A 57,671-nucleotide genomic window follows, 5' to 3' on the forward strand; every position below is an offset into this window, starting at 1 on the left:
GGACAGCGACGTTCATGCCGGCGTTGGCGACAACTACAGCGAAAGCAAGCGAGGACGCTTCAACTTATGTTCATATTTATATGACAATTAGACGGGACGCACGTTGCGCCGCACCATGTCGGCTGCGCATGCGTCCGCGGCGACGTACACCGTGCAGAGCGGCTTTCGACGCCTGCGTGCCGAAAAAAATGACACCGGATGTAAACGAAGGCGACACAGCGGCGCGGCACCGCACCTGTCTACAAAATCGAGTGCTTCAGCGTGACACCACGCACGCAATCGCCGTACCGGCGATCGTAGCCTCGGCTTGCACCGTGGAAGTGGGTGCAACAGCATCCGGTCCCCTGCCGGATGGTTCAGTCGTCGTCTAGTAGAAGGAAAATCGATGAGTCGCAAGAACGCGCTGTCTCTGGCCCTGGTCGCCGGCATCGTCGGCCTTTCACCCGTTGCCATGGCCGCCAATCCCCCCGCGGCCGAGATGGACTCCGCTCCCGTCGAAGCCCGCCCCAGCGCGGCCGCGCTCGGCGGCGCCGCACTGCGCAGCCTCGCCAGCGTCAGCGCGCAGGCGCCGCGGCTGATCGAACTGGCCGCTCCCGACAGCGCCCAGGCCGCGACGATGAAGCAGTTGCGCGGGCAGCAGGTCAAGCATGGTCAGCCGCTGCAGATCGGCTTCCCGCGCGACATCGCCAAACCGGCGATCGACCTGCGCCGGCTCAGCTGGCACAGCCTGCCCGATGGCGCCCAGGTCACCAGCTTCGAGATCGTCTCCACCGGCGCCGCGGCCATGCGCGCTGCATTGCAGCTCAGCGGCAGCGGCGCCCAGCCGGGCGACCCGAGCAAGGCCACGCTGCGCTTCGCCGGCGGCGACGGCCGCGTGTTCGAACAAAGTGGCGCCGACTTCGCCGGCAGCGAACCGGGCTGGTCCGCGGCGGTGTCCGGCGCGCGCCTGCTGGTGGAGATCGAACTGCCGGCCGGCCAGTCTCCGCAAGGCTTCACGCTGAAGATCCCGCAGCTCTCGCATATCGACGTCGATCCCGTCGCCAGCGAGGACACGATGCGAGCGATGATCGGCGAGAGCGGTGCGTGCGAGCACGACATCGTCTGCCGCGCACATCCCACTGCCGGCTTCCTCGATGCCGCCAAGTCGGTGGCGCGGATGGTGTACAGCTACAAAGGCGATACCTTCATGTGCACCGGCACCCTGATCAACAACAGCAACGCGCCGAAGCGATACCTGTTCTTGACTGCCGAGCATTGCCTGGATAGCCAGGCCGTGGCCAACAACCTTCAGACCTACTGGTTCTACGATGCCACCACCTGCCACGGCTCGACGCTCAACCCCAACTACGCCACGCTCAGCGGCGGCGCCTATCTGCGCTATACCGACAGCGCCCGCGACACCACCCTGCTGGAACTGAAGAACTCCCCGCCCAGCGGCGCGTTCTACGCCGGCTGGAGCAGTTTGGCGATGACCGCCACAGGCACCCCGGTCATCGGCATCCACCATCCCAAAAGCGACGTGAAGAAGTACTCGCTGGGCAACCTCACTGCGGTGTCGGCAGCATACGGCGGCAAATCGCCGCTGTACGAGGTGGTATGGACTACCGGGGTCACGGAAGACGGCTCGTCCGGCTCGGGCCTGTTCACCGTCAACAGCAAAGGCGCCTACCAATTGCGCGGCGGCTTGTACGACGGCGTCTCGTCGTGCAGCAATCCCAACGGCCTGGACTACTACTCGCGTTTCTCCGACGTGTATGCGGCCATCCGGCCCTACCTGAACCCGTAAGCCGAAGGCCGCAGCGCCATGTTCCCCGGACCAGGCCGCGCCGCGCGCGACCTGTCCACAAGGCCCTGCCGCTGCCACGTTGCGCAGCGGTTACACAGGAACCCCCATTTCACACACGGCAGGGATCCACTTGGCAAAGCCCAACTACCCCTTCGAAAAACATCAGTTCGTTCCGGCCACCTCGCGCAGTCGCTGATCGCGCGGCAGCACGCAACAGACAGGCAGGACGCCACCGCCTCTCCCGCGCCTGCGGGAGAGGCTTTTTTTGCGCAGCCGCCAGCGCTGCGCGTGCCCGTCGCGGCGACGATCTTTTGCATCGCGCCACTTGCGCACGCCGACGGCCATGCGGGTACGCCGCATTGGGCCATACCCGTGAACGCGGCAAGCCAGCGACAGTCGTCTACAAAATCGGGGCATGACGCGTGACGTCGAGCACGCAATCGCCGTGCCGGCGATCGTAGCCTCGGCATGCACCGTGGAAGTGGGTGCAACGGCATCCGGTCCCCTGCCGGATGGTCCAGTCTTCTTCTAGCAGAAGGAATATCCATGAATTGCAAAAACGCGTTGTCTCTGGCCTTGCTCGCCGGCATCTCCGGCCTTTCCCCCATCGCCATGGCCGCCAATCCCCCCGCGGCGCAGATGGACTCCGTTCCCGTCGAAGCCAGCCCCAATGCCGCCGCACTCGGCGGTGCCGAACTGCGAAGCCTCGCCAGCGGCAGCGCGCATGCGCCGCGGCTGATCGAACTGGGCGCACCCGATAGTGCCCAGGCCGCGACGATGAGGCAGTTGCGTGGGCAGCAGGTCAAACACGGCCAGCCGCTGCAGATCGGCTTCTCGCGCACCATCGCCGAGCCGGCGATCGACCTGCGTCGGCTCAGTTGGCACAGCCTGCCCGATGGCGCCCAGGTCACCAGCTTCGAGATCGTCTCCACCGGCGCGGCAGCGCTGCGCGCGGCATTGCAGCTCAGCGGCAGCGGCGCCCAGCCGGGCGACCCGGGCAAGGCCACGCTGCGCTTCGCCGGCAACGACGGCCGCGTGTTCGAACAGAGCGGCGCCGACTTCGCTGGCCGCGAACCGGGCTGGTCCGCGGCGGTGTCCGGCGCGCGCCTGGTGGTGGAGATCGAACTGCCGGCCGGCCAATACCCGCAGGGCTTCGCGCTGAAGATCCCGCAGCTCTCGCACATGGACATCAATCCCGTCGCCAGCGAGGCCATGATGCGGCCGATGATCGGCGAGAGCGGTTCGTGCGAGCACGACATCGTCTGCCGCGCCAACCCCAGCAGCGGCTTCACCTCGGCTGCCAAATCGGTCGCGCGGATGCTGTTCAGCAAAGGCGGCTCCACCTACGTGTGCACCGGCACGCTGCTCAACAACAGCAACTCACCGAAGAAGTACCTGTTCTGGACCGCCGCGCACTGCATCAGCACACAGGCCGTGGCCGACACCGTGCAGACCTACTGGTTCTACGACGCCGCCACCTGCAACGGCTCCACGGTCAGCGCGTCCGCCACCACGCTCAGCGGCGGCGCCGCCCTGCGCTATGCCAACACCTCCCGCGACACCGCGCTGCTGGAGCTGAAGACCGCCCCGCCCAGCGGCGCGTTCTACGCCGGCTGGAACAGTTCGGCGATCGGCTCCACCGGCACCGCGATCGAAGGCATCCACCACCCCGCCGGCGACGTGAAGAAGTACTCGCTGGGTAGCGTCAGCACATTGTCGTCCTCGTACGGTGGCAGGTCGCCGCTGTACAAGGTGGTCTGGAACAGCGGCGTCACCGAAGGCGGCTCGTCCGGCTCGGGCCTGTTCACCGTCAACAGCAGCGGCGCCTACCAGCTGCGCGGCGGCCTGCTCGGCGGCGACTCGTCCTGCGGCGCACCCAGTGCCCCGGACTACTACTCGCGCTTCTCCGACGTGTACTCCACCATCCAGCCCTACCTGAGCCCGTAAGCCAAGGCCCGTGAGGGCCGTATTCCTGGACCTGGACAGGCCACGCGATGCGCGTGTCCTGTCCATAGCGCCCGCCACCACCCCGGCACACAGGGGTTACACTGTGGGCCCCATCTCACACACGGCAGGCATCCACTTGGCAAAGCCCAATTATTCCTTCGAAAAACGTCAGCGCGAAATCGCCAAGAAGAAACAGCAGGACGAGAAGGACGCGCGCAAGCGCGAAGCCCGCGAGGCGGCCAAGGCCGCAGCGGACGCCGAAGCGAAGACGCCCGACAGCGGCAACTGAGCAGCGCCGGCGGAACCGGTCACGCGCCGGCTCCCGCCACCAAGGCGTACGGTTTTACAAGCCGAAGGCCGACCCATGCCGGCCTGTCGATGCGCGACAGCGCATGCCTCTGGCGGCTGCGCGAGGCAGTGTCGATGCACCCTGTCACCCACTCGCCGTAGCGCCGCAGCGCGCGATCTGCGCGGATCGTCGATCGTATCGTCGTCGCTGCCAGTCAGCGCTGAGGCGCCGCATGTGCAACGCGGCGGGTACTGTCGGCTTGCCTGCGCCACTCAGGCGACGCAGGTGGCCGGCGGAATGGAGGACAGATCGAACGATGCCATCGGCTTACTCCTGGAACACGCCGGGACTGACAGCGCAGTGTGTGGCACCGGTCCGGCGCCTTGCTGTGCCGCAGGCAACAGTCTCGCCACGGCAGGGGGACGCGCCGCGGCCGCGCTCATCCGGCCGCGCTCGCCGGTACCGGCTGGCACGGCGCCAACCCCGGCAGCCGTTCTGAGCCGCGCGCGCCCAGCTCGACATCGGCCCATGCCGGCTGCGCTTGCATCGGCGGCACCTGGCTGAGCATCAGCCGCCGCGGATCCGCGCAATCCGGGAAAGTGCCGGACCAGAGCTGCGGCGTAAGCGGCAGTGCGTGTTGCAGCACCGTCTGCATGTTGGCGATGGCGTGTCGCGACAGCGGATGCACGAACAGGGCGCCGCGCACGTCGTGGGCGGTACGCAACTCCTGCCCCACCGGCACGTAGTCGAATGTCGATGGCGGCAGTGACGGAACATAGTCCCAGTAGTTGAAGCAGCGCGTGCTGTCCGCCGCAGCGATGGACTGCGCATAGGCCTGGCCCCAGCTCGCCTGGCCGACCATCGGGCTGCAGAAATTGATGTTGCAGGCACGCACGGCCGGCTGGCTGAGCGCAAGATCCAGCGAGAACAACTGGCTTAGCGCGCCGCCCAGGCTGTGGCCGGTGACGTACACCTGACTGGGCGCGAAGTGCGCCAGCAGCGCGAACACCTGCTCGCGCATCGAAGCGCGCATGCTGCCGCTCTTGCCGTCGTAGATGCGGTAGAAACTCGCCGACACCCGCGGCGTCGGCGTGACCGTGCCGGCGCTGGGGACGAAATCGGCGGTGCTGAAGTCCAGGTCCTCGTACACGTCCAGATCCGAATCGGTGCCACGGAACGCGAACAGGCAGGTAGCGGCATCCTCGGTGGACTGGAACAGCAGGCCGAACAGTTCTTCGCTGCCGCCGAACGGATCGCCGTCCCAGCCGGACCAGCGGGCGACCAGCCGATAGTTGCACGGCGCCAGCACCGGCTTGCCCTCGAAGGCCGCATACGCGGCGATGCTGGCCTGGGCCATCGCCAGCGTCAATGACGGATACAGCGGGGCTTGGGTTTGCGGAATCGCACGCATCGTCGAGCATCCTTTGCCGGAAGCAGGCGGCAGCGGCGACCGCGATGCGGGCATTCGCGGCAAACGGTACCAGCGTTGAGATGGAAGGCGTGCGCACACCGCGCGCGCCAGACATGTAGTTACCATTGGCGGGCGTGAAATGTGTTCGATCCCGATCCCGATCCCATCCCCATCGCCGCCACGCGGCAACGCTTGTCTACCGCCGCGAACAACGGCGCGCATGCTCGCCGCCGCCATCGGGCGGCGCCATCCGCCGTGCCCTACACGCTTCGTCAACGTGTCCGTCACGGCGCGCGCGCGCACGGCGCGGCACAGTAGCGACGGACATCACGCCCTATCGGAGATCCGCATGGCCAGCCCGCAGGAACTGGAAGAGAAATTCTGGAAGGCGCTCAAGTCCGACCGCACGGTCATGCTCGGCCTGAACGGCGTCGAAGACGGCCACGCGCGGCCGATGACCGCGCAATTCGAAGGCGAGCGTGGCGGCCCGATCTGGTTCTTCACCTCCAAGGACAATGCCCTGGTGCAGAAACTGTCCCAGAGCCAGCGGGTGATCGCCGCGTTCAGCGCCAAGGACCACGACCTGTTCGCCAGCATCAGCGGCACGCTCAGCGTGGACAACGACCAGGCGGTGATCGAACGCCTATGGAACGGCTTCATCGACGCCTGGTACGAGCAAGGCAAAGACGATCCCAAACTGGCGCTGCTGCGCCTGGATCCGGACCACGCACAGATCTGGCTCAACGGCTCCAGCCTGGTGGCCGGGATCAAGGTGTTGTTCGGCATCGACCCCAAGCGGGACTATCAAGACAAGGTCGCGGACGTGCCGCTGCGCTGAGCTGCAGCTTGACATTGCTGCGCAACGCGGTTGGCGCTGCCACGCTTTGCCCTGCTGGTTGTCTGGTTGGCGTACGCCGTTGCGCGCCTGCATCGCTTGCCGTCCTGTTTCATCGCGCCTCGGCTTCGCGCTGGCACTCGTACAGCGCCAACATGTCGGCAGCGGCCAGCGCGCGCTGGCGGCGCAGCGCGCGCGCCAGTGCATCGCCAGGCTGCAGCGCCGCCGCAGCGCCCTGCTCCTCAAGCGCCCGCTGCATCCGCGAGGAAAGCCCCCAGTCCGCCGAGATGGCCTTCGCGCACGGCGCCGACCACATTGCGAGCATGCCCGCGACCAGGTCCGGATCCGAAGGTACTGCGGCATGCCTGGCATACGCATCGCGCAGCACCTGCACCACCGCGACCGCGCCCAATCCATACAACAGCGCCAGCAGCTGCGCCGCCGCGGGATCCTCGCGCTTTGCATCCTCGGCTTGGCGCGCCGTGGCCTTGGCCGACAGCAAGGTGTGCTCCCACAGCAGAGCGGCGCAGCGGCCGAACGCGCTGCCGTCGTCGGCGATGACCGGTTGCAGCAGCGCCGCCAGCACGATCTGGCGCAGGCCCTTGGTGCCGAGCAAGGCCACCGCCCGCTCCAGGTTCTCGACCGGTTCGGCCTGGCGGCGGTAGGCGCTGCTGTTGGCGATGCGCAGCAGGTTGCCGGCCAGTGCCGGATCCTGGCCGAGAATCGCGGCGATGGCCTGCGCGCCGGCATCGGGATCGTTGATCACGCGGGTGAGCTGCGGCAACAGCTGCGGGCGGCGCGGCGTATAGCGCGGATGCGCGTCGATACGCGCCAGCACCGCCACCGCCGCGGCGGCGACCTCGGTCTGCGCGGCGCCTGGTGCCGCGCCCGGTTCGGGCGCAGGCGCGTCGGCGAACGCCAGCGCGTACAGACGCAGTAGCAGGGAAGCTTCCTGTTCGGCAGAGAGTTCGGCGGCAGCTGCGGCCACGCCATGCCCGGACTCCACCGTAATCGCTGCATCCGCGCCGGCATCTTCGGCGGCGGCACTGTGCGCAGACACTGCGGCCGGTTGCACGACGACGGTCGGTACCGCCGTTCCGCGCTGGCGTCCACGCCGCCACATCCAGCCACCGATGCCCAGCAGCAGCGCGACGGCAACGCCTGCAATCCACATCGACGGCACGATCATCTTCATCCGCGAAGTCGCCAGGTCCCCCACCCGGCCGGAGGCGCATCCCTGTCCAGGCGCGCCAAGACATTCAAACATGGCGCGCCATTTCTTGCTTGAACGCCGGCGCCTGCCTGCATGCGAACGCCCGGCGACTGCGCCACGCCGCCGCGCACGCTCAAGGCACCGGCGAAGTGGCCGCGCGATGGCCGTAGCTGAGCACCCGCGTCAGCTTCCAGCCGTCCTGGTCCTGGCGCCACACCATCACGAATTTGGCGATACCCTCGCAACGGCCGGTGGCCAGCTCGCAGAAGCGGTGCTCGCCTTCCTCTATCGCGCCGAAGTCCTTGACCGGGTAGACCCGCAGCGTGCCGTCCACCAATTCGCGGCGCACCTTGCCGCAGATCCACTTGCGCGTGTTGTCCACGACACTCTTGCGGTCCCAGGTGACACCGCCCTGGTCGTGATAGAACTCAACCTCGGGCACGAACAGTTGCTCGAACGTTGCCAGCTCGCAGGTGTTGTAGGAGCCGAACAGGCGCTGATCCAGCGCCGCGACCGTGTCGAACAGCGGTCCGGCAGTTCCGTCCTCGCTCGGCTCCGCGGCGCGCGCCGTCGCCGCGCAGGCCATCAACAACACCCATCCCCATGCCTGCATATGCCGTCTCCCCGTTCGTCGATGCCTCACTATCGGCCACCCCAGGCAGCGGCCGCAATGGCGCCCAGACGCAGGCGAAGCCGTGAGCGAGACAGCGGCGAATGGCAGACAGGCCATGGGATGCAACACGGCCAGCAACCGCACCACCGCCGGCGCCTGCAATCGTCGGCGGCCTACATATTGCGCCGGTATTCGCCGCCCACCGCGTACAGGGCGTGGCTGATCTGCCCCAGGCTATGGGTCTTCACCGCCTGCATCAGCGCGTCGAAAACGTTGCGGCGCTCGCGCGCGGCACGCTGCAGATAGCCAAGGCCCACCGCATCACCAGGAGCCGGCAGGCCCGACGCTTCGGCCTGTTCCGGCGGCGATGGCACAATGCCGTTGCGGCGCTGCTGCCAATCGTCCACGTTGGCGATCTGCTGGCCCTTCTCTTCCTCAGTGGAGCGGATCAGTTCGATCTGGGGCGCGGTCTCGCCAACGTGCTGCTTGGGCAGGAAGGTATTGACCCCGACCAGCGGCAGGCTGCCATCGTGCTTCTTGTGTTCGTAGTACAGGCTTTCTTCCTGGATCTTGCCGCGCTGATACATGCTGTCCATCGCGCCGAGCACGCCGCCGCGCTCGCTGATCGCCTCGAATTCCTTGTACACCACCTCCTCCACCAGGTCGGTGAGCTGCTCGACGATGAAGCTGCCCTGCCACGGGTTCTCGCAGAAGTTCAGCCCCAGCTCCTTGTTGATGATCATCTGGATCGCCACCGCGCGGCGCACACTTTCTTCGGTCGGGGTGGTGATCGCTTCGTCGTAGGCGTTGGTGTGCAGGCTGTTGCAGTTGTCGAACAACGCGTACAGCGCCTGCAGCGTGGTGCGGATGTCGTTGAACTGGATCTCCTGCGCATGCAGCGAGCGGCCCGAGGTCTGGATGTGGTATTTCATCATCTGGCTGCGTTCGTTGCCGCCGTAGCGCTCGCGCATCGCGCGCGCCCAGATGCGCCGCGCCACGCGGCCGATCGCGGTGTACTCCGGGTCCATGCCGTTGCTGAAGAAGAAGCTCAGGTTGGGCGCGAAATCGTCGATGCGCATGCCGCGCGCCAGGTAGTACTCGACGATGGTGAAACCGTTGCTCAGGGTGAAGGCGAGCTGGCTGATCGGGTTCGCCCCGGCCTCGGCGATGTGATAGCCGGAGATCGACACCGAATAGAAATTGCGCACCTTGTGTTCGACGAAATACTGCTGGATGTCGCCCATCATGCGCAGCGCGAACTCGGTGCTGAAGATGCAGGTGTTCTGCGCCTGGTCCTCCTTGAGGATGTCGGCCTGCACCGTGCCGCGCACGCTGCACAGGCTCTGCGCCTTGATCTGCGCATAGGTGGGCGCGTCCACCAGCTGGTCGCCGCTGACCCCGAGCAAGGCCAGGCCCAGGCCGTCGTTGGTGGGCGGCAGTTCGCCGTGATAGCGCGGCCGCTGCCGGCCTTCGAACAAGGTCTCCAGGGCTTGCTCGGCCTGCGCCCAGCGCTGCGCATCGGCCTTGAGGTACTTCTCCACCTGCTGGTCGATGGCGGTGTTCATGAACATCGCCAGGATCATCGGCGCCGGGCCGTTGATGGTCATCGACACGCTGGTGGTCGGCGCGCACATGTCGAAGCCGGAGTACAGCTTCTTCATGTCGTCCAGGGTGGGAATGTTGACCCCGGAATTGCCGATCTTGCCGTAGATGTCCGGGCGCGGCGCCGGGTCCTCGCCGTACAGGGTGACGCTGTCGAAGGCGGTGGACAGGCGCGCGGCCGGCTGGCCCACGCTCAGGTAGTGGAAGCGGCGGTTGGTACGCTCCGGCGTGCCTTCGCCGGCGAACATGCGGATCGGGTCCTCGCCGGCGCGGCGGTACGGATACACGCCGCCGGTATAGGGATAGCTGCCGGGCAGGTTCTCCTTGCCGAGGAAGCGCAGCAGTTCGCCCCAGCTCTTGTAGCGCGGCGCGGCGATCTTCGGGATCGGCTGGTGGCTCAGCGACTGGCGGTAGTTCTCAACGCGGATCGTCTTACCGCGCACTGCGTACTCGGTGACCTCGTCGGTGATCGACTTCAGCCGTTGCGGCCACGCGCGCAGCAGCTTCAGCGATTCGCTGGACAGCGTCTGCAGCGCGTCGTTGTAGCGCTGGCGCAACCGCAGCAGGCTCGCATCGACCGCAGCGGCGCGGGCGGACGGCTGCAGATCCTCGACCGGGTAAAGCTCCAGCTGCGTGGGCAACTGCGGGTCCTGCAGTGCGTGCAGCGACTGCCAGAACGATTGCGCGCGGTCGGCGGCCTCGGCCTGGCGCTCGATGCCGGCGTTGAGCGCGCGGCCCTGTTCGGCGATCTCGGCCAAGTAGCGCACGCGCGCGCCGGGAATCAGCACCGTGGCGCGCGGTTCCTTCAGCGTGGTGTCCAGCTGCGGCAGGAAATCGCAATGCGGCGACGGTGCGGCGCGGCGGGCGGCGTCGGTCGTTTCGGCCCTGGGGTCGGACGCCGCGAGGCCCAGCTTCACGCGCAACAGCCGGCACAGATTGACGAACATCCAGCTGATGCCGGGGTCGTTGAACTGGCTGGCGATGGTCGGATACACCGGCACCGCGTCGTCCTCCAGCTGGAACGCGGCGCGATTGCGCCGCCACTGCTTGCGCACGTCGCGCAGCGCGTCCTCGGCGCCGCGCCGGTCGTACTTGTTCAGCACCACCAGCTCGGCGAAGTCGAGCATGTCGATCTTTTCCAGCTGGCTCGGCGCGCCGTAATCGCTGGTCATCACATACACCGGGAAATCCACCAGATCCACGATCTCCGAATCGCTCTGGCCGATGCCGGCGGTCTCCACGATCACCAGGTCGTAGCCGATGCCTTTCAGCAACGCGATGCAGTCCTTGAGCACGCGGTTGGTGGCCGCATGCTGGCGCCGCGTGGCCATCGAGCGCATGTACACGCGCGGGCTGCGCAAGGCGTTCATGCGGATGCGGTCGCCGAGCAGCGCGCCGCCGGTGCGGCGCCGGCTCGGGTCCACCGATACCACCGCGATGCGCATCTGCGGGAAGCCGGCCAGGAAGCGGTTGAGCAATTCGTCGGTGACCGACGACTTGCCGGCGCCGCCGGTGCCGGTCAGGCCGAGCACCGGCGCTGTGCGCCGCGTGCGGGACCCGGGACCCGGGACTCGGGACTCGGCGGTGCCTGGCAGGCCGCACTGCCACTGCTTGCGTAGCAGCACCAGATCCGTTTCGGAGAACGCGCCATCCTCGAGCGCCGATAACACCCTGCCGATGCCGATCTCGTCGTCGATGTGCGGCAACAGCGCGCCGGCTTGTTCCGGGTCCCGAGTCCCGAGTCCCGAGTCCCGCCCGCGCGAAGCGCGCGCCAGCACATCCTCGATCATCTCCACCAGGCCCATCTTCATGCCGTCGTTGGGGTGGTAGATGCGCTCCACACCGTAGGCCTGCAGCTCAGCGATCTCCTCCGGGGTGATGGTGCCGCCGCCACCGCCGAACACCCGCACATGGCCGGCGCCGCGTTCGCGCAGCATGTCCACCATGTACTTGAAGTACTCGACGTGGCCGCCCTGGTAGGACGACAGCGCGATCGCATCGGCGTCCTCCTGCAGCGCCGCGCGCACCACGTCCTCGACGCTGCGGTTGTGGCCGAGATGGATCACCTCCGCGCCCTGCGCCTGGATCAGCCGGCGCATGATGTTGATCGCCGCGTCGTGGCCGTCGAACAGGCTGGCCGCGGTGACGAAGCGCAGCGGGCTGGTGTCGGCTTGCGGCAGCGGCACGCGGGACGCGGGAATGCTCATCGGGACGCCATCGGCAAGAGAATGCCGCGATTCTAGGTGGCCCGCGCAGCACGGGCAGGTTGCGCTGCAACATGCGGCGGCGATCGCACCGTCGGCAACCAGGCGGCAACGCCGCGCCACGGACGCCAGCTATGCGCTAGATGAATGCGACGGCGCGGCGCGTCAACAGCGGCGCCGCCTGCCGCGTTCGCGTTTGGCGTCGGCACACCGCCGATGTCCCTGGAGAATCGCATGTCCATTCGTCCTTTGCTGCTGGCTTCGCTGCTCGGCAGCGCGCTCGCCGGCGGCCTGCTGGCCGCGCCCGCGCAGGCGCGCCCGGTGCTGGAACTGTCGGTGCAGAGCGCATCGCCGCCGCGCTTCGAACGCGTGGTGGTGCGACCGGGCTACGTCTGGACGCCGGGCTACTGGCATTGGAACGGCCACCGCCATGCCTGGGTCGGCGGCCGCTACGTGGTCGAACGCCCGGGCTATGTCTAGGTCGACCCGCGCTGGGAACATCGTGGACCCGGCTATCGCTTCCATGACGGCTATTGGCGGCATCGCTAGCGCGTGGCCTGGTGGCGACCGCCGCCGACATGCTGCGCGGCGACGTGACCGCCCAACCCAGCTTTGCGATAGAGTGCGTATCGCCGCGCCCTGCCGGTTCTCGAGAACACGCATGTCCAGGCATTCGCGATCGCATGCGTCCTTCCCGGCCTTGCTGCAGGCGCATGCCGTTCGCGCCGGCGCCGGGGCAGCGCCGCTCGCGCGGAGCCCACGCCCGCGGCGCATGGGCCGCTAGCGATGCCGTGGCGCGCGCCGCCGGGAACCTATGCGATCGCGATCACCGTGGCGGCGGTGGCGATCGCCAGCGTGGCCGCCTGGCGCGAACGGCCTACTGACGCGGCCTCGCGCCGCGGACTCGGCGAGGCCATCGGCGACACTGCGAGCGCGATCGGAGCAGGCAGGCGTGCATACCCCGTCATCGGCAAAACCGCAGCACCCGGCGCTGCCAAGACTGCAGGCGAACTCCACTTCGACCGGCAAGGCCAGGTGGTGCCGGACCCGGCGTTGCGGCGCTACCTGGACCGCTACCTGGTGGCGCAGGATACGCCGCCGCCAATGGCGCAGCGCGGACGCCTGCAGCACGACCTCGCCGCCCTGCCCGCCGCGCAGGCGCAACATATCCTTGCCTGGTTCGACCGCTACGCCGCTTACCTGCAGGCCGAGGCCGCTGGCCCGCCACATGGCGCCGATACGCGACAGCGGGCGCAGAATTCGCGTGCGCTGCGCGAACGCGTGCTCGGAGCGAAAGCAGCCGCAGCGCTCTTCGCCGACGATCGGCCCGCTCGTTGACCGCTACCCGTCAACCGCGACCGCCACCTGCCATCGCGAAACTGTCGCGCGACGCCAGCAGCATGCGCATGTGAACTGCGAGCGCGTCGCGACATGAAGCCAAGCAAACCCCACGCGAGGCGTGCGCAGCCGCCGAGAACGGCACTGCCTATACTCGCGGCGACTTCCCACAGCGAGAACCCCACATGGACTATCAGATTCTTCGCGGCAGTGAGCGCAGCCCCCTGCCCGGCTGCACCGATACAGGCAAGTTTCCGGCCGCGCATCGCCTGCGTGTGTTGCTGGCGCTGCGCCAGCCCGAACTGGACGCGGCCGCAGCGCGCTTGCTCGATACCGCTGGCGACGAGCTGCCCGCGCCGCTGTCGCGCGATGCCTTCGCCACGCGCTTCGCCGCCGCTGCCGATGACCTGCGCGCGGTCGAGGCATTCGCCACGCAGCATGGCCTGAGCATGGAGCAGACGTTGGCGCATGCCGGCGTGGCGATCCTGGAAGGCAGCGTGCAGCAGTTCGACCGCGCGTTCCAGGTGGACCTGCGCGACTACCGCAAGGACGACTTGCGCTACCGTGGGCGTACCGGCGCGGTGTCGATCCCCACCGCTCTGCACGGCGTGGTGAGCGCGGTGCTCGGCCTGGACGATCGCCCGCAGGCTCACACCCTGCCGCAGGCGCAGGACGCACCGGCACCCGCAGGCGCCGCTGCGCCCATCGCCCGCTACACGCCGCCGCAGCTGGCCGAACTGTATGGTTTTCCCGAGCACGACGGCGCCGGTCAGTGCATCGGCATCATCGCGCTGGGCGGCGGCTACGAGCGGGCGCAGCTGGCCGCCTATTTCACCGAACTCGGGCTGCCGATGCCGCAGATCGTCGATGTGCTGCTGGCCGGTGCGCGCAACCAGCCAGGCGGACAGGGGCGCAAGGCCGACATCGAGGTGCAGATGGACGTGCAGATCGCCGGCGCCATCGCTCCGGGCGCAAAACTAGTGGTGTACTTCGCACCCAACACCGACAACGGTTTCCTCGAAGCCATCGTCAGCGCCATCCACGATCGCGCGCATGCGCCCGACGTCATCGCAATCAGTTGGGGCTTCACCGAGACGCTGTGGACGGCGCAGTCGCGCGCAGCCTACAACCGTGCGCTACAGGCTGCCGCGCTGATGGGCATCACCGTCTGTATCGCCTCTGGCGACGACGGCGCCAGCGACGGCCAGCCCGGCCTGAACGTGTGCTTCCCGGCGTCCAGCCCGTTCGTGCTGGCCTGTGGCGGCACTCGCTTGCAGGTCGACGTGCAGGCGCAACACGAGCAGGCCTGGTCAGGCACCGGCGGCGGCCAGAGCCGGGTGTTCGCGCGGCCGCGCTGGCAGCAGGCCCTGACGTTGCACGGCACACAGCAGACGGCGCAGCCGTTGAGCATGCGCGGGGTGCCGGACGTGGCCGCCAATGCCGACGCCGAAACCGGCTACTACGTGCACATCGATGGGCGCCCGGCGGTCATGGGCGGCACCAGCGCCGCCGCGCCTGTGTGGGCGGCGCTGCTGGCGCGGGTCTATGGCCTGAACGGCGGCCGCCGCGTGTTCCTGCCGCCACGGCTGTACGCGGTTGCCGATGTCTGTCGCGACATCGTCGACGGCGGCAACGGTGGCTTCGTTGCCAGCCCCGGCTGGGATGCCTGCACCGGCCTGGGCGTCCCCGACGGCGGGCGCATCGCCGCTGCGCTCGGCGCCGGGCCAGGCGCGAAGCCAGCGATCACCCCCACCGGTTGAGCCGGCACGGCCGACAAAACCGTCCGCGGCGCCTGACCGGCGTCGCAGATGGTGCCGAGATGCTTGTAAGGCAGGGCCGGCGCCCAGGCCCGGAGCGCTGCACGGCGTGCAGGCAATTTGCTTTAAAATGCGCCCATCGCGACGATCAGGACCCGTTCCGGAACCCGTCGCGTTTTTCGTTTTGCGCACCCTAACTAGGACGTTCCTGGAATTAAGGTGTCCCACACCTGCAACGCCAGCGGAGCCCCCATGCTTTTCGAAACGCTAGCCACCACCGGCCACGAACACGTCGTCTTCTGCAACAACCGCGACATGGGCCTGCAGGCGATCATCGCCATCCACAACACCGTGCTCGGCCCCGCGCTGGGCGGTGTGCGCATGCGCCCCTACGCCAACACCGAGGCCGCGCTGCACGACGCGCTGCGGCTCAGCCGCACGATGACCTACAAGAACGCGCTGGCCGGGCTGAACATCGGCGGCGGCAAGGCGGTGATCATCGGCGACCCCAAGGCCGACAAGTCCGAGGCGCTGTTCCGCGCCTTCGGCCGCTACGTGGATTCGCTGGGCGGACGCTACATCACCGCCGAGGACGTCGGCACCGACGTCAACGACATGGAACAGATCTACCTGGAGACCGAATACGTCACCGGCGTGCACCAGGTGCACGGCGGCTCCGGCGATCCGGCTCCGTTCACCGCCTATGGCGCGCTGCAGGCGCTGATGGCCTCGCTGCAGCGCAAGCTCGGCCACGAGGAAATCGGCAAGGCCAGCATCGCCGTGCAGGGCCTGGGCCACATCGGCATGGAGCTGGCGAAGCTGCTGAAGGAACGCGGCGCCAAGCTGTACGTCACCGATCTGGACCAAGCGCTGGTGGATCGCGCGGTCGCCGAATACGGCGCCGAGGCGGTCAAGCCGGACGAGATCTACGACGTGGCCGCCGACGTGCTGGCGCCGTGTGCGCTGGAAAGCGCGATCGACGAAGCCACCCTGCCGCGGCTGAAGGCGAAGATCATCTGCGGCACCGCCAACAACCAGCTGGCCAACGCCGCCGTGGGCGAAGAACTGCACCGCCGCGGCATCCTCTATGCCCCGGACTACGCGGTCAACGCCGGCGGGGTGATGAACGTGTCGCTGGAGATCGACGGCTACAACCGCGAACGCGCGATGCGCCTGATCCGCAGCCTGTACCACAACCTGGGCAAGATCTTCGACCTGTCCGAACGCGACAACATCCCGCCGCAGCAGGCCGCCGACCGCATCGCCGAAGCGCGCATGCACGCCATCGGCAAGCTCAAGCTGCCGCTGGGCCGCACCGCCCCGCGCTCGATGGGGCATCTGCGCGGCGAGTAGGCGAGCGAGGAGCAGCACCTCCCGAGCACAGCGCGTCGGGACTGAAGTCCCTCCCACAAAAGCCGGCACGCCATCAGCAGGCCGAATACCCTCTGTAGCAGCGGCTTCAGCCGCGACGAACGAAGTTCATATCCTGCCGCAATCCAAACGCATCGGGGCCGAAGTCCCTCCTACAAAAGCAGGAACGGCATCACCGAGCCCGACTACCCCTGTAGGAGCGGCTTCACCGCGACAAGCGAAGAGAGAAACCCAACGCCGCCTCAGCGCGCCGAGGCCGCAGCCTCCGCTGTCAACAAAGCGCGGGCCGCAGCACGCGCGCACCGCATCAGAACCCCAACCGATACCGCAGCGACAGCGCATGATCGTCACCGCGCAGGCCGAAGCGCCGGTCGTAGCCGACGCCCAGCGCACTGCTGCCCCAGCGCCAGTCCAGGCTGGCGCCGAACAGCCCGCCCGACCGCGCCGGCTGCAGATCCGCCAGCGGCGCCCAGGCATCCACGCCGACGAAGCTGGCCTGGCGCTGCAGCCCTTGCGCGGCCAGGGTCTGCTGCCATTCGGCATAGCCCTGCAGCGACCAGCCGCGGCCGCCGTAACCGGCACGCAGGCCGGCCAGGGCCTGGCTGCGCGAAGAAGACGCCGCAGCGGCCATCAATCCGAAGCCGTCGCCGCCCTGCTCGCGGAAGCCGTCGCTATCGATGCGGCTGTAGTCGGCGCCGAGGTACGGGGTCAACGACGCCTTGCCGCGCCCGAAGCGGTAGCCGACCTCCATGCTGCCGGACAGGAAGCGTCCGGCGTAGCGGCTGGACGCATCGGCGACGCGATCGCCAAGCAGCAGGCCGCGGTCGAGCTGGCGCCGGTACTGCCCGGTACCCAGCTGCGCCAGCGCGTAGGCATTGCCGCCGACCGCGCCAAGATAGGCCTGGCCCTGTACCTGGCGATCGCGGCTGTGATCCAGACCGCCGTCGCCGCCACCGTCGGCACGGCTCTCGCCGAAGGCGAAGCCGGCCACGCCATGCTCGCCCAGGCGCAGGTCCTGGCCCATCATCCAGCCGTCGAGCTGGAACTGGCTGCCGGCGAAACTGCCCTGCCCGGTGTCGCCCAGGCGCTGGCTCCACGCGCCGATCGCACGCGGTTGCGCGACCAGGCTGTCGAGGCGGCCGGACAGCGCACGCCGCTGCAGATCGATGCTGTCGAAGGTCATCGCGGTGGCCGCCGCATGCGCTTGGCCGGACAGGCTGCGCAGCGTCGCCGCCGCCGCGGCCACGCTCGGCGATTGCTGTACCGCGCCAGCCGCCTTCAGCAGCGACGCATCCACCGTCGCCGGATCCTGGCGCAGCTGGGCATCGAGTTGCGCGAACGCCGCATCCACGCGCGTGGCCGAGGCCAGCGTGGCAGCAGTGACGCTGCCGAAATTCGCCGCCGCGGCGGTGACGCTGAGCGCCTGCACGGTGATCGACGCGCTGCTGCTGTCGTAGGACAGCGACGAGGTCAGGAACACGTTCGACGGCGTGGTCACCGAGGCGAACGTGCCGCTCAGTCCGCCGCTGGTTTCGAGCACCTTGTAGGCGGTGTTGTTGACCACGTAGTCGCGCTTGCCGAGCACGTACAGCGCGCCGCCCTGCAGCGTCGCGGTGCCGGTCACCGAGAGCTTGTCGCCGACCAGCAGCGCCAGCCGGCCGTTGCCGGCCTGCACGTAGTTGCCGCTCAGGCTCAATGCCGCGGTGCCGACCTGGAAGGTGCCGGCATTGCTGACGTTGCCGCGCAGCGGCCCAGTGCCGATGAAGGTGGCGCCGTTGCTGATCGCCACATTGGAGCTCAGGCTGGCCGCGCTGAGCGTGCCGGCCTGCACCTGGGTATCGCCGCTGTAGCTGTTCTGAGTGCCGCTCAGGGTCAAGGTGCCGCTGCCCTGCTTGATCAGGCCGCCGCTACCGGCGATGTCGTTGGCCCAGGTGGAGCTGCCGCTGAAGGACACGCTGACGTCGCCCCAGTCGAACCGGGCCGGCCCCAGCACCGCCTTGCCGACATTGAGCAGGCCATAGCCGAAGGTGGCATCCACCCCGGGCGTGCCCAGGTCGGTGGCGGTGCCGAGCAGGGTCTGCCGCAGCAGATCGTTGCTGAAGTAGGGAAACGCCTGCCACACCAGCGCCGCGGCGCCGGAGACCAGCGGCGCCGCGTACGACGTGCCGCTGCCGTAGTAATAGCCCGGGTTGGCGGTGGTCGCCTTGGGATCGACGAACACTTCCGTGCCCGGCGCGACCAAGCAGTAGTGCATGGCCACGCCGCAGGCGTTGGAATACGACTCCAGCTTGCTGCCGGTGCTCGCATCCACCGCGGCCACCACCAGCCAGCCGCGTTCCAGGTCAGCCGCCGGATGGCTGCCGCCGGGGCCGGGCTGGCTGGGCAGCGCGGCGATGTCCGACGGATCGGCCTTGGCTTCGTTGCCGACGGCGAAGACCACCAGCCCGCCATGGCTCAGCACGAACGGACGGTATTCGGCGGCGATCGCATTGGTCGCGGTCGGATCGGTCCAGTAGATGCCGCCCCAGGAATTGTTCATCACCTTGACCCCGGCGTTGATCAGGTCCTGGTGCACTGAGGCCAGGCCCAGCGCGCCGCTGGCCTGGTTGCCTTCGCCGCTGCCGTCGTCGTCGGGCGAGGTATCGCTGATGATGCGCGCCGACACGATCTGCGCGCCGGGCGCGATGCCGCCAGGCCACGCGCCCACCGCCTTGCCCGCGGCCAGCTGCGCGACCGTGGTGCCGTGGCCGTCGACATCGTCGACGTTGACGTTGTTCTTGGCCGGATCGACATAGAGCAGGCTGGACACCACACGGCCGGCCAGCGCCGGGTGGTTGCGGTTCACGCCGGTGTCGACCACGCCGATGCGATAGCCGCTGCCGTCGTAGCCGGCGGTGTGCGCGGCCAGCGTATTGGTCAGCGCCAGGTGCGCGTCGAACGCGGGCTGCGGCGGCGGTGGCGAGGTCGGCGGCGACGTGGGCGGGGAGGTCGGTGGCGGTGGCGGCGAGGAGGGCGGCGGCGAGGGCGGCGGCGGATCGCTACGGGTCAGCCCGCCACCGCCGCCGCCACCGCCGCACGAGGTCAAGGCCATCGCCAGTGCGGTCGCCAGCAGCGACCGGGCCATCAACTTGCGCATCCTCTCTCTCCAGATAAGCACGCCGGCCAAATCGGCCGGCAACGTTGGGTTGGCAGCCGCAAACGGGCGGCCTGAATCGCCACGAATCTACACCGGAATTCCGTCCCCGCCACCCTTCCCGCCCGCGCGCCGCGATTGGCAGCAGCGGCGCCGAGGCAGATAATCGGGACTTATCTTTCGCAAGGGTTTGCCATGACCGAGATCGTGATCGCCGCGGCCAAGCGCACCGCCATCGGCGCTTTCCTGGGCCAGTTCAACGGCGTGCCCACGCCGGAACTCGGCGCCGCGGCCATCCGCGCTGCGCTGGAGCAGTCCGGCATCCCCGCCGCCGACGTGTCGGAAGTGATCATGGGCTGCGTGCTGCCGGCCAACCTCGGCCAGGCCCCGGCGCGCCAGGCCGCGCGCGCGGCCGGCGTGCCCGACGCCACCGGCGCCACCACGATCAACAAGGTCTGCGGCTCGGGCATGAAGGCGATCATGCTCGGCCACGATCTGATCAAGGCCGGCTCGGCCAGCATCGTCGTCGCCGGCGGCATGGAATCGATGAGCAACGCCCCGCACCTGCTGCCGAATTCGCGCACCGGCAACCGCTACGGCAACTTCCAGGCGGTCGATCACATGGCCTGGGACGGCCTGACCAACCACGACGACGGCCAGGCCATGGGCGTGTTCGGCGAGGCCACCGCGGAGAAGTTCGGTTTCAGCCGCCAGGACCAGGACGCCTACGCGATCGAATCGGTGACGCGCGCGCAGGCCGCGCAGCGCGATGGCGCCTTCGATGCCGAGATCGTGCCGGTGCGCGTGGTCACCCGCAAGGGCGAGGCGGTGTTCGCCAGCGACGAGCAGCCGGGCAAGTCCGACATCGCCAAGATCCCCGCGCTGAAACCGGCGTTCAAGAAGGACGGCACGGTCACTGCCGCCAGTTCCTCCAGCATCTCAGACGGCGCCGCCGCCACGGTGCTGCTCAGCGCCGCCGACGCCGCCCGCCGCGGCGTGGTGCCGCTGGCGCGGATCGCCGGCCACGCGACCTTCTCGCAGGCGCCGGAATGGTTCACCACGGCCCCGGTCGGCGCGATCAGGAAGCTGCTCGAGCAGGTCGGCTGGAGCCTGGACCAGGTCGACCTGTTCGAGATCAACGAAGCGTTCGCGGTGGTGCCGATGGTGCCGATCAAGGAACTGGGGCTGGACCCGGCCAAGGTCAACGTCAACGGCGGCGCCTGCGCGCTCGGCCATCCGATCGGCGCATCCGGCGCGCGGCTGGTGGTGACATTGCTAAACGCGTTGCGCATGCGCGGCGGACGCCGCGGAATCGCCACCCTGTGCATCGGTGGCGGCGAGGCGACAGCGGTCGCCATCGAATTGATTTGATTGGGATTAACCCTTAAAACACAAAAATGAATGCGCGTGCGCTTGACAGCCGACTTTGGCTTGTCATCATGTTGAGGGCGCGCAATAGCGCGTTGCCTAACTAAACGACGAGGATAGACACACATGAGCATCAACAAGCTGCTGATCGCAATGGCCCTGGGCCTGGCCCTGGCCGCGTGCTCGAAGCAGGAGCAGGCGCAGGACGCCGCTGCTTCGGCTAACGAAGCTGCTACCGACGCGCAGGCTGCTGCCGACCAGGCTTCGGCCGCCGGTGCCGCCACCGCCGATTCCGCCCAGGCTGCTGCCGACACGGCCGCTACCGCCGCCAACACCGCTGCCGACGCTTCGGCCGCTGCCGCTGCTGCCCCGACCGATGCCGCTGCCGACAAGGCTGCCGACACCGCCAAGGCTGCTGACGACACCGCCGGTAAGGCCAAGGACGCTGCCGAAGAAGCCAAGAAGAAGTAATCACTTCTGGCTTCAGGCACGTCTGAAGAAGCCGCTGGTTCGCCAGCGGCTTTTTCTTTGCCTGCGCTTGGCCCCACGCAGGCGCGACACCTGCGGCAGCACGCTGCATTCGGTTTTCCGCCGACGCTATGATTGTCTGCGGCGTACCCGTCGGCGCTGCCGCCACTGACACTGGCCCCTTTTGTTTTCGCAACGGACCTGCCCTGCAATGATTGTCGGTATCGACCTCGGCACCACGCATTCCCTGATCGGCGCCTATTCCGCGCACGGCAGCCGCCTGTTTCCCAATGCGCTCGGCGAACTGCTGACCCCGTCGGTGGTCAGCGCCGACGACAGCGGCATCCTGGTCGGCCAGGCCGCGCGCGAACGCCTGGTCAGCCACCCGCAGCGCAGCGTGGCGGCGTTCAAGCGCTGGATGGGCAGCGACCGCGAGAGCGTCCTCGGCGAGCATCGCTTCCGCCCGGAAGAACTGTCGGCAATGGTGCTGCGTTCGTTGCTGGACGATGCCGAAGCCGCACTCGGCGAAACAGTGCGCGAAGCGGTGATCAGCGTGCCGGCGTATTTCTCAGACGCGCAGCGCAAGGCCACCCGCGCCGCCGGCGAGCTGGCCGGGATCCGCGTCGAACGGCTGATCAACGAGCCCACTGCGGCCGCCCTCGCCTATGGACTGCAGGAACGCCAGGGCCATGGCCGCTTCCTGGTGCTGGACCTGGGCGGCGGCACCTTCGACGTGTCGATCCTGGAGATGTTCGAAGGCGTGATCGAGGTCCACGCCAGCGCCGGCGACAACTTCCTCGGCGGCGAGGATTTCCTGGAACTGCTGCTGCAGGCCTTCCTGGCCGACCACGCGCTCGCGCCGCAGGCGCTGAGCGTGCAGGAAAACGGCCAGCTGCGGCGGCGCCTGGAAGCGGCCAAGCGCGCGCTGTCCAGCGCCAGGGAGGCGACGGTGGAGATCGGCGTGGCGGGCAAGACCCTGCACTGGACGCTGCACGAGGACCGCTTCAACCAGCTGGCCGAGCCGCTGCTGCAGCGCATGCGCGCGCCGCTGGAGCGGGCGATGCGCGATGCGCGGCTGCAGCCGGCGCAGCTGGACGAGATCGTGCTGGTCGGCGGCGCCACGCGCATGCCGCTGGTCGCCAGGCTGGTCACGCGCATGTTCGGCCGCTTGCCGATGCGCCACATCAACCCCGACCAGGCGGTGGCGCTGGGCGCGGCGGTGGCGGCCGGAATGAAGGCGCGCGACGCCGCGCTGGAGGAAGTGATCCTCACCGACGTGTGCCCGTACACGTTGGGGACCGAAGTCGCCTCGCACGACGCGCAAGGCCAGCTGCGCACCGGCCTGTTCCACCCGATCATCCAGCGCAACAGCACCGTGCCGATCAGCCGCGAGGATACGTTCTACCCGATCCACGACGCGCAAGAACACCTGGTGATCGACGTCTACCAGGGCGAGAGCCCGCTGGTGGCCAAGAACATCAAGCTCGGCGAGCTGCGGATGGCGCTGCCCAGGCACCTGCCCAAGGCCGAGAAAGGCATCACCACCCGCTTCACCTACGACAACAACGGCCTGCTTCAGGTGGAAGTGACCGAGCATCACAGCGGCCGCAAGCACGAACTGATCCTGGAGCAGAACCCCGGCCTGCTCGACGCCGGGCAGATCCGTGAACGGCTCGCCGCATTGCAGGCGCTGAAGATCCATCCGCGCGAACAGCAAGACAACCTGAGCCTGCTGGCGCGCGCCGAACGCATGTACGAGGAGTATCTGGACCTGCGCGAGCAGATCCAGGCCTGGATCGTCGCCTTCCGCGGCGCGCTCGACACCCAGGACCTGCGCCTGATCGACGAGCACCGCCAGCGCCTCGGCGAGGCGCTGGACGCACTGGAGCGGCACGCTTGAACTGGGCGTTGCGGTGGCTGCAACTGCCGCCGGATGCCGACGAAACCGCGATCAAGCGCAGCTACGCCAAGCGGCTGCGCCAGCACCGCCCGGATACCGACCCGGACGGTTTCCAGCAACTGCACGCGGCCTACCAGGCGGCGCTGGCCTGGGTACGCGCACGCGACGCCAACGAAGACGTTGATAACGACGATGCTCACGCCGCTGCGGAAACCGCGAGCATTGCCGGCAATCCTGGCGCCGACGATGGCGATGGCGACGCGCAGCCGACTCCGGCAGCCGCGTCCGCCACGCACAGCGATGTCCTCGACGGCCACCGGCCACACCCAGACGCCGCGGGTCACGCCCCACGCGCGACGCAGCAGCACCCGCTGACGCCAGCACCGCAGCTCGACGTGGCTACACCGCCGACGTTCGACCCCGATGCGCTGTGCGACGACCTGCTCGTCCTGGCCACGCATGCCGAACCGCAGGCGCTGCAGCACTGGTTGCAGCGGCAGCCTGCGCTATGGTCGCTGCGCGACAAGGCGCAGATCGGCTGGCGGTTGAGCCATCGATTGCAGCAGCGACTGCCACCGATCCAGCGCGAGAATATCGCGATCCTGCTCGACTGCTTCGGCCTGGACGACATCGCTGCCGGTCCCGCGGCGCACGCCTTGCCGATGCTGCAGGAACGCCTGCACCTGGCCTGGGAAATGCAGCCGGAAAACGCCGAAGCCCTCTCCCGCCGGGTCTATCCCGCCAGCCACCACGGCGATCGGGTGCCCGCGCTGATGCGCCAGCTGACGCGTCCGTTCGCGCTGCCGCAGGCGCTGTGGGCGAGTCTGCTGCCGGGACGGCCGAGCGCCTTGCGCCGCTTGCTCATGCGCCTGGACCAGGGCCGTGTCGACGACCTGCCCGCGCCGGTGGACCGGCAGCAGATCGACTTCTGGATGCGCGCCAGCGAGGCCGGCTACCTGACCCGGGCGCGGCTCTCGGTCGGCCTGCTGCGTTGCGCCGCCACCGCGCTGCTGGTGGCCAGCGTCGTGCTGCTGGCGAGCGCCGCCAGCGCCTGGTCGCCTGATCCGGTGCCGATGTCCTTGGCGCTGACGCGCAGCGGCCTGGCCGCCCTGGCGATCGTCGCGCTGTGGGCGGGGTGGCTGCTCGCCGGCACGTTGCTGCGCTGGCAGGGCGAAGCGGAGTCGGACAATCGCTCGCCGGCGCCGCACTGGCTACGCTGGTCGTTCGTTCCGCTGCTGGCCGGCATCAGCCTGGGCGTGAGCGAGATTGCCGGGCCGCAGCTGGCCGGCGGCGTTATCGCCACCATCGCATTGCTGTTGTCGGTGGTGCGGCTATGGCGGCGAAGCGGGCGCCCCTACCGTCCGAACAGCACCATGCTCTGGCTGGCCTTCCTGGCCCCCAGCATGGCGCAGTCGCTCCCGGTCGCGCTCAGCGCGGCGCTAGCGCTGGGCCTGTGGACGTGGGACCTGCTGCGCCACCACCGGCTGCACTGGCGGCGTTCCTGAACGCGAGCCGCTGGCGATCGCCCGCATTGACACCAACTGCATGCGCGCCCGCCTAGGCTGCGCCGCATCAACCAGCAACGGAGAACGCGCATGAACAAGACCCCGATCGCGGCAATGGTACTGCTGGGCGCCCTGGCCCTGGCCGCCTGCCAAGGCCCGGAAGCGCAGCAGGCACAGCGCGACGCCAAGGTCGCCGCCGAGCAGACCGGCGAAGCGGCGAAGGAAGCCGCCGACCAGGCCGCGCAGACCGGTCGCGAGGTCGCCGCCGACGCCCGCGACGCCGCGCACCGCGCCGCCAACTCCGACGCCGTGCAGGATGCCTCTGCCGCTGCCAAGGAAGCCGCCGCCGATGCCAGCGAGGCCACCGCCAGCGCGGCGCAAAAGCTCGCCGACAAGGCGCGCGAGAAGGCCAACCAGGATCCGCACAACAGCGACAGCGAAAAGCATTGACGCAATGCCCGCTGCACCCGCGCTCGGCGCGGGATGCGGCGGGCGTGCCCCGCATCCGCCGGATCCCGCGCGATGTCGCAAGCACTTAGCAACGCGGCCAGTTAGCAACGCGGCGTGCCCCAAGATTTTTTCCAGTACCCAGGCTCGGTCGATTCCAATACCCAGCCTCGGTCGATCCGCTGCCTGGTTACACTCTGCACATGCCGACTTTCCACAGCGTGTGGATCAGAACCCGCCTGGCACTGCTGTTTTCCGCACTAGTCTTCATCTCGATCGGGTTCGGCATGTTCTCCGGTGCGCGGCGTTCGATCTGCGATGCGGCACGCGTGGCCCACACCCATCAGGTGCTGCGCAGCATCGACGAAGTGCAAGCGACCCTGCTGCAGGCCGAGACCGCGGCGCGCGGCTACGAACTCACCGGCAACCAACCCTACCTGAGCAACTACCGCGAGAGCACCGAACGCGTACCGCGGCACCTGGCGCAGCTGCGCGCACTGGTGGTCGACAACCCGATACAGATCGCCAACCTGGATATCCTACAGCGCCTCATGCGGGCACGGCTGACGCAACCGCAGCAGATGCTCGACATCTACCAGCGCGATGGCCTGGCCGCGCTGCAGCGCGCGATGGCGCCGAGCGTGTTCAAGCACTCCAGCGCGATCCACGATCACGTGCAGCATATGACCGAGCTGGAGCAACAGCTGCTGCGCCGCGACCGTTCCAACCAGCGCAGTTCCGATCTGCTGCTGGCCCTGGCCCTGGCCCTGGCCGGCATTCCGTTCGGCCTGGGCAGCGTGGGCGTGGTCTATGCGCTGCTGTTCCGCGAATTGCGCAACCGCAGCAACGCCGAGCAGGCCGCTTCGGTCGCCAATAAAAAGCTGGCCGCCAGCATCCACGACCTGGAGCGCACCAGCGCCGACCTCAATGCGCTCAGCCGCTACACCGGCCTGCTGCAGAGCTGCGTGGCCCCCAAGGAAGCGCTGGCGGTGACCGCGCGCATGCTCGCCGCATTGATGCCCGACGCCGGCGGCGGCGTGTATCTGTTGCGCGCCTCCAGGGATCGCGCCGAATCCATCGTCGCCTGGGGCGAGCCGCCGGTACGCAGCGCAGCGGCCGTGGCGCCGGCAGAGTGCTGGGCGCTGCGCCGCGACAAGACCCATTTCGTGCACGCGCTGCGCCACGACGCGGCGTGCGCGCACCTGCGCGAGGATCCGCAGGCGGTCGGCGCCAGCAGTGCCTGCATTCCGTTGTCCGCACAGGGCACGCAATTGGGCTTCGTGTTCCTGGCCGGTCCCGGCCCCGGGCCGCTGCCGCGCATCGCCATCGCCGAGGCCGCAGCCGAGCAGCTGTCGCAGGCGCTGAGCAACCTGCGCCTGCGCGAATCGCTGCGCCGGCAGTCGATCCGCGACCCGCTCACCGGCCTGTTCAACCGCCGCTACCTGGAGGAGTCGCTGAACCACGAACTGGCGCGCTGCGCACGCCGCTCGGTGCCGCTGTCGCTGCTGATGCTGGACGTGGACCACTTCAAGCACTTCAACGACCTCCACGGCCACGGCGGCGGCGACAGCCTGCTCGCTGCGGTTGGGCAGATGCTGGCGTCGCGGCTGCGCGGCGAGGACATCGCCTGCCGCTACGGCGGCGAGGAATTCACCGTGATCCTGCCGGAAACCGACGCGGAGGCAGCGCTGGCGATCGCCGAGCAGATCCGCGAGGCCGCGCAGCACATGAGCACCACGCTGGACGGCAAGGCACTGCCGGGGGTGACGCTCTCGATCGGACTGGCCTGCTATTCGCGCGACGGCGTGGTCGCCACCACCCTGCTGCGCAAGGCCGATGCGGCGCTGTACCGGGCCAAGCGCAGCGGCCGCAATCAGGTGCAGCAGTTCGATCCCGCGCTGGACGCAATGGGCTGAGGCCCATCGCGTCGCGATGGGAAGGCGCGCTGCGCCTTGCTGCCTGCCACCCAGGCCGCCGGGGACGGCAAGGTGGCCATTGGATCGCGCTGCAGGCCGTGGACCCGATCGCGGCATACGAAGCGTGCTTTAGCGATGGTTGTCACAAAACCTGAGCGGTAGAGCGGCGATAGTCGGTGTTCCCCCGACTGGAGACGTCTTCGCATGTCCATCTGGAAAGATCAGGGTACCCCGCGCAAGGACGGCCTGCCGCCTCCCGGAACGCCCGGCAACAGCGCAGTGCCGGAACCGCGGCCGGTCACCGAATCGGCGCCCGGCGAGTCCGCGGTCAGCGTCGCCGCGGCCGCTCCGCTCCCCGTCCGCGCCGCAACGCCGGCGGCGAAGGAGTCGCTGATCGCTGCCGACATCACCATCGAAGGCAAGATCGAAGGCACCGGCCATATCCGCATCGCCGGCAAGTTCAAGGGCGACGTCAACGTGCAGGGCGACCTGACCATCGAGACTGGGGCCAAGCTCAGCGGCGGCGTGCGCGCCAACAAGGTGATCATCGCCGGCGAACTGGAAGGCAACATCGAATCGGCCTCGCAGGTGGAACTGCTGGCTTCCGGCGCGCTGATCGGCGACGTCAAGGCCGGGTCGCTGACCGTGGCCGCCGGCGCGCGGATGCGCGGCCAGGCCGATTTCGGCTGGGAAGACGACAAGGGCCGCAAAGGCGGCAAGCCGACCACGGAGCCTGACGCGGGCGCATGAGCACACCGCGTCCCGGCACCCCGGGGGCGACCCGGACCTGCCCGCACTGCAAGGCCACGATCCTGGAGAGCGCCAGCGTCTGCCCGGCCTGCAAGCACCACCTGCGCTTCGACTCGGCGGTGCTGCAGCAGTCGGCCCCGACCGCGACGGTGCCGTTGCGCGTGCAGGGCACCATCCAGCATCCTGCCGACGGCACTGCGTGGGAGTACACGGTGGTGGTGACGATCCGCAACGGCCGCGGCGAGGAGATCAAGCGCCAACTGGTCGGCGTCGGTGCGATGCTGGACGGCGAGGAGCGCAGCTTCACCCTGTCGGTGGAAGCGACCCAGGCCAAGGGCGGCGGCAAGCGCGGGACGCGGCATTGAGGCCGGGACTCGGAATACAGCGTAGCCCCTCTCCCCCGGGGAGAGGGGTTGCGGTGAGGGGACGGCGTATACGTTCACTGCAACGTACGCGCAAGCACTACATGCATCTGCACATCCGCCTGCAACGTAGCGAACGCCAGCCCGTGCGCAGCGGTCAGGCGGTTGCGCACGAACGCGCAGGCGCGTAGCGCATTGGAGCCGATCCGCACCTGCGTGTAAACCGCTCAGCGTGGATTCTCATCTCCTGCACAGCGCCTTGGACACAGTGGCGGGCATGCCGAAACCCGCTTACCAGGACCTGGTGGTGCTGCGCCCGGAAGGGCTGTACTGCCCCGCCGGCGACTTCCATATCGACCCCTGGCGGCCGGTGCCGCGCGCGGTCATCACCCATGGCCACGGCGACCATGCCCGCGCCGGCATGGGCGAATACCACTGTGCTGCCGCCGGCCTGCCGATCCTGCGCTGGCGCCTCGGCGAGCAGGCCTACCACGCCTACGACTACGGCGAACGCTTCGCGCTGGGCGCAGCAACGGTGTCGCTGCATCCGGCCGGACACGTGCTCGGCTCGGCGCAGGTGCGCATCGAAGTGGACGGCGAGGTCTGGGTGGCCTCGGGCGACTACAAGCGCCAGCCCGACCCGACCTGCGCGGCGTTCGAAGTGGTGCGCTGCGACACCTTCATCACCGAGGCCACCTTCGGCCTGCCGGTGTACCGCTGGCCGGATACCGCGGCGGTGGCGCGCGAGATCGTCGCCTGGCGCCACGAATGTGCCGCGCGCGGCGAGGCCGCGGTGTTGTTCTGCTACGCGCTGGGCAAGGCGCAGCGAGTGCTGGCCGAATTGCAGCCGTGGGACGATCAACCGGCGCTGCTGCATGGCGCGGTCGCCGCCGGTGTGGCGGTATACCGCGACGCCGGCATCGCGATGCTGGACACGCAACCGGTCGCCGAGATGGACAAGCGCGCCGACTACGCCGGGCAACTGGTGCTGGCGCCGCCGTCGGCCGCGGGCAGTCCGTGGCTGCGCCGCTTCCGCCATGCGCAACTCGGCTTCGCGTCGGGCTGGATGCGGCTGCGCGGCAACCGCCGCCGGCGCAATTACGACCGCGGCTTCGTGGTCTCCGACCATGCCGATTGGCCGGACCTGCTGCGCACCATCGAGGAAACCGGCGCGCAGCGGGTCATCGCCACCCATGGCAACACCGACGCGATCATCCGCGCCTTGAACGAACGCGGCGTCGCAGCCGAGGCGTTCCGCACCGACTACGGTGCCGAGGAATGAAGCGCTTCGCCGCGCTGTACCGGCAACTGGACCAGAGCACCGCGACGCTGGACAAGCGCGCCGCGCTGGTCGCCTATTTCGAGCAGGCGCCGCCGGCCGACGCGGCGTGGGCGATCTGGCTGCTGAGCGGCGGCAAGCTGCGGCGCATCGCCAACACGCGCGAACTGCGCGCATGGATCGCGCAGGAAAGCGGCCTGCCCGGCTGGCTGGTGGACGACAGCTACGACCACGTCGGCGACCTCGCCGAAACCCTGACCCTGTTGCTCGACGATCCGGCCGCAGCCTCCGATCCGGCGCCGCTGCGCGACTGGATCGAGGAGCGCCTGCTGCCGGTCGCCGCGCAGGACGAAGCCGCGCGCCACGCCGCGGTGCTCGCCGGCTGGCGCAGCCTGGCGTTCGACGAGCGCCTGCTATTCAACAAGCTGCTCACCGGCGCGCTGCGCGTGGGCGTGTCGCAGCGGCTGGTACAGCAGGCGCTGGCGGCGATGTCCGGCATCGACATCGCACGCATCGCCCAGCGCATGCTCGGTGACTGGTCGCCGACCCCGGCCGCGCTGGAAGACCTGTTGTCGCGCGAGGTGCTGGCCAGCGACCGCCAGCAACCCTACCCGTTCTTTCTGGCCTCGCCGCTGGAAAACGCTGTGGCCACGCTGGGCGCGATCGACGACTGGCAACTGGAATGGAAGTGGGACGGCATCCGCCTGCAGCTGATCCGCCGCGCCGGCGAAACGGCGCTGTGGTCGCGCGGCGAGGAACGCCTGGACGGCCGCTTCCCCGAGATCGAAACCGCCGCGGCCACGCTGCCGCGCGATGCGGTGATCGACGGCGAACTGCTGGGCTGGCGCGACGACGACGACGCGCCGCTGCCGTTCACCGCGCTGCAGACCCGCATCCAGCGCCGCAAACCCGGCGCCAAGACCCTGGCCGATACGCCGGCGCGGGTGCTCGCCTACGACCTGCTGGAACTGGACGGCATCGACCTGCGCGAACAGCCGCTGGCGCAGCGCCGCGCGCAACTGCAGGCCTTGCTCGACGCGCATGCCGATCCGCGCATCGTGCTGTCGCCGCTGGTGCGGGCCGCGTCATGGGACGCAGCCGCGGCGCTGCGCGAGGATGCGCGCGAGCGCGGCGTGGAAGGGCTGATGCTCAAGCGCGCGTCCTCGCCCTACCAATCCGGGCGCCGCCGCGGCGACTGGTGGAAGTGGAAGATCGAACCGCTGACCATCGACGCGGTACTGCTGTACGCACAGGCCGGCCACGGCCGCCGCAGCACGCTGTACACCGACTACACCTTCGGCCTGTGGGACGGCGCGCAATTGGTGCCGGTGGCTAAGGCGTATTCGGGCCTGGACGACAGCGAGATCCTGGCCCTGGACCGCTGGATCCGCGCGCACACCACCGAACGCTTCGGCCCGGTACGCGCGGTGACGCCGTACCACGTGTTCGAACTCGGCTTCGAGGCGGTGAACAAGAGCAGCCGGCACAAGTCCGGTATCGCGGTGCGCTTCCCGCGCATCCTGCGCTGGCGCCACGACAAGCCGTTCGCCGAGGCCGACCGGCTGGCCACGCTGCAGGCGCTGGCGCGATGACCCCGGCGCAGGCGCGCAAGCGCCCGGCCGATGCGCCGCTGTACGCATGGTTCGCCGCGCAGGGCTGGCAACCGCTGCCGTTCCAGCGCGCACTGTGGCGGCACTACCTGGACGGCAGCTCGGGCCTGCTGCACACGCCCACCGGCAGCGGCAAGACCCTGGCCGTGTTCGGCGGCCCGCTGCTGGAAGGCCTGCGCGAACAGGCTGCGCTGCAGGCCACCGCACGCAAGGCGCCGCGCCGCAGCAAGGCCGCCGCCAGCGCAAGCACAGCGGCACCGAGCACGCGTGCGCGCCGGCAGGCGCAGCGCGACCTGAAAGTACTGTGGATCACCCCGCTGCGCGCGCTCGCCGCCGACACCTTGCGCGCGTTGCGCGAACCGGCACAAGCGCTCGGCCTGGACTGGCAGATCGGCCTGCGCACCGGCGACGCCAGCGCGCGCGACAAGCGCCTGGCGCGCAGCGGCAAGCTCGACGTGCTGGTGACCACCCCAGAATCGCTGGCGCTGCTGCTGTCCTACCCGGACACCGCGCCGCAGCTGGCGACGCTGCGCTGCGTGATCGTCGACGAATGGCACGAGCTGCTCGGCAACAAGCGGGGCGTGCTGCTGCAGCTGTGCCTGGCGCGGCTGCGCGCCTGGGCGCCGACACTGCGCACCTGGGGCCTGTCGGCCACGCTCGGCAATCTGGACGAGGCACGCGACGTGCTGCTGCCGCATGTGGCGGACGCGCCGATCGTGGCCGGGGTCAAGCCGCGCACGCTGACATTGGAGACGCTGACCCCGGCCAGCGGCGAGCGTTTCCCGTGGGCCGGCCACCTCGGCCTGGCGCAACTGCCGCGCGTGCTGGAAAAACTGTTCGCGGTACGCACCAGCCTGCTGTTCACCAACACCCGCGCGCAGGCCGAACTGTGGCACCAGGCGCTGGAGTCGGTGTGGCCGGAACACGCGCAGACCCTGGCCCTGCACCACGGCTCGCTGGATCCGGCGCTGCGCCGCGCCGCCGAACACGGCCTGCGCGACGGCAGCCTGCGCTGCGTGGTCGCGACCTCGAGCCTGGACCTGGGCGTGGATTTTCCCGCGGTCGATCAGGTGCTGCAGATCGGCAGCCCCAAGGGCGTGGCGCGGTTGCTGCAGCGCGCCGGCCGCGCCAAGCACCGTCCCGGCGAGGCCGGCCACGTGCTGTGCGTGCCGTCGCATGCGCTGGAGCTGGTCGAATACGCCGCCGCGCGCCGCGCCATCGCCCACGGCCGCATCGAATCGCGCCCGTCCCCGCGGCTGTCGCTGGACGTGCTGGCGCAGCATTGCGTGAGCTGCGCGCTGGGCGGCGGCTTCCGCGCCGACGCGTTGTTCGCCGAAGTCCGCGGCAGCGCCGCGTTCGCCGCGCTCGATGCGCCGACCTGGGCCGCGGTGCTGGAGTTCATCGTGCAGGGCGGCCGCGCGCTGGCGCAGTACCCGGACTACCGCAAGGTGGTGCTCGATGACGACGGCGTGTACCGCGTGCACGACCGCCGCATCGCGCTGCGTCACCGGCTCTCGATCGGCACCATCACCAGCGACGGCAGCGTCGCGGTGCGCTTCCTGCGCGGCGGCCGGCTCGGCGCGGTGGAGGAACAGTTCGTCGGCCGCCTGCGCCGCGGCGACCGCTTCCAGTTCGCCGGGCGCCTGTTGGAACTGGTGCGGCTGGAGGACATGACCGCCTACGTGCGCCTGGCCAAGGGCGGCGACGGCAGCGTGCCGAAATGGATGGGCGGGCGTATGCCGCTGTCCTCGGCGCTGGCGCATGAAGTGGAAGCCGTGTTCGCCGAGCCGCGCGGCGAAGAGGAGTTGCGCGCGTTGGCGCCGTTGCTCGGCCTGCAGCGCGCGTTGTCGGCGCTGCCGTCGCCGCAGCGGCTGCTGGTGGAAAGCGTGCGCGCCCGCGACGGCCGCCACGTGTTCGTGTACCCGTTCGCAGGGCGCCAGGTACACGAAGGGCTGGCCGCGCTGCTGGCGCTGCGCTGGGGCCGGCAGCAGCGCAACACTTTCAGCTTCGCCGCCAACGACTACGGGCTGGTGCTGTCGCCGGCGCAGGAGGTCGCCATCGACCCGGCCCTGCTGCGCGCACTGCTCAGCCCCACGCACCTGTTCGAGGACCTGCGCGAAAGCCTCAATCTTGGCGAACTGGCGCGGCGCCAGTTCCGCGAGATCGCACGCGTGTCCGGCCTGCTGCCGCCGAGCCTGCCCGGCGGCACGCCGCGCAGTCTGCGCCAGCTGCAGGCCTCCAGCGGCCTGCTGTACGACGTATTGAGCCGCTTCGATCCCGGACACCTGCTGCTGGCGCAGGCCGAACGCGAAGTGCTGCAGGGCGAAATGGAGCTGACCCGGCTCGCCGCCACCCTGCACGACTGCGCCGCGCGCCAACTGGCCGTGTACACGCCGCGCAGCCTGACGCCGCTGTCGTTCCCGCTGTGGGCGGAAAGCATCCGCGGCCAGCTCAGCACCGAGGACTGGAAAGCGCGCGTGATGCGCGCGGCCGCACAGCTGGAACACCGCCATGCGCGCTGAGCTTGACTGGACCCTGGCCGGCGAACCGATGACCCTGCTCGGCGAGCGCGCGCTGTACTGGCCTGCACGCCGGCGGCTGCTGATCGCCGACCTGCACCTGGGCAAGGCCGACGTGTTCCGCCGCGCAGGCATCGGCCTGCCCAGCGGCGGCACCGCGCTTGACCTGCAACGCATCGCCGCGCTGGTGCAGGCGCATGCGGCGCAGGAACTGTGGATCCTCGGCGACGTGCTGCACGGCGCCGCGCCCGCAGCCGCCTGGCAGCGCGACTGGCACGCCTGGCGCAACGCGCATCCGCAGCTGCGCGTGGCCGCGATCGCCGGCAACCACGATCGCGCGCTGGCCGGCGCCGGATTGGACATCGCGATGCTGGGCGAACAGGTCGAAGACGGCCCGTTCGCGCTGCGCCACGATCCGGCGCCGCACGCGCAGCTGCATGTGCTGTGCGGGCACCTGCATCCGCTGGCGAAACTGCCCGGCATGCGCCAACGCTGGTCGGCCTTCTGGCTGCGCGAACAGATGACGGTGCTGCCCGCGTTCTCGCATTTCACCGCCGGCGTGGTGCCGGTGCTGGAGGCGGGCGAACGCCTGGTCGCCTGCGTCGAAGGCGCGGTGCTGGCGTTGCCGGTGGCGATGCAATAACGCGTAGTCCTGGAGACTCAGATCATCCCTGTGGGAGGGACTTCAGTCCCGACGCTTTACCGATGACGCGTCGGGACTGAAGTCCCTCCCACAGAGAAGCGACGGCGCCGCGGCATCGCAACAGACCGGCCGATCGCAGAAACGACGTCGGTCGCCACCTGCACGAACGCACTGGCTCACTGCAGCTGTTCGCCCTGCGCCTGCCCCGTCGCAATCCTTGGCACGGCCGCCGTCTCCGCCAGCGCCTGCAGAAATTCCGGCTCCAGCGGCAGCTTGCCGAACCAGCCGTGCTGGGTACCGCTGAGTACGCGCAGCATGTGTCCGCGGCCGCCGGGCATGCGTCCGGCCGGCAGCATGCCGAGGTCGCGCACGCGCGCCACCAGGTCGCGCTCGGACTGGAACAGCGGCGTCAGCCAGCGGCTCCAGAACTGGTACACCGCCACATGCGCATGCCGCTGCGCCTGGTAGCGCGCCAGCGCCGCATCCAGATCCGGCGCCTCGCGCAAGGCCTCGCTCAGCACCCACGCATCCATCAGCGCCATGTTGACGCCCTGCCCCAGCTGCGGGCTCATCGAATGCGCCGCATCGCCGGCCAAGACCAGACGACCGCGGTACCAGCGCTGCTGCACCGCGTCGCGATAGCTGGCCCGCGCCAGTTGCGCCGGCGCGCACACCTGCGCCAGGCGCTCGCGCGCCTGCGGCCACAGCTGCGCCACCTCGTCCAGCCACGCGTCCATGCCGCGCGCCTGCCAGGCATCGAAATCGGCGGTGGGCAGGCTCCAGAAGAAACTCATGCGCGGCTCGGGATCGCCCGGGCGGGTGCCGACCGGCAGCAAGCCGATCATCTTGCGCGCGGCCACGTAGCGCTGGCGCAATTCGTCGGCGAAGGCCCAGTCGCCGCGCGGCAGCAGGCACCACAGCGCGCCCCACGCATAGACCCGGTCCAGGCGCGTGCCCCGCACCTGCGCGCGCAACACCGAGGCCGAACCGTCGCTGGCGATCACCAGGTCGAACGGGCCATGCCAGCGGCCATGCTGGTCCTGCACCCGGCGCAGGCCATCGTCGATGGCGACGATGCGCGTGTCGCGCTGCAGCTCGGCATAACCGTCCCATGCCTGCGCCAGCAGCGAGAACAAGGCGCCGCGCTGCATGCCCAGTCCGAACAGGCGCGCATCCAGATCGCGGTAGCGCATGTCCATCACTGCGCGTCCGCACGGCGTCTCGCCGTACAGGCGCCGCACCGGCGCGCCGTGCGCCAGCGCCTGCTCGAGCAGGCCGATCCGCCACAGCACCTGCAGCCCGGTCGGCTGCAGCAGGAAACCGGCGCCGACCGGACCCGGCTGCGGCGCGCGTTCGAACACCTGTAGCCGATGGCCGTCGCGCGCCAGCAGCAGCGCCAGCGCCTGGCCCGCCGTGCCGTAGCCGACGATGCCGATCTGCATCCGTTGCTTCATCGCATCCATTGATTGCGGGCGACACCGCCGCGGTATCGCCATCCATAAAAAACCCCGCCGAAGCGGGGTTCAAAAACAGCTCAGCCGAGCAAGCGATTTACTCGACAGGCGTAATATTGGAGGCCTGCGCGCCCTTCGGACCCTGGGTCACGTCATAGCTGACACGCTGTCCTTCCTGCAGGCTGCGGAAGCCCTTGGAATTGATCGCGGAGAAGTGCGCGAATACATCAGCGCTGCCGTCTTCCGGTGAAATAAAGCCAAATCCCTTGGCGTCGTTGAACCACTTGACGGTACCGTTCGGCATGGTGATGCGAGACCTTGTGCAATGAATGGGTGGTGGTTGTGCGGCATCCCGCACCGGCGGAGTATGCAAAGCTTGCGCAGCGAAGACAATCACCCGCGCGCCAGTTCGCCGATCAGCTCCGGCAGTCCCGCCGACGCCGCCTCCACGTTCGCCAGCACCTCGGCCAGGGTGATTTCCTGGGCGTCGCCGCAGCCCGCGGCCCAGTTCGCCACGATCGCCAAACACACGTATTCCAAGCCTAATTCGCGCGCCAGGCCCGCTTCCGGCATGCCGGTCATGCCGACCAGATCGCAGCCGTCGCGACGCAGCCGGGCGATCTCTGCAATCGTTTCCAAACGCGGTCCCTGGGTGGCGCCGTAGCAACCGCCATCGACCACCTCGGCACCGGTCACGCACGCGGCGGCCAGCACCTTGCTGCGCAACATCGGCGAATACGGATGGCCGAAATCCACGTGCAGCACCTCGCTGCCCGGCTCCTCGCTGAGCGTGGACACGCGGCCCCAGGTGTAGTCGATCAGCTGGTCCGGGCAGGCCAGCACGCGCGGCCCGAAGCGCTCGCCGATGCCGCCGACGGTGTTGAGCGCGAGCACCCGGGTGGCGCCAATTTGCTGCAGCGCCGCAAGGTTTGCGCGGTAATTGATCTTGTGCGGCGGCAGCGAATGGCCTTCGCCGTGGCGGGCCAGGAACGCGATCCGGTGGCCGAGCAGCGTGCCGATGCGCAGCGGGCCGGACGGGCTGCCGTAACGGGTGTCGACCTCGCGAGTCTCCACGTCGTCCAGCTGCGCGAGTTTGTAGACGCCGGTGCCGCCGATGACGGCCAGTGCGATGTTGTCCATGCGGATCCTCGAATCAAAACGTGCGCACGCACCGGCCACGACGGCCGGCGCGCGAAGGGAAAAGGCGCCGCGCCTTATTCCTTCATCGCGTAGATCGCCGGCAGGTTGCGCAGGCCTTCGTTGACGTCCATGCCGAAGCCGAACACATAGCGGTCGGGCACATCCACGCCTACGTAGTCGGCGTTGATGTCGTCCACGCGGCGGTCGTGGCGCTTGACCGTCATCGCCGCGATGCGCACGTCGGTGGCGCCCTGCTCCAGGCACCACTGGCGCACCGCCAGCAGGGTCAGGCCTTCGTCGAGGATGTCGTCGAGCAGCAGCACCCGGCGCCCGTACAGCGCGGTGGCCGGGCGGTGCTTCCACACCAACTCGCCGCCGACGGTCTCGCCGCGGTAGCGGGTGGCGTGCAGGTAATCCAGCTGCAGGTCCTGGCCGCGCGCGCCCAGCTCCAGCGCCAGCTGCCCGGCGAACGGCAACGCGCCGTGCATGATGGTCAGGTAGACCGGGATCTCGCCGCGGTAGTCGGCGGCGATGGCGTCGGCCATGCGCGCGATGGCCTGGTCGAGGTGCGGACGATCGACCAGCAGGTCGGCCTGGGCCAGGGCCTGGGCGATGGTGAGAGTGGACATCAGGCGGTTTTTCCGAGGGTTGCGAGCAGGTGGGATTGGGTGTGGCCGTAGCGGGCATCGGCGAGCAGGCCGTCCCAGCCGAGGGCGCCGCGGCCGATCAGGCCGAGCAGCGCGGCGGTATTGAGCGGGCGCTCGCGCACCGCCTGCAGCGCGTCTTCGACCAGTTCGGGATGGCAGACCAGGACCACGTCGCAGCCGGCGTCCAGGTGCGCGGACACGCGCGCGGCGACGCCGCCGGCGGCGAACGAGGCGGCCATGCCGATGTCGTCGGAGAACACCACGCCGCGGAAGCCCAGTTCCTGGCGCAGGATCTGCTGGATCCAGCGCGACGAATAGCCGGCCGGTTCCGGCGCCACCTGCGGGTAGACCACGTGCGCCATCATCACCGCATCGGCGCCGGCGGCGATGCCGGCGGCGAACGGCAGCAGGTCTTCCTGGCGCAGCACCTCGAGCGGGCGCGGGTCTTCGGCGTTGTCGACGTGGGTGTCTTCCAGCACCGTGCCGTGGCCCGGGAAGTGCTTGAGCGTGGCGGCCATGCCGACGCTGTGCATGCCGCGCACGTAGGCGGCGGTGAACGCGGCCACCACCTGCGGATCGTCGCTGAAGGCGCGGTCGCCGATCGCGCGATTGCCGCGCGCCAAGTCCACCACCGGGGCGAAGCTCAGGTCCACGCCGCTGGCGCGCACCTCGCTGGCCATCAGCCAGGCATGCTGCTCGGCCAGCGCCAGCGCCGCATCGCGGTCGCGCGCATACAGCGCGCCGAAACCGTGCAGCGGCGGCAAGGCGCTATAGCCTTCGCGGAAGCGCTGCACGCGGCCGCCTTCCTGGTCAACGCAGATCAGCTGCGGCCGCGGCGCCGCGGCGCGGATCGCCGCGGTCAGCTCCACCAGCTGCGCCCTGGAGGCGAAATTGCGTTTGAACAGGACCACGCCGGCGACGGCATCGTGCTGCAGCCAGTCGCGTTCCTGGGCGGTGAGTTCGGTACCGGCGACGCCGATCGCGAGCATGCGGGGGATTCTCCTGCCAGCGCTGTTCAGCGCGCCTGGGCGGCATTGTCGCAGATGCCGGCGCCGGCGACAGGCCGACGCGGCGCCGTACGCTGCCAGCGCGTGCCGATGGCACGCCGTGACTGCGCCGCGTTGCGGTGGTGTGACCGGCCTACACCGCGCAGCCGTCGGCGCCGCCGTCCTGGGCCGCGTCGGGCGCTGGCCGCAGCAGGCCGCGCAGGGCCGCGGCGAACACCTCCGGCGGCTGCGCGCCCTGGATCGCATGGCGGCCGTCGATGAGATAAGTCGGCACCGCGCGGATGCCCATCGCCTGCGCCTGCTGCAGCTGCGCCTGGATCTCGGCCAGGCCTTCGTCGCCGTCCAGCAGCGCCTGCACGCGCGCGGCAGGCAGCCCGCCAGCGGCACCGGCCTCGAGCAGCGTGCCGGCTTCGGCAAGGTTGCGCCCTTCGGCAAAATGCGCGTGGAATAGCGACTCGGCCACCGCCTCGGCGTCGCCTTCGCGCGCGGCCAGCCACAGCAGCCGGTGCGCCGGCAGCGTGGTCACCCGCACCTGGCCGCGGTCGAAGTCGAACGGCAGTCCCTCGGCACGCGCGGTGGCCTGGGTCTGCGCCAGGATCTGCTCGGTGCGCGCGGCACCGCCGAACTTGGCTTCATAGGCCTTGCGCAGCGGCACCGGCTCGGTGCCGGCATCGGGATCGAGCAGGTAGGGATGCCAGTGGATCTGCAGCGCCGGCGCATCCGCGCCGAGCGCGGCGATGCCTTGCTGCAACCGGCGCTTGCCGATCCAGCACCAGGGGCAGACTACGTCGGACCAGATGTCGAGGCGCATGAGGATCGGGACTCGGGACTCGGGACTCGGGACTCGGGAAAGCATACGGCAGATCGCCGTGGTCGCTGCCATGTGGCGGCGATGCCGTTTCCGGCGCTCAGACGCGCGGCCAGCGGCAGAACGGATGCGAGGCCAGCGCCAGGTTGTAGTAGCGCGCATCGTCGGTGACTTCGGCGCCGATCCAGTCGGGCTTGGCGAAGGCCTTCTCGGCGCTGTCCAGCTCGATCTCGGCGACCACCAGCCCGGCGTTGTCGCCGAGGAACTCGTCCACTTCCCACAGATGGCCCTGGTGCTGCACCAAATGCCGGCGCTTGTCGATCAGCCCGCCCACGCACAGCGCCAGCAGCGCGCGCGCATCGTCCAGCGGCAACGGATACTCGAACTCCTGGCGGGTGTGGCCGAGCGCGCGCGACTTCAGATTGAGGAACGCTTCCTCGCCCTGCAGGCGGACCCGCACCGACGCCTTCTGCGCGCCACTGTCCATCGCCGCCTGGTCGTTGATATAGCCCTGCGCCATCGGGATCACCCGATGCGCTGCAGCGCGCCAGCCATCACCTATGACGAGGAATTTGCGTTCGATTTCGATGGCCATGGGATTGGGGATTGGAGATTCGGAATTGGTCAAAGCATAAGCCAGCACCCAGACGCCGCTGTTACGAATCCCTATTCCCGGCTTTTCACAGCCGAACGGCTGGTCATCCCCAATCCCGGCTTCTCGAACACCGCAATGCTCTCCACATGCGCGGTATGCGGAAACATGTCCATCGCGCCGGCGGCCTTCAATACGAAGCCCTGCTCGTTAACCAGGTAACCGGCGTCGCGCGCCAGCGAGCCGGGGTGGCAGCTGACGTAGACGATGCGCTGGAACGTGTCCAACGGCAGCTGCCGCAACACCTCGATCGCGCCGGAGCGCGGCGGGTCGAGCAGCAGCTTGTCGAAGCCCTGCTGCATCCACGGCGCCTGGCGCTGGTCCTGAGTCAGGTCGGCGGCGAAGAACTGCGCGTTGTCCAGACCATTGCGCTGCGCGTTGTCGCGCGCCCGCACCACCAGCCCCGCATCGCCTTCCACGCCCACCACCTCGCGCACCGTGCGCGCCAGCGGCAGTGTGAAATTGCCCAGCCCGCAGAACAGGTCGAGCACGCGGTCGCCGGGCTGCGCGTCGAGCAGCGCCAGCGCGTGCGCGATCATCTTCTGGTTGAGCGAGGCGTTGACCTGGATGAAGTCCAGCGGCCGGAACGCCAGCTCCACGTCCCATTGCGGCAGCCGGAACGCCAGCGCCACGTCCTGCGGGTACAACGGATGCACGCTGTCCACGCCGCCGGGCTGCAGGAAGATGGCGAACTCGTGGGCCTGCGCGAACGCCACCAGCGCTGCCTGGTCGTGCGCGCTGAGCGGCTGCATGTGGCGGAAGGTCAGCGCCACCGCAGCATCGCCGGCGATGAATTCGATCTGCGGGATGTCGCGCTTGCCGTCCAGGCGCTCGACCAGTTCGGCCAGCGCGCTCACCTTGAAGCCGATCTGCGGGATCACCGTGTGGCACACCGACAGGTCGGCGACGAAGCGCGGGTCGAGCTCGCGGAAGCCGACCAGGGTCTTGTCCTTCTTCTCCACCCGGCGCACCGAGAACCGGCCCTTGCGCCGGTAGCCCCAGGGTTCGCCGGACAGCGCCGGCAGCACCGTATGCGGGGTCACGTGGCCGATCCGCTCCAGGTTCTCGGTCAGCACCCGCTGTTTGGCCAGGATCTGCTGGTCCTCGGCCAAGTGCTGCAGCACGCAGCCGGCGCAGACGCCGAAGTGCGGGCAGCGCGGCTGCACCCGCTGCGGCGATGCCTGCAGCACCTGCAGGGTACGCGCCTCGTCGAAATGGCGGTTGCGCGCGGTGGGTTCGGCGAGCACCGTCTCGCCGGGCAGCGCGCCGGCCACGAAGGCGACCTTGCCGCCCTCGCCCTCGGGGCGGGCGACGCCGCGGCCGTCGTGGCTGAGGTCGGCGATGTCGGTCTGGAACGGGGTGCGGTCTAGGCGTTTTCTGGATCGGGCCACGTGGCGGCAGGCTGCGGGCGGAAAAGGGTGGCTATTGTCGCAGATGCGCAAGGGCCTGCCGATGCGCCGGGAGCGGCCGTGCCGTGCCTGGCGGCGTGCGCCGACGCCTCCCCACGAGTGCTCAAGCTCAGCCCATCGAGTGGCCCCGGCCATGCCGCTGCGGCCAGCAGGCCCAGGGCGGGGCCGTCCGCGGCGCCCGCTTGCGGACGCGACGATGGCAGCGCAAAGTGGTGCGACGCATCGGCGCAGCCGCTAAGATGCGCCCAGGCCGCATGGAGGCATAAGGATGTCATCGACCCAGGACCCTGTGACGCGACTTTTGCTGGTCGAGGACGACCCGATCAGTCGCGCGTTTTTGCACGTGACGCTGCAATCCCTGCCCGCGCAGGTCGATCTGGCCGACTCGGTCGCGTCCGCGTTGGCCAGTGCGCAGGCGCAGGAACACGATCTTTGGCTGATCGACGCCAACCTGCCCGACGGCAGCGGCGCCGAGCTGCTGCAACGCCTGCAGCGGCAGCGCCCCGGCACCCTGGCGCTGGCGCATACCGCCGATGCCAGCGGCACGGTCCGTGAGCAGCTGCTCGGCGCCGGTTTCGCCGAAGTGTTGTTGAAACCGCTCAGTCCCAAGCGCCTGCTACAGGCGGTACGCCGCTTGCTGGCGCGCGGCCGCGTCGGCACCGCGCCGGGCGCCGTGGAGGCTGCGGTGGACTGGGACGAGACCACTGCGCTGGTCGCGCTCAACGGCGAACGCTCGCACCTGATCGCGCTGCGCGAGCTGTTCCTGGCCGAATTGCCCGGCACCCGCGACGCGGTCGCCTCGGCGCTGCAGCTCAGCGACGAACAGGCGGTACGCAACCACCTGCACCGGCTGCAGGCCAGCTGCGGCTTCGTCGGCGCCGCGCGGCTGGCGCGCGCGGTGCGCCAGCTGCAGGGCGATCCGGCCTCATCGCAGGCGCGCAGCCAGTTCAGCGAGGCGGTGGCGGCGTTGTTGCATTGAGGCCAGGATTGGGGATTGGGGCTTCGTGGAAGCGCGAGCCGCACGCCCCTGTAGGAGCGGCTTCAGCCGCGACAGACACCATCGGCAAGCCGGTACGCTACAGAAGCGGTCGGGGCTGAAGCCCCTCCTACAGGAAGCCGGCCGGCGAAAGCGCGGCTCAATCGGTCTTCGGCGCCTGCGGGTCAGCCACTTCCGGTGAGTCAGGCAACTGCGGCATTTCCCCGGCTTCCGCGTCGCGGCGCTGGCGGGTCAGATCCTCCAACATCTCCCACGACTTCAGGCCGCGCCCGCCGAGGTGATGCATGAGCACCACGCGCATGCCGCGGCGCAGGCCGGGCAGGTCTTCGGCCACCGGCATCTCGTCGGCGGCCAGCGCCAGCAGCGCGCGGCCGGTGGCCATGCCGCTGCGCTGGTCGTGGCCGCGGTCGCTGAGCAGGCGGCGCGGGCCGTGTTCAGCGTCCAGCACGTAGCGCGCGGCCGGGTCGATCGGCTCGCCGTCGCCGTCGTGGCGCAGGTCGAAGCCGACCCCCAGCGCGTCCAGCAGATCGCGCTCGAAACAGCGCAGCGTCCACGCCAGCGGCGCCTCCGCGCCCAGCCGCGCGCGCACCCGCGCGTAGGCCAGGTACAGGTCCGGCGCAGGATCGTCGCGTGGCGCCAGGCGCAGGGTCAGTTCGTTGATGTAGAAGCCGGCGAGCATGCCGTCGCCGCTCAGGCGCGGCGCCGTGTCCACCGCCTCGGCCGCACGCAGCTGGGCCAGCTCGCCACGGCGCTGCGCGCTGAAGCGGATCGACTGCAGCGGCTGCAGCGCGGCGCGCAGCGGCTGCTTCTTCGGCCCCTGCACGCCTCGCGCCAGCACGCCCAGCCGGCCGTACTGCACGCTCAGTACTTCCACCAGCAAGCTGGTCTCGCGCCAGGGGCGCGCGTGCAGGACGAAGGCGGGTTCATGCTCTATCACGGCCGGGACTCGGGACTGGGGACTCGGGACTCGTAAAGGCTGAAGCGGATGACGCCACTCAAGCGCCGCGCAATCGATCGACCCAGCCTGGGGCCAAACTCAAGCTCCATGAGACCCGTCCCGAGTCCCGAGTCCCGGCCTTATTCCCCGTACCCGAACGCCTTCAGCGCCGCCTCGTCGTCCGACCAGCCTTCGCGCACGCGCACCCAGGTCTCCAGGAACACCTTGGCGCCGAACAGGCGCTCCATCTGCTGCCGGGCCTTAGCGCCGATGTCCTTCAGGCGGGTGCCACCCTTGCCGATCACGATCGCCTTCTGGCCCTCGCGCTCGACCCAGATCACCGCGCCGATACGCAGCAGCGCGCCGTCCTCGGCGAAGCGCTCGATCTCCACCGTGGTCGCGTACGGCAGCTCTTCGCCGAGCTGGCGCATCAGCTGCTCGCGCACCAGTTCGCCGGCCAGGAAGCGCTGGCTGCGGTCGGTGATCTCGTCCTCGCCGAACATCGCCGAAGCTTCCGGCACCAGCCCCAGCAGGTCGCGCACCAGCGCTTCCAGGCCCTTGCGCTTGAGCGCGGAGATCGGGTGCACCGCGGCGAAGCTGCGACCCTCGCTGACCTGCTGCAGGAACGGCAGCAGCGCGGTCTTGTCCTTGAGCCGGTCGACCTTGTTCACCACCAGCACCACCGGGATGCCGGAATCGCTGAGCACGTTGAACGCCAGCGTGTCCTCGTCGTCCCAGCGCCCGGCCTCGATCACCAGCAGGCCGGCGTCCACGCCTTCCAGCGCGCCGCGCGCGGCGCGGTTCATGACCCGGTTCATCGCACGCTTCTGCTCGCGGTGCAGGCCAGGGGTGTCGACCAGCACCAATTGCCCTTCCGGGAAGCTGGCGATGCCCAGCAAGCGGTGCCGGGTGGTCTGCGGGCGGTTGGAGACGATGCTGACCTTGGCGCCCACCAGGGCGTTGGTCAGGGTGGACTTGCCCACGTTGGGGCGGCCGATCACGGCCACGCTGCCGCTGCAGTAGGGAGACGCTTGCTCGTTCACTTGCTCGAATCCAGTTGCTCGATGGCGGCGGCGGCGGCCTGTTGTTCGGCCAGCCGTCGCGAGGTGCCCTCGCCCTCGGTCATGAGGGCAGGCTCGGCGAGTACGCAGCGTACCCGGAATAGCTTGGCGTGTTCGTCGCCGGTTTCGCTGGTCAGTTCGTAGCTGGGCAAGGTCCGCTGCCGGGCCTGCAGCCATTCCTGCAGGCGGGTCTTGGCGTCCTTCTCCGGCTTGCCCACCGGCAGTGCAGCCAGCGCCGTCTCGAACCAGGGCAGTATCACTGCACGGCAGGCCTCGAATCCGGCGTCCAGATAGATCGCCGCGACCACCGCCTCGACCGCGTCGGCCAGGATCGAATCACGGCGATGCCCGCCGGACTTCATCTCGCCCGGTCCCAGGGTCAGCCGCTCGCCCAGTTCCAGCTGGCGGCCGATGGTGGCCAGCGAGGCCTCGCGCACCAGTTCGGCGCGGGCGCGGGTCAGCGCGCCTTCGTCGGCCTTGGGCCAGCGCCGGTACAGCGCCTCGGCGATCAGCTGGTTGACGATGCTGTCGCCGAGGAATTCCAGCCGCTCGTTGTGCGGCGCACCGGCGCTGCGATGGGTCAGCGCCTGCGCCAGCAGCTGCGAGTCGGCGAAGCGGTGACCGATGCGGTCGCCGCGCAGGATCGTTTTACTGGCCACCGCGCGTCGTCAGGTCCTGGGTGATGTCGAACTTGCCGACCACGTCCAGGTTGGCGACCAGCGGCTTGCGCACTTCGTAGGCCACATGCATCTTCCAGCCCGAATCCATGCGCTCGAACTTGACGTCGTCCGGCTTCACGTTGTCCGAGTTGTTGATGTCCAGGCGGCGGAACAGCAGCGTCTTGGCCTGCGTCGGATCCATGTCGGCGCTGCCCGGTTCGGCGGCCAGGCCCTTCATCGCCGAGCGCACCGCGTAGTACTCCATGTACATCGGGAACAGCTTCATGCCGACGTAGGCGAAGAACCCGACCACCGCCAGCACGATCACGAACGAGGTCAAGGTCATGCCACTTTGCTTGTGCTTCATCGCGCTTCCCCTTACGCCGGACATCACTGGATACCGGTCCCGATCCGTGAGGGATCGAAACTGCCGCTGCAGAACCAGCCTTCGCAATTGAGCCAGACCAGGAACGCCTTGCCACGCAGATTCTCCTCGGGCAGGAAGTGGGTCTGGGTCCAGAAGCGACTGTCTTCGCTATTGTCGCGATTGTCGCCCATCACGAAATACTGGCCCGGCGGCACCACCCAATCGCCCTGGCCGGCCGGATTGTTGCGATCCAGCCACTCCAGTTCGGTGTGGGTGCGGCCGGGCAGGTATTCGGTGAGCAGCGTGGAACCGGTCATCTCCGCGCCCTTGCCCTTGCCGACGTACTCGCCGCGCACCTGGTACTTCATTGGCGTGCCGTTGATGTACAGGGTATCGCCGTGGAAGCCGATGCGGTCGCCGGGCAGGCCGATGACGCGCTTGATCCAGTTCTCGTCCGGCTTGTGTGGCGGCTTGAACACCACCACGTCGCCGCGCTTGGGCTCGCTGGTCGGGATCACCTTCTGGTTGGTGACCGGCAGGCGAAAGCCGTAGGCGAACTTGTTGACCAGGATGAAATCGCCGACCAGCAGGTTCGGCATCATCGAGCTGGACGGAATCTTGTACGGCTCGGCGATGAAACTGCGCAGGATCAGCACCACCGCCAGCACCGGGAAGAACGCCCGCGAATAATCGACGAGCACCGGCTCGGTATCCAGCAGACCGGCGCGCGCGGCGCGGCGCTTGGCGAAGAACAGCTTGTCCAGCAACCAGACGATGCCGGTGGCGAAAGTCAGGACCACCAGCGCGATTTCAAACCATTTCATTCTTGTTCCTTCGGAATGGGAATCGGGAATCGGCCATGGGGAATCGGAAAGGCAAGAGCGCCCGCTCTTCCCATGCCCATTCCCTGTTCGCCACTCCCAGCTACTTATCCATCTGCAGCACGGCCAGGAAGGCTTCCTGCGGGATCTCCACGCGGCCGACCTGCTTCATGCGCTTCTTGCCTTCCTTCTGTTTTTCGAGAAGTTTCTTCTTGCGCGATACGTCGCCACCATAACATTTGGCCAGCACGTTCTTGCGCATCGCCTTGACCGTGCTGCGCGAGATGATCTGCGAGCCGACCGCGGCCTGGATCGCCACGTCGAACATCTGCCGCGGGATCAGGTCCTTCATCTTCTCGCACAGCTCGCGGCCGCGCCGGTCGGCGTGGCTGCGGTGCACGATGATCGACAACGCATCGACCTTGTCGCCGTTGATCAGCGTATCCACGCGCACGAACGGGCCGGCGTCGAAGCGCAGGAAGTGGTAGTCCAGCGAGGCGTAACCGCGCGATACCGACTTGAGCTTGTCGAAGAAATCCAGCACCACTTCGGCCATCGGCAGTTCATAGCTGATCTGCACCTGGCTGCCCAGGTAGTTGATGCCGATCTGGCTGCCGCGCTTTTCCTCGCACAGGGTGATGATGTTGCCGACGTAGTCCGGCGGGGTCAGGATGTTGGCGCGGATGATCGGTTCGCGGATCTCTTCCACATTGTTCAGCGGCGGCAGCTTGGACGGGTTGTCCATCGGGATCACGCTGCCGTCGGTCTTGAGCACCTCGTAGACCACGGTCGGCGCGGTCGAGATCAGGTTGAGGTCGTACTCGCGCTCCAGCCGCTCCTGCACGATCTCCATGTGCAGCATGCCGAGGAAGCCGCAGCGGAAGCCGAAGCCCATCGCCTCGGAGCTCTCCGGCTCGAAGCGCAGCGCCGCGTCGTTGAGGCGCAGCTTGTCCAGCGCCTCGCGCAGGTCCGGGTAGTCCTCGGCATCGACCGGGAACAGGCCGGCGAACACGCGCGGCTGCATTTCCTGGAAGCCGGGCAGCGCATGCGGCGCCGGATCGGCGGCCAGGGTCAGGGTGTCGCCGACCGGCGCGCCGTGCACGTCCTTGATCGAGGCGTTGATCCAGCCCACTTCGCCGGCGCCCAGCGCGGTCAGTTCCTTGCGCTTGGGGGTGAACACGCCGACCTTGTCGACCAGGTGGGTGCGGCCGGTGGACATCACCAGGATCTTGCTGCCCGGCTTGATCTCGCCCTGCATCACCCGCACCAGCGAGACCACGCCCAGGTAGTTGTCGAACCACGAGTCGATGATCAGCGCCTGCAGTTTGTCGGTGTCGCGCGGCTTGGGCGGCGGGATGCGGTGCACGATCGCCTCCAGCACCAGGTCCACGTTGAAACCGGTCTTGGCGCTGACCGCCACCGCGTCCTCGGCGTCGATGCCGATCACCGCCTCGATCTCGGCCTTGGCGCGGGCGATGTCGGCGGTGGGCAGGTCGATCTTGTTGAGCACCGGCACCACTTCCAGGCCCTGCTCCACCGCGGTGTAGCAGTTGGCCACCGACTGCGCTTCCACGCCCTGCGCGGCGTCGACCACCAGCAGCGCGCCCTCGCAGGCGGCCAGCGAGCGGCTGACTTCGTAGGAGAAGTCGACGTGGCCGGGGGTGTCGATGAAGTTCAGGTGGTAGACCTGCCCGTCCTTGGCCGTGTACGGCAACGACACGGACTGGGCCTTGATGGTGATGCCGCGCTCGCGCTCGATCGGGTTGGAGTCGAGCACCTGCGCTTCCATCTCGCGCGCCTGCAGGCCGCCACAGAGCTGGATGATGCGATCGGCCAGGGTCGATTTGCCGTGGTCGACGTGGGCGATGATGGAGAAATTGCGGATGTTCCGCATCGAATCAGAGGACATGAGGTGGGCGGCGGCCAGGACCGTCGTCAGGATAACGGGCCATTATCGCATGGCCGGAGGGAGCCAGGCGCGCCGGCGGCGGCACGCAGGCGTCAGCGGCGGCACGGGCACCGCCCCGGAGAGCAAACCCCAATGAAATCAATGGCGCCCAGCGAACCTGGGTTCGCTGGGCGCCATTGGCAGTGCGTCGAGCGAGCGCTCAGTCGACGCTGATCGCGATGAACTGGCTGGCCGGGCTGCCCGGCGCGCGCACCAGCAGCATCACCACCTCGCCCTTCTTCGCGCCAGCGGTGAGCTTGCGGAACTGCGCCGCGTCGGACACCGGAGTGCGCCCGACCTGCAGCACGATCATGCCCGGGCGCAGCTGCGACTTGCTCGCCACCGCGCGGCTCACCTGCGCCACCTGCACGCCCTCGTCGGCGCGCAGCCCGAGCTTCTGCCGCACCGGCGCCGGGATCTCTTCGACGCTGATGCCCAGCGCGCTGCTTTCCGCGGCCTGCGGCGCCGGCGCCGCCCCGCCGCGGCCCGGTTGCTGAGGCCCCATGGCCAAGCCGTCGTCGCTGAGCGCGCTCAGGGTCACGCTGATGTCGCGCGGCTTGCCGTCGCGGATCACGGTGACCCGCGCCTTGCTGCCCGGCGGCAGCATGCCCACCAGCGGCGGCAGGTCTTCGCGGGTGTTGATCTTCTGCCCGTTGAAGGCAACGATGAAATCGCCCGGCGCGATCCCGGCCTTGGCCGCGCCGCTGCCCGGCTGCACGCCGTTGACCAACGCGCCGCGGGTGTCGGTCAGGCCCAGGCCCTTGGCCTCGACATCGCTGATGTTCGGCTGCATGGTCACGCCGAGCATGCCGCGGCTGACCTTGCCGGTCTTCTTGATCTGCTCGACCGCGCTCATCGCCAGGTCGATCGGGATCGCGAAGCTGATGCCCATGTAGCCGCCGGAAGCGGAGAAGATCTGCGAGTTGATGCCGACCACTTCGCCGCGGGTGTTGAGCAGCGGGCCGCCGGAATTGCCCTGGTTGATCGCCACGTCGGTCTGGATGAAGGGCACGTAGCGCTGGTCGGCGTAGGGATTGCTACGCCCGGTGGCGCTGACGATGCCGGCGGTGACCGAGTGGTCCAGGCCGAACGGCGAACCGATCGCGACCACCCACTGGCCGGGCTTGAGCAGGTTGGAATCGCCTACGCGCACCGTCGGCAGGTTCTTGCCGTCGATCTTCAGCAGCGCCACGTCGTACTGCTGGTCGCTGCCGACCACCTTGGCAGTGAACTCGCGGCGGTCGGTCAGCTTGACCTTGACCTCGCTGGCGCCATCGATCACGTGGTGGTTGGTCAGCACGTAGCCGTCCGCCGAGATGATGAAGCCCGAGCCCATCGAACGGCCGCCGGGGCCGGCGTCGTCGTCCGGCCCTTGCTGGCCGGGCATCCCGGGCATGCCCGGCTGGCCCGGCATCCCTTCCGGCCCGAAGAAGCGGCGGAAGAATTCCGGGATCTGCGCGTCGTCGGGCATGCCGCCGGCACCGGCGCGGGTGGCCGCGGCCTTGCGGCTGATGGTGCTCTCGACGTTGACCACGCCGGGCCCGACCTGTTCGACCAGATTGGTGAAATCGGGCAGGCCGGCGACCAGCTGCGGCGCGGGCGCGGCGCGCGCGGCCGGCGGCGGCGCGGCAGGCGCGCCCGCCTCGGGCTGCTGCGCGCAGGCCGTCAGCGGCAGGGTCAGGGCCAACACGCCCAGCAGATGGTTACGGATACGGTGAGTCATCGGACGCGAGCCTCCGGTTCGGGAAAGGGAAGGAAAACAATGGCGGTGCGGCGCGCACCGCGCGCCGGAACGAAGCACGCGCTTCGACCGACGCCTGGGTTCAAGGCTGCTGCGGCAACGGCGCGGGCGCCGCGTCGGCCGGCAACCGCGGCTCGAACGGATAGAACGCCGCCGACGCGCGGTGGCGTGGGAAACTGGCGGTGAACTCGCCAGCGGACGCGGCCGGCGCCAGCGCCGAACGCGGCCATGGCCGCGCCTGCAGCGGCGTGGACTGGTGCGCGAACGGATCGGCGGCCGCTTGCTGCGCGAGCGCCGGACTCGCCGCGGTGGCGGTGGCCGGCAGCGCCGCCGCAGGCCGCGGTGGGGCCGCGGCGGCGATCGCGCGCGCCGGCTCGGCGGACCGCGCGGCGCTGCTGCGTGCGGCTTGCTGGGTGCGGGTCGCGCCGCGCCGGGCAACGGCATCCTGGCGCCGGTTCGCGGCGATCGCCACCGCTGGTGCCGCGGCGACCGCCGCGCCGAGGTCGCCCTGCGGATCGGCCGGCACCGGCGTCGGAACCTGGGCCACGGCAACCGGGAGCGCCGACGCGGCCGGGGCCGCCACAGCAGAACTGGCGACGTGCGCCACCGGCGCGGCCGGCGCTGCGTCGGGCAGGCGCTCGCGGGTCAGGAACAAGGCGATGGCGGCGACCGATGCCGCCAGCGCCGCGCTGCCGCCCCAGCGCCAGGAACGGCGGCTGCCGGCGGCGTCGCTGGCGCGCGCGGCGTCGGCGCGCTGCGCCTCGGCCGCCACCGCCTGGCGCACGCGCTCGCCGAAATCGGCCGGCGCCGGCATGCACACGCGGCCGCGCAGGATGTCGCCGCACAGCTGCCAGCGTTCGTGGCAACCGGACAGTTCCTCGTCGTGCTGCAAGCGGCGCAGCACGAAGCGCGCTTCGTCGGCCGGCAGTTCGCCGTCGATCAACGCGGACAGCTGCTGCCGGTAATGCAGTTCGAACTTGTCCGGGGCGGAGCCGCCCGGGGCCGGTGCGGGCTGGGGAATGGAGGTGCTATCGGTCATACGCGGTGTCGCTCACGAGTGGCGCTGTCGGTATCCAGCAGGGGACGGAGTTCGGCGTCGATGGCGTCGCGCGCGCGGAAGATGCGCGAGCGCACCGTGCCGATCGGGCAACCCATCTTCTGCGCGATGTCCTCATAGCTCATCCCGTCCACCTCGCGCAGGGTGATGGCGGTACGCAATTCTTCCGGCAACGCATTCACCGCCTTCATCACCGTCTGTTCCAGCTCCTGGCGCATCAGTTCCCGCTCGGGCGTGTCGGTGTCGCGCAAGCGCGTGCCGCTGTCGAACTGCTCGGCGTCGAGCACGTCGACGTCGTCGGTCGGCGGCCTGCGGTTGTGCGCAACCAGGTGGTTCTTGGCGGTGTTCACGGCGATCCGGTGCAACCAGGTGGAGAACTGGGCGTCGCCGCGGAAATTCCCTATCGCGCGGTAGGCGCGGATGAAGGTGTCCTGGGCCACGTCCTGACATTCGCTCCAGTCGGCGATGTAGCGCCCGATCAGGCCGACGATCCGGTGTTGGTACTTGCGCACCAGCACATCGAACGCCGCGCTCTCGCCGCGCTGCACACGCCGGACCAGTTCCAGGTCCAGCTCCTGAGGTGTTTCGACATCGGCCATAACGGGCCGCACTCCTGTCAGCCCAACCTACGTCGGACCATCTGACCGCCAATTCGGAAAAAAGTTCAGCGGCCCTGCGGACCGCCGCCCCACGACGTTAACCCGCATTCCGTTAGGCTGGCGGCATGCCAGCGGTCGCGGGACCCGCGTCACTCCCCCTGTGGATTGGGATTTGACGCAACGGAAACAACCTCTGGATGATAACGATCTTCTCCATACATAAGCGGATGGTCCTCCCCATGCTCTCAGGCTTCGACGGGCTCCGATTCAGTCACTGGCAAGCGGATATCCGCGACGACGGCGTCGTCGTGCTCAGCCTCGACCGCCAGGACGCGCCCGTCAACGCGCTGTCACAGGACGTGCTGCTGGAGTTGGGCGACCTGCTCGAACGCATCGCCATCGACCCGCCCAAGGGCGTGTTGATCCGCTCGGCCAAGGCCAATGGCTTCATCGCCGGCGCGGATCTGAAGGAATTCCAGGAATTCGACCGCCGCGGCACCGTCAACGACGCGATCCGCCGCGGCCAGGCCACCTTCCAAAAACTCGCCGAACTGCCCTGCCCCACGGTCGCTGCGATCCACGGCTTCTGCATGGGCGGCGGCACCGAGATCGCATTGGCGTGCCGCTACCGGGTCGCCTCCAGCGACGCCTCCACCCGCATCGGCCTGCCCGAGACCAAGCTCGGCATCTTTCCCGGCTGGGGCGGCAGTGCGCGCCTGCCGCGGCTGATCGGCGCGCCGGCGGCGATGGATCTGATGCTGACCGGGCGCAGCGTGTCGGCGTCGGCGGCCCGCGCAATCGGTCTGCTCGACAAGGTCGCCGCGCCAGCGGTGCTGCTCGATACCGCAGTGGCGCTGGCCTTGACCGGCAGCGCGCGCCCGCTCAAGCAGCGCGCCACTGCCTGGGCCAGCAACACCTGGCTGGCGCGCAAGCTGCTGGCGCCGCAGATGCGCAAGCAGGTCGCGCGCAAGGCGCGCAGGGAACACTACCCCGCACCGTACGCGCTGATCGGCGTATGGGAGCGCAGCGGCGGTGGCGGCATCCAGTCGCGGCTGGACGCCGAGCGCAAGGCGGTGGTCAAGCTGGCGAGCACGCCGACCGCACGCAACCTGATCCGCATCTTCTTCCTCACCGAGCGGCTCAAGGCGCTGGGCGGCAAGGATGGCGGCGGCATGCCGCCGCCGGGCATCCGCCATGTGCACGTGGTCGGCGCCGGGGTGATGGGCGGCGACATCGCCGCGTGGTCGGCCTACAAGGGCTTCGAAGTGACGCTGCAGGATCGCGAGCAGCGCTTCATCGATGGCGCACTGACCCGCGCCGGCGAATTGTTCGCAAAGCGGGTCAAGGACGACAGCAAGCGCCCGGCGGTGGCGGCGCGACTGAAGGGCGACCTGAGCGGCGACGGCGTGCCGTTGGCCGACCTGGTGATCGAGGCGATCGTCGAGAATCCGCAGGCCAAGCGCGAGCTATACCAGGCGCTGGAGCCGCGGATGCAACCCGCTGCGCTGCTCAGCACCAATACCTCCTCGATTCCACTGACCGAACTGCGCGAACACATCCAGCGCCCGGTGCAATTCGCCGGCCTGCACTACTTCAACCCGGTGGCGCAGATGCCGTTGGTGGAGATCGTCTGCCACGACGGCCTGGCCGCCGACAACCAGAAGCGGCTGGCGGCGTTCTGCAAGGCGATCGACAAGCTGCCGGTGCCGGTGGCCGGCACGCCCGGCTTCCTGGTCAACCGGGTGCTGTTCCCGTACCTGCTGGAAGCGGCGACCGCCTACGCCGAAGGCATTCCCGGCCCGGCGATCGACAAGGCCGCGGTCACGTTCGGCATGCCGATGGGGCCGATCGAACTGATCGACACCGTGGGCCTGGACGTGGCTGCCGGGGTCGGCGCGGAACTGGCGCCGTTCCTGCGGCTGCCGATTCCCGCCGCGCTGCAGACGGTGGAACCGGGCAAGCGCGGCAAGAAGGACGGCCAGGGCCTGTACGCCTGGGAGAACGGGCGCGCGAAGAAGCCGGACGTGGACAAGGACTACCAGGCGCCGGCCGATCTGGAAGACCGCCTGATCCTGCCGCTGCTCAACGAGGCGGTGGCCTGCCTGCACGACGGCGTGGTCGCCGATGCGGACCTGCTCGACGCCGGGGTGATCTTCGGCACCGGCTTCGCCCCGTTCCGCGGCGGCCCGATCCAGCACATTCGCGCAGCCGGCGCCGACGCGCTGCTGGAGCGGCTGCGCGCATTGCAGGCGCGCTACGGCGAGCGCTTCGCGCCGCGCCCGGGCTGGGATGCACCGGCGCTGCGCGAGCCGGTGGCCTGAGCTCGGTTCGACCGACGTTTCCCCGGTCGTTGCAGGCAACTGGATCATCGCCGGAGCGACATCCGTCGCGACGCGGCGTTATCGGGAATACCCGTCGCGCCTGGCTGTCACCGCCAAAAACCTCGATTGCTAAAAATTGCACGCTCGGCAACGTGCCGGCAGTGCCGGTGCAGGCGTTGCGCGCGCGCAGCCCCTGCGCCAGCACCTGCAGACGCTTTGGCGCAGGCATGCCCGCTGCCGCGCGCTGCGTCGGCCATCGCCAGCCGCCAGCGTCGCGCGGGGCGCATGCGCCAGGAGTGTGCCATCCGCGGCATCGAAACCGTGTTGCGCACGGCACATCCGCATGCTGCCGCACGACTGGCGCGCAGGATCGTGCGATCTGGTAACGGCGTCCGAATCGAACGGCGCGTGCCGGCGCAGGCTATGCCGCCAGCAGGCAGAGGCCGCTGGCCGCATTCAAGGTGTCATTGATGTCCATGACAATGGGATTGCTACTGCGGGCCTCGCTGTTCCCCCACTCCCCCATCGAGCATAACCATGATCACCACTCCTTCTCTCAACGCCCAGGCGAACGCCTTGGGTCTGCTGGCGGTCATGACCGCCAGCATCGCGATCGCCGCCGTCCCGTCAGCGCCGCAATGCGCGGTACCGCCGTCATGGGCGCGCCCGGCCGTGGCGACGGTCGTCGGCAATGGCACGCCTGCCAGCTGCAGCGCCAGCGCGCTCTCCACTGCCGCAGCGCAGGGCGGCTACATCATCTTCAATTGCGGTGCCAAGCCGGCCAGTATTTCCATCGACCGTTCGATCACGATCGGTTCGAGCAATCCGACGGTGATCGACGGGCAGGGACGCATCACCCTGGATGGCCGCCAGTCCGCCAGAATCTTCCTGGTGAACGCCGGCAGCGCGCTGTCGGTGCGTAACCTGACGGTGCAGAACGGCAGTTCCGTGCAGCCGGCGTCGAACCACGCCTACGACCCTGGCACCTGGGGCGGCGGCGCCATCAAGGTCGGCTACCAGGGCAAACTGGAAGTCCTCAACAGCAAGTTCCTGTCCAACCGCAGCAGTATCGGCGGTGGCGCCATCTTCGCCGGCAGCGATGCGCAGGTGACCATCGTCAATAGTTCCTTCCAACGCAATTCGTCGTGGCTGGGCGGCGCGCTCTACACCCAGCTCAGCAGCCTGAACATCGTTGGCTCGGAGTTCGTCGGCAATCAAGCGATCAACGCGCCGCAGGGCTTCCCCGACGCGGGCAACTTCGGCGGCGGCGGCGCCATCGATACGGATGGCGCTTCCCTTGCCGGCTACATCAAGGGCGGCAAGGGCAGAGGCGGCACGCTGGCGCTGTGCGGAACGGTGGTCAAGAACAACGTTGCCGCCAACGGCTCCGGTGGCGCCACGCTCTGGGCCTATGCGCCGGATACCATCGACGTGAAGTACTCGACGTTCGCGAACAACATCGCCACCAGCGGCCCTGGCGGCGGCGCCCGCATCAGCATCGGCTTCACCGACGCCTCGCATTCCGGAACGGCCATCCTCACCCCGGGGACCATCAACGTCTCCGCAACCAGCTTCCTTTCCAACAAGGCCCAGCAGGGCAATGCCGGTGCGTTGTACATGGACTGCTACGGCGCGTGCGACGTCAGTAACAGCACGTTCTACGGCAACGTCGCTAAGGGCGTGGGAGCGGCCATCCAGCATGTCGGCTGGCGGCCGGCGAACGGCGATCAGGGCAGCACCACCGTCCGCTTCAACAACGTCACCTTCGCGGAGAACACACCGGGGGCCACCTTGTTCGGCGACAGGTTCGACATCCGCAACAGCATTCTGTTCTCGAAGACCGAAAGCGTGTTCTGCAGCAACCAGAGCAGTAGCGGCGGCAACCTCATCGAGTATTCGGCCAAAGGGGCGGTGTGGCCGACCCATTGCCTGACCTCCGGCAACGTCAAGGCGGCCGATCCACTGCTGTCCGCGCCTGCTAGCAATGGCGGGCCGACGCTGACCCTGCTGCCTGCCGCCAACAGCCCCGCGCGCGATGCTGGCAACAACTGCCGCAGCATCGATCAGCGCGGACTTCCCCGCAATGCCGCCGTGTGCGATCTGGGTGCGGTGGAGATCAAGTAACACCGCTTGCGGCCGCCTTCCAGAGGCGAATGGCATGCGCGGTCGAACCGAGCGGATCGGTTCGACCGCGCGATCGAGCGTCCCGATGCGGCCCCGTCCTCGCCGCGATCATCGACACGGCGGCGCAGCCGGGCTGCGACAGTGCCGTGCGCACGATCAACAGATGTGTGTGGGCCGGTTGCAGATCCTGAGCACCGCACAGGCAGATCGGCGATGGGTGACGACGAACGCCGGAATAGCCCGGTGCAGACGTTCGCGCAGACGCATCCAACGCAAGGCCAGGCGCTGCGGCAGATGCAGGACAGCACGTTCCGTGGTCGGCGCGCGCATGGCCACGCTGCGCCGCGGCCGGGCAAGCAGCTCACCCCGACACCGTATCCAAATGATATCAACCGCCTGCCCGCTCGAGCTTCGGGCGCCTGCAACATCCCGACTCACGAATGCGAATGCCCATGCGCGCCATGCGCATGCACCCGCCGATGCCCCTGGCCGTCGTGCTTGGCGTGATCGTGACCCGCGTGATCGTCGTGCGTCTCCGATGCCGCGCGCGCCGGGGTACCGCACGGCTGCGCGCCGCAGTGTCCGGCTTCCATCTGCAGGGTGATGTGGTCGATGTCGAAACGCGCATGCAGGCCGTCGCACAAGGTTGCTCGCAGCGCGTCGGCGTCGGCGCCATCGGCGATCACCACGTGCGCGGTCAATGCCGGGGTGCTCGAGGCCAGCGCCCACACGTGCAGGTCGTGCACGTCCTCCACGCCCGCGGCGCCGCGCAGATAGGCGCGCACCGCGGCCATGTCCATGCCCTTGGGTACGCCTTCCAGCAGCACGTTGATGGCCTCGCGCAGCAGCACCCAGGTGCGCGGCAGCACCCACAGGCCGATCAGCACCGCCAGGATCGGGTCGATCACCTTCCAGCCGGTGAGGCGGATCGCCAGCGCGCCGACGATCACCGCCACCGAGCCGAGCATGTCGCTCCACACTTCCAGGTAGGAGCCCTTCATGTTCAGGCTCTCGCCGCTGCCGGCCTTGAGCAGGCGCATCGAGATCAGGTTGATCAGCAGGCCGAACGCGGCGATGCCGAGCATGCCGACCGTGGCCACCTCCTGCGGCTGGCGGAAGCGCTGCACCGCCTCCCACAGGATGTAGGCGGCGACCACGAACAGCATGCCGCCATTGAACAGCGCGCCCAGCGCTTCCAGCCGCGCGTAGCCGTAGGTGCGCTTGGCATCGGGTGGGCGCCGGCTCAGCCGCACCGCGACCAGCGCGATCATCAGCGCCAGGGTATCGGTGGCCATGTGCGCGGCGTCGGACAACAGCGCCAGACTGTTGGTCAGGAACGCACCGGCGATCTCCACCAGCATGAACGTGGCGGTCAGCCCCAGCGCCCACCACAGCGGTTGCTCGTGGCGGATCTCGGTCGGTGCGTGGCTGTGATCGTGTCCCATGGGCTGGCCTGGTGCTGCGTGCGAAGAAGATGCGCCACCTTAGATCGGCTCCGCTGCGGAGACTATTACACCGCAACTACACGCGACCGGCCCGTTAAGCCACTGCACGGATGAAACGCTGGAGCCTGTGTCGGCAACGCGACGCAGGGTGACGTAGCGATCCAGCGGCAACCGCGCCGTGGCCAGGATTTGCTGTCGCATGCAACCGTCG

47 protein-coding genes are annotated in these 57,671 nt (G+C 69.1%); 23 read left to right on the plus strand and 24 right to left on the minus strand.

All coding sequences use genetic code 11. The annotated features are described in order from the left end of the window. The first annotated feature begins 385 nt into the window (after window positions 1-385). On the plus strand, window positions 386-1,786 hold the full coding sequence (locus ISN38_RS04230) for a trypsin-like serine peptidase (protein ID WP_003471376.1): 1,401 nt from the start codon (window positions 386-388) through the stop codon (window positions 1,784-1,786). Window positions 1,787-1,948: 162 nt separating this feature from the next. On the opposite strand, the gene ISN38_RS04235 is transcribed toward ISN38_RS04230, so the two are convergent. Next, a complete protein-coding gene (locus tag ISN38_RS04235) occupies window positions 1,949-2,131 on the minus strand; it encodes a hypothetical protein (RefSeq protein WP_158273733.1) in 183 nt (60 codons plus the stop codon). Window positions 2,132-2,332: 201 nt separating this feature from the next. Between ISN38_RS04235 and ISN38_RS04240 the strand changes: the two genes are divergently transcribed. Then, window positions 2,333-3,733: a trypsin-like serine peptidase gene (locus ISN38_RS04240; protein ID WP_003471375.1), complete on the plus strand. Its 1,401-nt coding sequence runs from the start codon at window positions 2,333-2,335 to the stop codon at window positions 3,731-3,733. A gap of 136 nt (window positions 3,734-3,869) precedes the next feature. Further along, entirely contained in the window at window positions 3,870-4,022 is a 153-nt protein-coding gene (locus ISN38_RS04245) for a hypothetical protein (RefSeq protein ID WP_164914505.1), read from the plus strand. A 439-nt stretch (window positions 4,023-4,461) separates the two neighbouring features. On the opposite strand, the gene ISN38_RS04250 is transcribed toward ISN38_RS04245, so the two are convergent. Next, window positions 4,462-5,433: a lipase family protein gene (locus ISN38_RS04250; protein WP_003471374.1), complete on the minus strand. Its 972-nt coding sequence runs from the start codon at window positions 5,431-5,433 to the stop codon at window positions 4,462-4,464. A gap of 349 nt (window positions 5,434-5,782) precedes the next feature. Here ISN38_RS04250 and ISN38_RS04255 point away from each other — a divergent pair, with 349 nt between their 5' ends. After that, entirely contained in the window at window positions 5,783-6,271 is a 489-nt protein-coding gene (locus ISN38_RS04255) for a pyridoxamine 5'-phosphate oxidase family protein (protein WP_003471373.1), read from the plus strand. Between the two features lie 109 nt (window positions 6,272-6,380). Here ISN38_RS04255 and ISN38_RS04260 read toward each other — a convergent pair whose 3' ends face one another. From ISN38_RS04260 to ISN38_RS04270, 3 genes are all read right to left on the minus strand, one after another. Continuing rightward, the gene (locus tag ISN38_RS04260; protein ID WP_003471370.1) at window positions 6,381-7,463 is read right to left on the minus strand and encodes an HDOD domain-containing protein; all 1,083 of its coding nucleotides are present in this window, start codon (window positions 7,461-7,463) and stop codon (window positions 6,381-6,383) included. Between the two features lie 151 nt (window positions 7,464-7,614). After that, a complete protein-coding gene (locus ISN38_RS04265; RefSeq protein WP_003471367.1) occupies window positions 7,615-8,094 on the minus strand; it encodes a nuclear transport factor 2 family protein in 480 nt (159 codons plus the stop codon). A 173-nt stretch (window positions 8,095-8,267) separates the two neighbouring features. Continuing rightward, window positions 8,268-11,903, minus strand: coding sequence for a methylmalonyl-CoA mutase family protein (locus ISN38_RS04270; RefSeq protein WP_058358389.1), 3,636 nt, complete (start codon window positions 11,901-11,903; stop codon window positions 8,268-8,270). 231 nt (window positions 11,904-12,134) lie between these two features. Between ISN38_RS04270 and ISN38_RS04275 the strand changes: the two genes are divergently transcribed. The 4 genes from ISN38_RS04275 to ISN38_RS04290 all read left to right on the plus strand — a co-directional run bounded on the left by ISN38_RS04275 (window position 12,135) and on the right by ISN38_RS04290 (window position 16,348). After that, window positions 12,135-12,380: a YXWGXW repeat-containing protein gene (locus ISN38_RS04275; protein WP_241753983.1), complete on the plus strand. Its 246-nt coding sequence runs from the start codon at window positions 12,135-12,137 to the stop codon at window positions 12,378-12,380. Window positions 12,381-12,740: 360 nt separating this feature from the next. Then, window positions 12,741-13,238: a hypothetical protein gene (locus ISN38_RS04280; protein WP_230839050.1), complete on the plus strand. Its 498-nt coding sequence runs from the start codon at window positions 12,741-12,743 to the stop codon at window positions 13,236-13,238. A 185-nt stretch (window positions 13,239-13,423) separates the two neighbouring features. Continuing rightward, complete coding sequence (locus tag ISN38_RS04285; protein WP_003471348.1) at window positions 13,424-14,998, plus strand: S53 family peptidase; 1,575 nt, start codon at window positions 13,424-13,426, stop codon at window positions 14,996-14,998. A gap of 249 nt (window positions 14,999-15,247) precedes the next feature. Next, window positions 15,248-16,348 (plus strand): Glu/Leu/Phe/Val family dehydrogenase, encoded by a 1,101-nt coding sequence (locus ISN38_RS04290; RefSeq protein WP_047324698.1) that lies wholly within the window; start codon window positions 15,248-15,250, stop codon window positions 16,346-16,348. 325 nt (window positions 16,349-16,673) lie between these two features. Here the strand turns inward: ISN38_RS04290 and ISN38_RS04295 are convergent, their stop codons facing one another. Continuing rightward, window positions 16,674-19,502, minus strand: coding sequence for an autotransporter serine protease (locus ISN38_RS04295; protein WP_047324697.1), 2,829 nt, complete (start codon window positions 19,500-19,502; stop codon window positions 16,674-16,676). A 192-nt stretch (window positions 19,503-19,694) separates the two neighbouring features. Between ISN38_RS04295 and ISN38_RS04300 the strand changes: the two genes are divergently transcribed. The 12 genes from ISN38_RS04300 (at window position 19,695) to pdeM (ending at window position 34,266) form a co-directional block, all read left to right on the plus strand. After that, the gene (locus ISN38_RS04300; protein ID WP_004426470.1) at window positions 19,695-20,870 is read left to right on the plus strand and encodes a thiolase family protein; all 1,176 of its coding nucleotides are present in this window, start codon (window positions 19,695-19,697) and stop codon (window positions 20,868-20,870) included. A gap of 123 nt (window positions 20,871-20,993) precedes the next feature. Then, window positions 20,994-21,338, plus strand: a complete 345-nt coding sequence (locus ISN38_RS04305) for a hypothetical protein (RefSeq protein ID WP_003479281.1) — start codon at window positions 20,994-20,996, stop codon at window positions 21,336-21,338. A 208-nt stretch (window positions 21,339-21,546) separates the two neighbouring features. Next, on the plus strand, window positions 21,547-23,235 hold the full coding sequence (locus tag ISN38_RS04310) for a molecular chaperone HscC (RefSeq protein WP_004426468.1): 1,689 nt from the start codon (window positions 21,547-21,549) through the stop codon (window positions 23,233-23,235). Continuing rightward, complete coding sequence (locus tag ISN38_RS04315; RefSeq protein WP_047324696.1) at window positions 23,232-24,740, plus strand: J domain-containing protein; 1,509 nt, start codon at window positions 23,232-23,234, stop codon at window positions 24,738-24,740. The genes ISN38_RS04310 and ISN38_RS04315 overlap by 4 nt, the downstream gene beginning before the upstream one ends. 90 nt (window positions 24,741-24,830) lie before the next feature. After that, window positions 24,831-25,190, plus strand: a complete 360-nt coding sequence (locus ISN38_RS04320; protein WP_206712075.1) for a hypothetical protein — start codon at window positions 24,831-24,833, stop codon at window positions 25,188-25,190. A gap of 200 nt (window positions 25,191-25,390) precedes the next feature. Beyond that, complete coding sequence (locus ISN38_RS04325; protein ID WP_206712076.1) at window positions 25,391-27,103, plus strand: diguanylate cyclase; 1,713 nt, start codon at window positions 25,391-25,393, stop codon at window positions 27,101-27,103. Window positions 27,104-27,307: 204 nt separating this feature from the next. Further along, window positions 27,308-27,853 (plus strand): bactofilin family protein, encoded by a 546-nt coding sequence (locus ISN38_RS04330; protein WP_004426462.1) that lies wholly within the window; start codon window positions 27,308-27,310, stop codon window positions 27,851-27,853. Continuing rightward, complete coding sequence (locus ISN38_RS04335) at window positions 27,850-28,218, plus strand: hypothetical protein (protein ID WP_003479271.1); 369 nt, start codon at window positions 27,850-27,852, stop codon at window positions 28,216-28,218. Before ISN38_RS04330 ends, ISN38_RS04335 begins: the two co-directional genes overlap by 4 nt. Window positions 28,219-28,492: 274 nt before the next feature. Continuing rightward, window positions 28,493-29,497, plus strand: a complete 1,005-nt coding sequence (locus ISN38_RS04340) for a ligase-associated DNA damage response exonuclease (RefSeq protein WP_004426459.1) — start codon at window positions 28,493-28,495, stop codon at window positions 29,495-29,497. Continuing rightward, entirely contained in the window at window positions 29,494-31,086 is a 1,593-nt protein-coding gene (locus ISN38_RS04345) for an ATP-dependent DNA ligase (RefSeq protein ID WP_004426456.1), read from the plus strand. The genes ISN38_RS04340 and ISN38_RS04345 overlap by 4 nt, the downstream gene beginning before the upstream one ends. Further along, the gene (locus ISN38_RS04350) at window positions 31,083-33,626 is read left to right on the plus strand and encodes a ligase-associated DNA damage response DEXH box helicase (protein WP_206712077.1); all 2,544 of its coding nucleotides are present in this window, start codon (window positions 31,083-31,085) and stop codon (window positions 33,624-33,626) included. Before ISN38_RS04345 ends, ISN38_RS04350 begins: the two co-directional genes overlap by 4 nt. After that, window positions 33,616-34,266 carry a ligase-associated DNA damage response endonuclease PdeM gene (gene pdeM / locus ISN38_RS04355; RefSeq protein ID WP_004426450.1) on the plus strand — a complete coding sequence of 217 codons (651 nt, stop codon included), beginning with the start codon at window positions 33,616-33,618 and terminating at the stop codon, window positions 34,264-34,266. Before ISN38_RS04350 ends, pdeM begins: the two co-directional genes overlap by 11 nt. Window positions 34,267-34,442: 176 nt before the next feature. Here pdeM and ISN38_RS04360 read toward each other — a convergent pair whose 3' ends face one another. The 8 genes from ISN38_RS04360 to rlmD form a co-directional block, all read right to left on the minus strand. After that, window positions 34,443-35,720: an FAD-dependent oxidoreductase gene (locus tag ISN38_RS04360; protein ID WP_047325564.1), complete on the minus strand. Its 1,278-nt coding sequence runs from the start codon at window positions 35,718-35,720 to the stop codon at window positions 34,443-34,445. 97 nt (window positions 35,721-35,817) lie between these two features. Continuing rightward, on the minus strand, window positions 35,818-36,024 hold the full coding sequence (gene cspE / locus ISN38_RS04365) for a transcription antiterminator/RNA stability regulator CspE (RefSeq protein WP_003488188.1): 207 nt from the start codon (window positions 36,022-36,024) through the stop codon (window positions 35,818-35,820). A gap of 89 nt (window positions 36,025-36,113) precedes the next feature. Continuing rightward, complete coding sequence (locus ISN38_RS04370) at window positions 36,114-36,860, minus strand: S-methyl-5'-thioinosine phosphorylase (protein ID WP_004426421.1); 747 nt, start codon at window positions 36,858-36,860, stop codon at window positions 36,114-36,116. A 74-nt stretch (window positions 36,861-36,934) separates the two neighbouring features. Beyond that, entirely contained in the window at window positions 36,935-37,489 is a 555-nt protein-coding gene (locus tag ISN38_RS04375) for a hypoxanthine-guanine phosphoribosyltransferase (protein ID WP_004426419.1), read from the minus strand. After that, on the minus strand, window positions 37,489-38,496 hold the full coding sequence (gene nagZ, locus ISN38_RS04380; RefSeq protein ID WP_004426417.1) for a beta-N-acetylhexosaminidase: 1,008 nt from the start codon (window positions 38,494-38,496) through the stop codon (window positions 37,489-37,491). Before nagZ ends, ISN38_RS04375 begins: the two co-directional genes overlap by 1 nt. A gap of 151 nt (window positions 38,497-38,647) precedes the next feature. After that, complete coding sequence (locus tag ISN38_RS04385; RefSeq protein ID WP_004426414.1) at window positions 38,648-39,325, minus strand: DsbA family oxidoreductase; 678 nt, start codon at window positions 39,323-39,325, stop codon at window positions 38,648-38,650. A gap of 97 nt (window positions 39,326-39,422) precedes the next feature. Further along, window positions 39,423-39,917 (minus strand): CYTH domain-containing protein, encoded by a 495-nt coding sequence (locus ISN38_RS04390; protein WP_003479253.1) that lies wholly within the window; start codon window positions 39,915-39,917, stop codon window positions 39,423-39,425. 71 nt (window positions 39,918-39,988) lie between these two features. Next, a complete protein-coding gene (gene rlmD / locus ISN38_RS04395; protein ID WP_206712078.1) occupies window positions 39,989-41,365 on the minus strand; it encodes a 23S rRNA (uracil(1939)-C(5))-methyltransferase RlmD in 1,377 nt (458 codons plus the stop codon). Between the two features lie 286 nt (window positions 41,366-41,651). Between rlmD and ISN38_RS04400 the strand changes: the two genes are divergently transcribed. Next, window positions 41,652-42,362: a response regulator transcription factor gene (locus ISN38_RS04400; protein WP_038239330.1), complete on the plus strand. Its 711-nt coding sequence runs from the start codon at window positions 41,652-41,654 to the stop codon at window positions 42,360-42,362. A gap of 157 nt (window positions 42,363-42,519) precedes the next feature. Here ISN38_RS04400 and recO read toward each other — a convergent pair whose 3' ends face one another. From recO to rpoE, 9 genes are all read right to left on the minus strand, one after another. Further along, window positions 42,520-43,317 carry a DNA repair protein RecO gene (recO, locus tag ISN38_RS04405; protein WP_004426408.1) on the minus strand — a complete coding sequence of 266 codons (798 nt, stop codon included), beginning with the start codon at window positions 43,315-43,317 and terminating at the stop codon, window positions 42,520-42,522. A 140-nt stretch (window positions 43,318-43,457) separates the two neighbouring features. Continuing rightward, complete coding sequence (era, locus tag ISN38_RS04410; protein WP_004426406.1) at window positions 43,458-44,360, minus strand: GTPase Era; 903 nt, start codon at window positions 44,358-44,360, stop codon at window positions 43,458-43,460. Then, the gene (gene rnc, locus ISN38_RS04415) at window positions 44,357-45,037 is read right to left on the minus strand and encodes a ribonuclease III (RefSeq protein ID WP_004426404.1); all 681 of its coding nucleotides are present in this window, start codon (window positions 45,035-45,037) and stop codon (window positions 44,357-44,359) included. The genes era and rnc overlap by 4 nt, the downstream gene beginning before the upstream one ends. After that, window positions 45,027-45,404 (minus strand): DUF4845 domain-containing protein, encoded by a 378-nt coding sequence (locus ISN38_RS04420; protein WP_004426402.1) that lies wholly within the window; start codon window positions 45,402-45,404, stop codon window positions 45,027-45,029. The genes rnc and ISN38_RS04420 overlap by 11 nt, the downstream gene beginning before the upstream one ends. Before the next feature lie 23 nt (window positions 45,405-45,427). Beyond that, complete coding sequence (gene lepB, locus ISN38_RS04425) at window positions 45,428-46,228, minus strand: signal peptidase I (protein WP_003479234.1); 801 nt, start codon at window positions 46,226-46,228, stop codon at window positions 45,428-45,430. A gap of 100 nt (window positions 46,229-46,328) precedes the next feature. Continuing rightward, complete coding sequence (lepA, locus tag ISN38_RS04430) at window positions 46,329-48,119, minus strand: translation elongation factor 4 (protein WP_206712079.1); 1,791 nt, start codon at window positions 48,117-48,119, stop codon at window positions 46,329-46,331. A 214-nt stretch (window positions 48,120-48,333) separates the two neighbouring features. Then, window positions 48,334-49,896 carry a DegQ family serine endoprotease gene (locus ISN38_RS04435; protein ID WP_047324686.1) on the minus strand — a complete coding sequence of 521 codons (1,563 nt, stop codon included), beginning with the start codon at window positions 49,894-49,896 and terminating at the stop codon, window positions 48,334-48,336. Window positions 49,897-49,996: 100 nt separating this feature from the next. After that, window positions 49,997-50,953 carry a sigma-E factor negative regulatory protein gene (locus tag ISN38_RS04440; protein WP_058195573.1) on the minus strand — a complete coding sequence of 319 codons (957 nt, stop codon included), beginning with the start codon at window positions 50,951-50,953 and terminating at the stop codon, window positions 49,997-49,999. Further along, a complete protein-coding gene (gene rpoE, locus ISN38_RS04445; protein ID WP_003470887.1) occupies window positions 50,950-51,570 on the minus strand; it encodes an RNA polymerase sigma factor RpoE in 621 nt (206 codons plus the stop codon). Before rpoE ends, ISN38_RS04440 begins: the two co-directional genes overlap by 4 nt. Before the next feature lie 239 nt (window positions 51,571-51,809). Between rpoE and ISN38_RS04450 the strand changes: the two genes are divergently transcribed. Together ISN38_RS04450 and ISN38_RS04455 are read left to right on the plus strand one after the other, a co-directional pair. Then, window positions 51,810-53,891 (plus strand): 3-hydroxyacyl-CoA dehydrogenase NAD-binding domain-containing protein, encoded by a 2,082-nt coding sequence (locus ISN38_RS04450; RefSeq protein WP_206712080.1) that lies wholly within the window; start codon window positions 51,810-51,812, stop codon window positions 53,889-53,891. Window positions 53,892-54,428: 537 nt separating this feature from the next. Further along, complete coding sequence (locus ISN38_RS04455; protein WP_206712081.1) at window positions 54,429-56,015, plus strand: choice-of-anchor Q domain-containing protein; 1,587 nt, start codon at window positions 54,429-54,431, stop codon at window positions 56,013-56,015. A gap of 434 nt (window positions 56,016-56,449) precedes the next feature. Here the strand turns inward: ISN38_RS04455 and ISN38_RS04460 are convergent, their stop codons facing one another. Beyond that, entirely contained in the window at window positions 56,450-57,460 is a 1,011-nt protein-coding gene (locus tag ISN38_RS04460) for a cation diffusion facilitator family transporter (RefSeq protein ID WP_206712082.1), read from the minus strand. Window positions 57,461-57,671: the final 211 nt, after the last annotated feature.

Source organism: Xanthomonas translucens pv. undulosa (assembly GCF_017301775.1).
Lineage (GTDB): Bacteria > Pseudomonadota > Gammaproteobacteria > Xanthomonadales > Xanthomonadaceae > Xanthomonas_A > Xanthomonas_A translucens.

Bases quoted from the DNA above. Each gene is read 5' to 3' on its own strand.
- ISN38_RS04265 (WP_003471367.1), bottom strand. From the start codon at position 8,094: ATGCAGGCATGGGGATGGGTGTTGTTGATGGCCTGCGCGGCGACGGCG.
- ISN38_RS04460 (WP_206712082.1), bottom strand. From the start codon at position 57,460: ATGGGACACGATCACAGCCACGCACCGACCGAGATCCGCCACGAGCAA.
- rpoE (WP_003470887.1), bottom strand. From the start codon at position 51,570: ATGGCCGATGTCGAAACACCTCAGGAGCTGGACCTGGAACTGGTCCGG.
- ISN38_RS04335 (WP_003479271.1), top strand. From the start codon at position 27,850: ATGAGCACACCGCGTCCCGGCACCCCGGGGGCGACCCGGACCTGCCCG.
- cspE (WP_003488188.1), bottom strand. From the start codon at position 36,024: ATGCCGAACGGTACCGTCAAGTGGTTCAACGACGCCAAGGGATTTGGC.
- ISN38_RS04290 (WP_047324698.1), top strand. From the start codon at position 15,248: ATGCTTTTCGAAACGCTAGCCACCACCGGCCACGAACACGTCGTCTTC.
- ISN38_RS04270 (WP_058358389.1), bottom strand. From the start codon at position 11,903: ATGAGCATTCCCGCGTCCCGCGTGCCGCTGCCGCAAGCCGACACCAGC.
- ISN38_RS04230 (WP_003471376.1), top strand. From the start codon at position 386: ATGAGTCGCAAGAACGCGCTGTCTCTGGCCCTGGTCGCCGGCATCGTC.
- ISN38_RS04275 (WP_241753983.1), top strand. From the start codon at position 12,135: ATGTCCATTCGTCCTTTGCTGCTGGCTTCGCTGCTCGGCAGCGCGCTC.
- ISN38_RS04310 (WP_004426468.1), top strand. From the start codon at position 21,547: ATGATTGTCGGTATCGACCTCGGCACCACGCATTCCCTGATCGGCGCC.
- ISN38_RS04300 (WP_004426470.1), top strand. From the start codon at position 19,695: ATGACCGAGATCGTGATCGCCGCGGCCAAGCGCACCGCCATCGGCGCT.
- ISN38_RS04440 (WP_058195573.1), bottom strand. From the start codon at position 50,953: ATGACCGATAGCACCTCCATTCCCCAGCCCGCACCGGCCCCGGGCGGC.
- ISN38_RS04390 (WP_003479253.1), bottom strand. From the start codon at position 39,917: ATGGCCATCGAAATCGAACGCAAATTCCTCGTCATAGGTGATGGCTGG.
- ISN38_RS04360 (WP_047325564.1), bottom strand. From the start codon at position 35,720: ATGAAGCAACGGATGCAGATCGGCATCGTCGGCTACGGCACGGCGGGC.
- nagZ (WP_004426417.1), bottom strand. From the start codon at position 38,496: ATGCTCGCGATCGGCGTCGCCGGTACCGAACTCACCGCCCAGGAACGC.
- ISN38_RS04240 (WP_003471375.1), top strand. From the start codon at position 2,333: ATGAATTGCAAAAACGCGTTGTCTCTGGCCTTGCTCGCCGGCATCTCC.
- ISN38_RS04305 (WP_003479281.1), top strand. From the start codon at position 20,994: ATGAGCATCAACAAGCTGCTGATCGCAATGGCCCTGGGCCTGGCCCTG.
- ISN38_RS04330 (WP_004426462.1), top strand. From the start codon at position 27,308: ATGTCCATCTGGAAAGATCAGGGTACCCCGCGCAAGGACGGCCTGCCG.
- ISN38_RS04385 (WP_004426414.1), bottom strand. From the start codon at position 39,325: ATGCGCCTCGACATCTGGTCCGACGTAGTCTGCCCCTGGTGCTGGATC.
- ISN38_RS04370 (WP_004426421.1), bottom strand. From the start codon at position 36,860: ATGGACAACATCGCACTGGCCGTCATCGGCGGCACCGGCGTCTACAAA.
- ISN38_RS04450 (WP_206712080.1), top strand. From the start codon at position 51,810: ATGCTCTCAGGCTTCGACGGGCTCCGATTCAGTCACTGGCAAGCGGAT.
- ISN38_RS04350 (WP_206712077.1), top strand. From the start codon at position 31,083: ATGACCCCGGCGCAGGCGCGCAAGCGCCCGGCCGATGCGCCGCTGTAC.
- lepA (WP_206712079.1), bottom strand. From the start codon at position 48,119: ATGCGGAACATCCGCAATTTCTCCATCATCGCCCACGTCGACCACGGC.
- ISN38_RS04420 (WP_004426402.1), bottom strand. From the start codon at position 45,404: ATGAAGCACAAGCAAAGTGGCATGACCTTGACCTCGTTCGTGATCGTG.
- ISN38_RS04255 (WP_003471373.1), top strand. From the start codon at position 5,783: ATGGCCAGCCCGCAGGAACTGGAAGAGAAATTCTGGAAGGCGCTCAAG.
- ISN38_RS04455 (WP_206712081.1), top strand. From the start codon at position 54,429: ATGATCACCACTCCTTCTCTCAACGCCCAGGCGAACGCCTTGGGTCTG.
- ISN38_RS04325 (WP_206712076.1), top strand. From the start codon at position 25,391: ATGCCGACTTTCCACAGCGTGTGGATCAGAACCCGCCTGGCACTGCTG.
- ISN38_RS04400 (WP_038239330.1), top strand. From the start codon at position 41,652: ATGTCATCGACCCAGGACCCTGTGACGCGACTTTTGCTGGTCGAGGAC.
- ISN38_RS04340 (WP_004426459.1), top strand. From the start codon at position 28,493: ATGCCGAAACCCGCTTACCAGGACCTGGTGGTGCTGCGCCCGGAAGGG.
- ISN38_RS04320 (WP_206712075.1), top strand. From the start codon at position 24,831: ATGAACAAGACCCCGATCGCGGCAATGGTACTGCTGGGCGCCCTGGCC.
- ISN38_RS04435 (WP_047324686.1), bottom strand. From the start codon at position 49,896: ATGACTCACCGTATCCGTAACCATCTGCTGGGCGTGTTGGCCCTGACC.
- lepB (WP_003479234.1), bottom strand. From the start codon at position 46,228: ATGAAATGGTTTGAAATCGCGCTGGTGGTCCTGACTTTCGCCACCGGC.
- ISN38_RS04285 (WP_003471348.1), top strand. From the start codon at position 13,424: ATGGACTATCAGATTCTTCGCGGCAGTGAGCGCAGCCCCCTGCCCGGC.
- ISN38_RS04375 (WP_004426419.1), bottom strand. From the start codon at position 37,489: ATGTCCACTCTCACCATCGCCCAGGCCCTGGCCCAGGCCGACCTGCTG.
- ISN38_RS04250 (WP_003471374.1), bottom strand. From the start codon at position 5,433: ATGCGTGCGATTCCGCAAACCCAAGCCCCGCTGTATCCGTCATTGACG.
- ISN38_RS04260 (WP_003471370.1), bottom strand. From the start codon at position 7,463: ATGAAGATGATCGTGCCGTCGATGTGGATTGCAGGCGTTGCCGTCGCG.
- ISN38_RS04235 (WP_158273733.1), bottom strand. From the start codon at position 2,131: ATGGCCGTCGGCGTGCGCAAGTGGCGCGATGCAAAAGATCGTCGCCGC.
- pdeM (WP_004426450.1), top strand. From the start codon at position 33,616: ATGCGCGCTGAGCTTGACTGGACCCTGGCCGGCGAACCGATGACCCTG.
- ISN38_RS04345 (WP_004426456.1), top strand. From the start codon at position 29,494: ATGAAGCGCTTCGCCGCGCTGTACCGGCAACTGGACCAGAGCACCGCG.
- ISN38_RS04295 (WP_047324697.1), bottom strand. From the start codon at position 19,502: ATGCGCAAGTTGATGGCCCGGTCGCTGCTGGCGACCGCACTGGCGATG.